Annotated in this window: 41 protein-coding genes, 1 tRNA gene and 1 pseudogene; 13 read left to right on the top strand and 30 right to left on the bottom strand. The window is 53.4% G+C overall.

The window, feature by feature from the left end; all coding sequences use genetic code 11:
• The first annotated feature begins 27 nt into the window (after nucleotides 1-27).
• From ABK821_RS22400 to luxS, 6 genes are all read left to right on the top strand, one after another.
• A tRNA-Arg gene (locus ABK821_RS22400) sits at nucleotides 28-104 on the top strand.
• A gap of 430 nt (nucleotides 105-534) precedes the next feature.
• A complete protein-coding gene (locus ABK821_RS22405) occupies nucleotides 535-849 on the top strand; it encodes a BON domain-containing protein (protein ID WP_138359753.1) in 315 nt (104 codons plus the stop codon).
• A 127-nt stretch (nucleotides 850-976) separates the two neighbouring features.
• Complete coding sequence (yqaB, locus tag ABK821_RS22410) at nucleotides 977-1,543, top strand: fructose-1-phosphate/6-phosphogluconate phosphatase (protein WP_138359752.1); 567 nt, start codon at nucleotides 977-979, stop codon at nucleotides 1,541-1,543.
• Entirely contained in the window at nucleotides 1,540-1,968 is a 429-nt protein-coding gene (locus ABK821_RS22415) for a YqaA family protein (protein ID WP_138359751.1), read from the top strand. The genes yqaB and ABK821_RS22415 overlap by 4 nt, the downstream gene beginning before the upstream one ends.
• Before the next feature lie 66 nt (nucleotides 1,969-2,034).
• Nucleotides 2,035-3,591, top strand: coding sequence for a glutamate--cysteine ligase (gene gshA, locus ABK821_RS22420; protein ID WP_138359750.1), 1,557 nt, complete (start codon nucleotides 2,035-2,037; stop codon nucleotides 3,589-3,591).
• Nucleotides 3,592-3,753: 162 nt separating this feature from the next.
• Nucleotides 3,754-4,269: an S-ribosylhomocysteine lyase gene (gene luxS, locus ABK821_RS22425; protein ID WP_138359749.1), complete on the top strand. Its 516-nt coding sequence runs from the start codon at nucleotides 3,754-3,756 to the stop codon at nucleotides 4,267-4,269.
• A gap of 361 nt (nucleotides 4,270-4,630) precedes the next feature.
• On the opposite strand, the gene emrB is transcribed toward luxS, so the two are convergent.
• The 13 genes from emrB to ABK821_RS22490 all read right to left on the bottom strand — a co-directional run bounded on the left by emrB (nucleotide 4,631) and on the right by ABK821_RS22490 (nucleotide 17,729).
• Nucleotides 4,631-6,169, bottom strand: coding sequence for a multidrug efflux MFS transporter permease subunit EmrB (emrB, locus tag ABK821_RS22430; protein WP_138359748.1), 1,539 nt, complete (start codon nucleotides 6,167-6,169; stop codon nucleotides 4,631-4,633).
• A 15-nt stretch (nucleotides 6,170-6,184) separates the two neighbouring features.
• Nucleotides 6,185-7,357: a multidrug efflux MFS transporter periplasmic adaptor subunit EmrA gene (gene emrA / locus ABK821_RS22435; protein ID WP_138359747.1), complete on the bottom strand. Its 1,173-nt coding sequence runs from the start codon at nucleotides 7,355-7,357 to the stop codon at nucleotides 6,185-6,187.
• 132 nt (nucleotides 7,358-7,489) lie between these two features.
• Nucleotides 7,490-8,020: a transcriptional repressor MprA gene (gene mprA / locus ABK821_RS22440; RefSeq protein WP_138359746.1), complete on the bottom strand. Its 531-nt coding sequence runs from the start codon at nucleotides 8,018-8,020 to the stop codon at nucleotides 7,490-7,492.
• 84 nt (nucleotides 8,021-8,104) lie between these two features.
• Nucleotides 8,105-8,440, bottom strand: a complete 336-nt coding sequence (gene ygaH, locus ABK821_RS22445; protein ID WP_138359745.1) for an L-valine transporter subunit YgaH — start codon at nucleotides 8,438-8,440, stop codon at nucleotides 8,105-8,107.
• Nucleotides 8,430-9,176, bottom strand: coding sequence for an AzlC family ABC transporter permease (locus ABK821_RS22450; RefSeq protein WP_138359744.1), 747 nt, complete (start codon nucleotides 9,174-9,176; stop codon nucleotides 8,430-8,432). Before ABK821_RS22450 ends, ygaH begins: the two co-directional genes overlap by 11 nt.
• A gap of 217 nt (nucleotides 9,177-9,393) precedes the next feature.
• Entirely contained in the window at nucleotides 9,394-10,389 is a 996-nt protein-coding gene (gene proX / locus ABK821_RS22455) for a glycine betaine/L-proline ABC transporter substrate-binding protein ProX (protein WP_138359743.1), read from the bottom strand.
• 69 nt (nucleotides 10,390-10,458) lie between these two features.
• Complete coding sequence (proW, locus tag ABK821_RS22460) at nucleotides 10,459-11,523, bottom strand: glycine betaine/L-proline ABC transporter permease ProW (protein WP_138359742.1); 1,065 nt, start codon at nucleotides 11,521-11,523, stop codon at nucleotides 10,459-10,461.
• Nucleotides 11,516-12,721 (bottom strand): glycine betaine/L-proline ABC transporter ATP-binding protein ProV, encoded by a 1,206-nt coding sequence (gene proV / locus ABK821_RS22465; RefSeq protein ID WP_138359741.1) that lies wholly within the window; start codon nucleotides 12,719-12,721, stop codon nucleotides 11,516-11,518. The genes proW and proV overlap by 8 nt, the downstream gene beginning before the upstream one ends.
• A gap of 344 nt (nucleotides 12,722-13,065) precedes the next feature.
• A complete protein-coding gene (nrdF, locus tag ABK821_RS22470; RefSeq protein ID WP_343178720.1) occupies nucleotides 13,066-14,028 on the bottom strand; it encodes a class 1b ribonucleoside-diphosphate reductase subunit beta in 963 nt (320 codons plus the stop codon).
• A gap of 10 nt (nucleotides 14,029-14,038) precedes the next feature.
• Nucleotides 14,039-16,183, bottom strand: a complete 2,145-nt coding sequence (nrdE, locus tag ABK821_RS22475) for a class 1b ribonucleoside-diphosphate reductase subunit alpha (protein ID WP_343178719.1) — start codon at nucleotides 16,181-16,183, stop codon at nucleotides 14,039-14,041.
• Nucleotides 16,156-16,566 carry a class Ib ribonucleoside-diphosphate reductase assembly flavoprotein NrdI gene (nrdI, locus tag ABK821_RS22480; protein WP_308564129.1) on the bottom strand — a complete coding sequence of 137 codons (411 nt, stop codon included), beginning with the start codon at nucleotides 16,564-16,566 and terminating at the stop codon, nucleotides 16,156-16,158. The genes nrdE and nrdI overlap by 28 nt, the downstream gene beginning before the upstream one ends.
• Nucleotides 16,563-16,808: a glutaredoxin-like protein NrdH gene (nrdH, locus tag ABK821_RS22485; protein ID WP_138359737.1), complete on the bottom strand. Its 246-nt coding sequence runs from the start codon at nucleotides 16,806-16,808 to the stop codon at nucleotides 16,563-16,565. The genes nrdI and nrdH overlap by 4 nt, the downstream gene beginning before the upstream one ends.
• A 573-nt stretch (nucleotides 16,809-17,381) precedes the next feature.
• Nucleotides 17,382-17,729 (bottom strand): DUF883 family protein, encoded by a 348-nt coding sequence (locus tag ABK821_RS22490; protein ID WP_343178718.1) that lies wholly within the window; start codon nucleotides 17,727-17,729, stop codon nucleotides 17,382-17,384.
• 220 nt (nucleotides 17,730-17,949) lie between these two features.
• Here ABK821_RS22490 and ABK821_RS22495 point away from each other — a divergent pair, with 220 nt between their 5' ends.
• Entirely contained in the window at nucleotides 17,950-18,300 is a 351-nt protein-coding gene (locus ABK821_RS22495) for a DUF2002 family protein (RefSeq protein ID WP_138359735.1), read from the top strand.
• 168 nt (nucleotides 18,301-18,468) lie between these two features.
• On the opposite strand, the gene ABK821_RS22500 is transcribed toward ABK821_RS22495, so the two are convergent.
• Nucleotides 18,469-18,918: an L-alanine exporter AlaE gene (locus ABK821_RS22500; protein WP_138359734.1), complete on the bottom strand. Its 450-nt coding sequence runs from the start codon at nucleotides 18,916-18,918 to the stop codon at nucleotides 18,469-18,471.
• A gap of 699 nt (nucleotides 18,919-19,617) precedes the next feature.
• On the opposite strand from ABK821_RS22500, the gene stpA reads away from it, so the two are divergent.
• A complete protein-coding gene (gene stpA, locus ABK821_RS22505; protein ID WP_138359733.1) occupies nucleotides 19,618-20,019 on the top strand; it encodes a DNA-binding protein StpA in 402 nt (133 codons plus the stop codon).
• 201 nt (nucleotides 20,020-20,220) lie between these two features.
• Here the strand turns inward: stpA and ABK821_RS22510 are convergent, their stop codons facing one another.
• The 3 genes from ABK821_RS22510 to ABK821_RS22520 all read right to left on the bottom strand — a co-directional run bounded on the left by ABK821_RS22510 (nucleotide 20,221) and on the right by ABK821_RS22520 (nucleotide 23,196).
• Complete coding sequence (locus ABK821_RS22510) at nucleotides 20,221-20,742, bottom strand: rhodanese family protein (protein ID WP_308564140.1); 522 nt, start codon at nucleotides 20,740-20,742, stop codon at nucleotides 20,221-20,223.
• Between the two features lie 9 nt (nucleotides 20,743-20,751).
• A complete protein-coding gene (locus tag ABK821_RS22515) occupies nucleotides 20,752-21,051 on the bottom strand; it encodes a helix-turn-helix transcriptional regulator (protein ID WP_138359731.1) in 300 nt (99 codons plus the stop codon).
• Between the two features lie 357 nt (nucleotides 21,052-21,408).
• The gene (locus tag ABK821_RS22520) at nucleotides 21,409-23,196 is read right to left on the bottom strand and encodes a sigma-54-dependent Fis family transcriptional regulator (RefSeq protein WP_142502482.1); all 1,788 of its coding nucleotides are present in this window, start codon (nucleotides 23,194-23,196) and stop codon (nucleotides 21,409-21,411) included.
• Nucleotides 23,197-23,447: 251 nt separating this feature from the next.
• Here ABK821_RS22520 and ABK821_RS22525 point away from each other — a divergent pair, with 251 nt between their 5' ends.
• From ABK821_RS22525 to ABK821_RS22535, 3 genes are all read left to right on the top strand, one after another.
• Nucleotides 23,448-24,968, top strand: coding sequence for an aldehyde dehydrogenase family protein (locus tag ABK821_RS22525; protein WP_343178717.1), 1,521 nt, complete (start codon nucleotides 23,448-23,450; stop codon nucleotides 24,966-24,968).
• 214 nt (nucleotides 24,969-25,182) lie between these two features.
• On the top strand, nucleotides 25,183-25,956 hold the full coding sequence (locus ABK821_RS22530) for a transporter substrate-binding domain-containing protein (RefSeq protein WP_142502480.1): 774 nt from the start codon (nucleotides 25,183-25,185) through the stop codon (nucleotides 25,954-25,956).
• A gap of 16 nt (nucleotides 25,957-25,972) precedes the next feature.
• Entirely contained in the window at nucleotides 25,973-27,166 is a 1,194-nt protein-coding gene (locus ABK821_RS22535; RefSeq protein ID WP_138359723.1) for an MFS transporter, read from the top strand.
• A 166-nt stretch (nucleotides 27,167-27,332) separates the two neighbouring features.
• Here the strand turns inward: ABK821_RS22535 and ABK821_RS22540 are convergent, their stop codons facing one another.
• The 8 genes from ABK821_RS22540 to speB form a co-directional block, all read right to left on the bottom strand.
• A complete protein-coding gene (locus ABK821_RS22540) occupies nucleotides 27,333-28,127 on the bottom strand; it encodes an SDR family NAD(P)-dependent oxidoreductase (protein WP_138359721.1) in 795 nt (264 codons plus the stop codon).
• Between the two features lie 74 nt (nucleotides 28,128-28,201).
• Nucleotides 28,202-29,134, bottom strand: a complete 933-nt coding sequence (locus ABK821_RS22545; protein ID WP_343178716.1) for a glyoxylate/hydroxypyruvate reductase A — start codon at nucleotides 29,132-29,134, stop codon at nucleotides 28,202-28,204.
• A gap of 5 nt (nucleotides 29,135-29,139) precedes the next feature.
• A complete protein-coding gene (locus ABK821_RS22550) occupies nucleotides 29,140-29,868 on the bottom strand; it encodes a class II aldolase/adducin family protein (protein ID WP_138359717.1) in 729 nt (242 codons plus the stop codon).
• A complete protein-coding gene (locus ABK821_RS22555) occupies nucleotides 29,869-31,389 on the bottom strand; it encodes an amino acid ABC transporter permease/ATP-binding protein (RefSeq protein ID WP_343178715.1) in 1,521 nt (506 codons plus the stop codon).
• A gap of 24 nt (nucleotides 31,390-31,413) precedes the next feature.
• A complete protein-coding gene (locus ABK821_RS22560) occupies nucleotides 31,414-32,217 on the bottom strand; it encodes an ABC transporter substrate-binding protein (RefSeq protein WP_343178714.1) in 804 nt (267 codons plus the stop codon).
• 19 nt (nucleotides 32,218-32,236) lie between these two features.
• Nucleotides 32,237-33,313: an isopenicillin N synthase family oxygenase gene (locus tag ABK821_RS22565; protein WP_138359713.1), complete on the bottom strand. Its 1,077-nt coding sequence runs from the start codon at nucleotides 33,311-33,313 to the stop codon at nucleotides 32,237-32,239.
• A 12-nt stretch (nucleotides 33,314-33,325) separates the two neighbouring features.
• A complete protein-coding gene (locus ABK821_RS22570) occupies nucleotides 33,326-34,174 on the bottom strand; it encodes a sugar phosphate isomerase/epimerase (protein ID WP_138359711.1) in 849 nt (282 codons plus the stop codon).
• A 10-nt stretch (nucleotides 34,175-34,184) separates the two neighbouring features.
• Nucleotides 34,185-35,135 (bottom strand): agmatinase, encoded by a 951-nt coding sequence (gene speB / locus ABK821_RS22575; RefSeq protein ID WP_343178713.1) that lies wholly within the window; start codon nucleotides 35,133-35,135, stop codon nucleotides 34,185-34,187.
• 115 nt (nucleotides 35,136-35,250) lie between these two features.
• Here speB and ABK821_RS22580 point away from each other — a divergent pair, with 115 nt between their 5' ends.
• On the top strand, nucleotides 35,251-36,162 hold the full coding sequence (locus tag ABK821_RS22580; protein ID WP_343178712.1) for a LysR family transcriptional regulator: 912 nt from the start codon (nucleotides 35,251-35,253) through the stop codon (nucleotides 36,160-36,162).
• 117 nt (nucleotides 36,163-36,279) lie between these two features.
• Here ABK821_RS22580 and ABK821_RS22585 read toward each other — a convergent pair whose 3' ends face one another.
• The 4 genes from ABK821_RS22585 to ABK821_RS22600 all read right to left on the bottom strand — a co-directional run bounded on the left by ABK821_RS22585 (nucleotide 36,280) and on the right by ABK821_RS22600 (nucleotide 40,415).
• Nucleotides 36,280-37,179: an AraC family transcriptional regulator gene (locus ABK821_RS22585; protein ID WP_171034824.1), complete on the bottom strand. Its 900-nt coding sequence runs from the start codon at nucleotides 37,177-37,179 to the stop codon at nucleotides 36,280-36,282.
• Between the two features lie 249 nt (nucleotides 37,180-37,428).
• Nucleotides 37,429-38,721, bottom strand: coding sequence for an FAD-binding oxidoreductase (locus tag ABK821_RS22590; protein WP_138359703.1), 1,293 nt, complete (start codon nucleotides 38,719-38,721; stop codon nucleotides 37,429-37,431).
• Nucleotides 38,722-38,780: 59 nt separating this feature from the next.
• On the bottom strand, nucleotides 38,781-39,203 hold the full coding sequence (locus tag ABK821_RS22595) for a RidA family protein (RefSeq protein ID WP_138359701.1): 423 nt from the start codon (nucleotides 39,201-39,203) through the stop codon (nucleotides 38,781-38,783).
• A 72-nt stretch (nucleotides 39,204-39,275) separates the two neighbouring features.
• On the bottom strand, nucleotides 39,276-40,415 hold the full coding sequence (locus tag ABK821_RS22600; RefSeq protein WP_343178711.1) for a tyramine oxidase subunit B: 1,140 nt from the start codon (nucleotides 40,413-40,415) through the stop codon (nucleotides 39,276-39,278).
• A gap of 490 nt (nucleotides 40,416-40,905) precedes the next feature.
• On the opposite strand from ABK821_RS22600, the pseudogene ABK821_RS22605 reads away from it, so the two are divergent.
• A pseudogene (locus ABK821_RS22605) lies at nucleotides 40,906-41,844 on the top strand (APC family permease); the annotation flags it as partial.
• Nucleotides 41,845-41,868: 24 nt separating this feature from the next.
• Here ABK821_RS22605 and ABK821_RS22610 read toward each other — a convergent pair.
• Nucleotides 41,869-41,972: hypothetical protein (locus ABK821_RS22610; RefSeq protein WP_244500604.1), on the bottom strand; the 104-nt coding region annotated here is incomplete at its 5' end.

Genomic DNA, 41,972 nt, shown 5'->3' on the forward strand with positions numbered 1-41,972 from the left:
AGTAAATGTAGTAAACAAGTTTCTTATGCATCCGTAGCTCAGCTGGATAGAGTACTCGGCTACGAACCGAGCGGTCGGAGGTTCGAATCCTCCCGGATGCACCATTATTCTCCAGAATAACAGCAGCGCTGTTACTTCATGGTCTGCGAGATAACCGCCAGCACCAGGGAGGATAACGTTGCTTCAGCAACGGCCCGAAGGGCGAACCGCGTGAGTCATCCTCCCGGATGCACCATTATTCTCCAGAATAACAGCAGCGTTGTTATTTCATGGTCTGCGAGATAGCCGCCAGCGCCAGGGAGGATAACGTTGCTTCAGCAACGGCCCGAAGGGCGAGTGGCAAAACGAGTCATCCTGTAGAATTCCTCTGTTTTCCTGCTAAAATAACCTCCAGTTGTCTTTTTAATCCCTCTCCAGAGTAATAATTCACAATCTTTTTCAGCACTTTTTTCATTGGCAACTCCCTCTTTCCACTATAGTTTATCCTTGTATACAACCTGATTTTGGGTGATATAAATGCAAGGAGAGAAATCCATGAAATGGTTCAAAGCCATATCTGCGTTTTGCGCGACGCTTCTGGTAGCCGTATCGTTGGCAGGCTGTGCGGGTTCGCCTACCAAGGAGAGTACCGGCGGGTACATTGACGATACGGTGGTCACGACTAAAGTAAAAGCCGCGTTGTTCAATGACAAGGAGATTAAGTCTTCTGAAATTAGTGTCGAAACCTTTAAAGGGCGTGTACAGCTCAGCGGCTTTGTCTCATCAGCCGAGATCGCCAGACGGGCGGTGGACGTGGCGCGAAAAGTACAGGGTGTTCGCGTGGTTGAGAACGATTTAAGAATCAAATAAACGCACAAAACGATATTATTACCAACAAAGGCGCGATAAAGCGCCTTTGTTGCGTTTGTCGCTGGCAGCGACAAAACTGGCCTTTTGCGTTACAGTAACCTCTCCTTAACCGGCGGGTGAGAACACGATGTACGAACGTTATGCAGGACTGATTTTTGATATGGATGGCACGATCCTCGATACTGAGCCGACGCATCGTAAGGCATGGAACGAGGTTCTGGGACGTTACGGCATGCGTTTCGATATGCAGGCTATGGTCGCGCTTAATGGTTCTCCAACCTGGCGGATTGCTCAGGCCATTATCGAATTAAATCAGGCTGATTTAGATCCTCACCAACTGGCGCAGGAAAAAACGAACGCTGTGAAGGCGATGCTTCTTGATAGTGTTCGCCCTTTGCCGCTGATTGAGGTGGTTAAGGCGTGGCACGGTCGTCGTCCCATGTCGGTTGGTACTGGCAGCGAGAGCGCCGTGGCGGAAGCGCTGTTGGCTCATCTGGGGCTGCGCCACTACTTCTCTGCGGTGGTTGCCGCCGATCATGTCGTAAACCATAAACCCGCGCCCGATACCTTCTTACTTTGCGCTGAACGCATGGGCGTGCCGGCGGAAAAATGCGTTGTCTTTGAAGATGCGGACTTTGGTCTGCAGGCGGCGAAGCGCGCCGGAATGGATGCCGTGGACGTGCGACGATTGTGAGCGACGCGCTGTCGCTGATTTCGCTGTTTGCCAGTAGTTTTTTGAGCGCAACGCTGCTTCCCGGTAATTCGGAAGTGGTGTTGATTGCTATGCTACTGGCAGGGGCCAGCCAGCCGTGGTTACTGATTTTAACAGCAATAATCGGTAATAGCCTTGGAGGGGTAACTAACGTTATTCTGGGGCGCTTATTTCCGCTGCGCAAAACATCGCGCTGGCAGGAGAAGGCGTCCGGCTGGTTAAGACGCTATGGCGCGGCCGCGCTATTATTAAGTTGGGCGCCTGTTATAGGCGATTTGCTGTGTTTACTGGCGGGATGGATGCGCATTTCCTGGGGACCAGTGCTCTTTTTCTTGTGCCTTGGCAAAGCATTACGCTATATCGCCATCGCGGCGATAACGCTTCAGGGCATGACGTGGTGGCACTAATTGGACTGATTGTTCGACCATTACAATTATGCTAATTCAAATGATTTCGACAGGCGGGAGGTCAAATTGATCCCGGACGTATCACAGGCGCTGGCCTGGCTGGAAAAAAATCCGCAGGCTCTGAAAGGTATTCAACGTGGTCTTGAACGCGAAACGTTGCGCGTCAATGCTGATGGCACGCTGGCCACTACCGGTCATCCGGCAGCATTGGGGGCAGCGCTGACGCATAAATGGATTACCACCGATTTTGCCGAGGCTTTGCTGGAATTTATTACACCTGTTGATGGTGATATCCGGCATATGCTCACTTTTATGCGCGATGTGCATCGTTATACCGCGCGCCATATTGGTGACGAGCGGATGTGGCCGCTAAGTATGCCTTGCTATATCGCGCCTGGCCAGGATATTGAGCTGGCCCAGTACGGCACCTCAAATATCGGTCGCCTGAAAACGCTCTATCGCGAAGGGCTGAAAAACCGCTATGGCGCGCTGATGCAAACCATCTCCGGCGTACACTATAACTTCTCTCTGCCCATGGCTTTCTGGCAGGCTAAGTGCGGAGTTGAGGATGTGGAAAGCGGAAAAGAGGCCATTTCAGCAGGCTATTTCCGTGCAATTCGCAATTATTACCGCTTTGGTTGGGTGATCCCGTACCTGTTTGGCGCATCTCCGGCGATTTGCTCTTCGTTCCTGCAAGGGAAAACGACGACACTGCCGTTTGAGGAAGCCAGTAACGGGATGTATTACCTGCCTTACGCGACCTCTCTGCGCCTGAGTGATCTGGGTTATACCAATAAGTCGCAAAGTAATCTTGGTATTACGTTTAACGATTTGAATGAGTATGTGGCAGGACTGAAGCGGGCGATTAAAACGCCTTCTGAAGAGTATGCCAAAATTGGTCTGGAGAAAGACGGCAAGCGTCTGCAGATCAACAGCAATGTATTGCAGATCGAAAACGAACTGTACGCGCCGATTCGTCCGAAACGTGTGGCTCGCAGCGGCGAAACGCCTTCTGATGCGCTGCTGCGCGGCGGTATCGAATATATCGAAGTGCGCTCCCTGGATATTAACCCTTTTTCACCGATTGGTGTTGATGAGCAACAGGTGCGCTTCCTGGATCTGTTTATGGTCTGGTGCGTGCTGGCCGATGCGCCAGAAATGAGCAGCGATGAACTGCTGTGTACGCGTAAAAACTGGAATCGTGTGATTCTTGAAGGTCGTAAGCCTGGGCTAACGCTGGGCATTGGTTGCGAAACTGCCCAGTTCCCGTTGGCTCAGGTAGGGAAAGATCTGTTCCGTGATTTACGCCGTGTAGCGCAAACGCTGGATAGCATTCACGGATGCCAGGCGTATCAGCAGGTTTGCGATGAGCTGATCGCTTGTTTTGACGACCCGGAATTAACCTTCTCTGCGCGCATTCTGCGGTCTATGCTTGAAGAAGGTATTGGCGGCATCGGCAGGATGCTGGCCGATCGATATCGGACGATACTGCGTGAAGAACCGCTGGAGATTTTACGCGAAGAGGATTTTGTGGCCGAGCGTGAAGCATCAGTGGAGCGCCAGCGTAGAGTCGAAGTGGCGGATAGCGAGCCGTTTGCCGCGTTACTGGCAAGACATGCGTAGTTTTGCGTGCCGTAAAAAAGAAAACGGCCACATTTCTGTGGCCAAATTTTCATCTCTGACTCAGGGATGATGATAATAAATGCGCGTCTTTCACATGGTCAGACCCGCTGCCCTAAAAAGAGTTCATTTTATTTTTAAAAAAATCACTATCGGAGGTCAATAATGCCGTTGTTAGATAGTTTCACCGTCGACCATACCCGAATGGAAGCGCCCGCGGTGCGCGTCGCGAAGAAAATGAACACGCCTCATGGCGATGAAATCACCGTTTTCGATCTGCGATTTTGCGTGCCAAACCAGGAAGTGATGCCGGAAAGAGGCATCCACACGCTTGAGCACCTGTTTGCCGGCTTTATGCGCGATCATCTGAACGGCAAGGGGGTGGAAATTATCGATATTTCTCCGATGGGCTGCCGCACCGGGTTCTATATGAGCCTGATTGGTACGCCGGATGAACAGCGCGTTGCCGATGCCTGGAAAGCGGCGATGGCCGACGTGCTGAAAGTAAAAGATCAAAACCAGATCCCTGAGCTGAACGTTTATCAGTGTGGTACCTACACGATGCATTCGCTGGAAGAGGCGCAGGAAATCGCTCGACATATTATTGAGCGTGATGTTCGCATCAATAGCAATGACGAGCTGGCGCTGCCGAAAGAAAAACTGCAAGAGTTGCACATCTAGTCGCAATCCCGCCACGGCCCGGCGAGTCGTCGGGCCACGATTTCCCTACGCCGTAATGCCGATAATGTTGCCCTTCAGCTTTCAACGCTGCTGACTGATGCCAAAGTGAAGCGCATGGCATCGCGGCAGATTTCAGCGCCATGCCGAGGGGGGGGAGGCGAGCGAGCCGTTCACACGCCATGAACAGGAAGTATTTTCTCGTATTACGATGAACGGAGAAGCGACAGATCAAAATCTGGCGGAAATAAAACACAGACGATTTCCGCCAGAACGACCGTAGCAAAGAATCTCATGCCGACTAATAAAACAGCATAATCTTCCCGAACGGGCTGATATTCACCCGCAGACGCTGATCGCACTCTTAGTGCGCGCCGCCACCGCCTCCTCCGGCGCTAAACGGCGGTCTGGCGAACCACACCAGCCCGAGAAGAAGGATAAAAATGCCTGCCGAGAGCCAGAAAATCTCGTTGGCGGAGATGATCAACCCCTGGTTTGTTATCTGCTGTGCTATCCAGCTGGACGCTTGCTGCTGCGTCATTCCTAAGTCCTGCAACTGGCCGTAAATTTGCTGGGCGTTGGGGTTATACGGCGTAACCGATTCGGTAAGCTGCGCATGATGTAGCGCCTCGCGGTTCGTCCACATGGTGGTGGTAATCGAAGTACCGATTGACCCCGCCAGCGTGCGCAGGAAGTTTGACAGACTGGATGCCGCCGCCAGCCGTTCCGGCGGCAGACCGGAAAGGGTGATGGTGGTTAGCGGCATAAAGAAGCAAGCTACCGCGAAGCCCTGAATAAACTGCGGCCACGCCGAGGCGCCGAAATCCATCCCAGGCTCGAAAGTCCAGGCACGCCAGTAGAAACAGACCGCGTACATAATAAAGCTGAAAGTGACCAGTCTGCGCATATCGAGTTTATGTGCAAAGCGGCCGATAATCGGCGACAGAATCACCGGTATCACGCCGACCGGCGCCGAGGCCAGACCAGCCCATGTGGCGGTATAGCCGTACACTTCCTGCAATAGCTGCGGTAACAGCACAATAGCGCCAAAGTAGAGCATATAGGCGAGACTGATACACAGACAGCCGATGGTAAAGTTTCGCGACTTAAATAATGACAGGTCGACTATTGGGTTATCGTCGGTCAACTCCCAGACGATAAGGAAACAGATTGCCACCACGGCGACAACCGTCAGGATGATTATCTCGTTCGAGGAGAACCAGTCCAGCTCTTTACCCCGGTCAAGCATTACCTGCAGGCTGCCGATACCGATAACCAGCAGCGCCAGACCCACGCCGTCAATTCGCCGTTGCTCGGTGCGTGTTTCCCGGTGACGCAGGGTTTGCAGCGTCATAATCACCACGGCAATACCAATCGGGACGTTGATAAAGAAGATCCAGCCCCAGTGGTAGTTGTCGCTGATATAGCCGCCGAGAATCGGGCCGCAAATCGGTGCCACGATCACCGTCATTGACCACAGCGCCAGCGCAATAGAACGTTTAGCGGGCGGATAGTTACTGAGCAGCAGACTTTGCGACAGCGGAATCAACGGGCCGGCGACGATCCCCTGAATCACGCGGAAAAAAATCAGCATCGTCAGGCTGTTTGACATACCGCAGGCCCAGGAGGCGATAGCAAATGCCACTGTCGACCAGAGAAACAGTTTCACTTCGCCGACGCGCTTTGCCAGCCAGCCGGTAATCGGGATGGAGATAGCGTTCGCGACGCCAAATGAGGTGATAACCCAGGTTCCCTGGCTTAATGATGAACCCAGATTGCCGGCAATGGTGGGGATAGCCACGTTGGCGATAGTTGAGTCCAGCACCTGCATGAAGGTCGCGAACGACAGCGCAATGGTCATAATGACCAGCTGCGCGCCTTCCAGCGGTTTTTGCTGTTGCATTACGCTCACCCCGAATTACCCGGCGTTCGCCTGGATGATACTGTCGATCAATTTATTCACCGGCTCGAGGCCGATTTCGCGGGCATTACTTTCATAAACCGGGGTATTACGTACCTGGTTTGCCAGCATCTGACCGCTGCGATCGGTGGTATTCACCTCAACCAGCGTCGACAGACCGATACGCAGCGGGTGTTCCGCCAGCTGTTTTTCATCCAGCTCGATACGTACCGGCAGACGCTGAACCACTTTTATCCAGTTGCCGGTGGCGTTCTGCGCGGGCAACAGCGAGAAAGCGCTACCGGTGCCCATATCGAGACCAACGACTTTACCGGTGTATTTTACATCGTCGCCGTAAATATCGCTGATAACGGTTGCCGGTTGGCCGATGCGCATATGCGCCAGTTGCGTCTCTTTAAAGTTGGCGTCAATCCACAGATTCGTGGCCGGAACCACGGTCATCAACGGGGTGGCGGTGGTGATTTGCGCGCCAGGTTGTACGGAACGGCGGGAAACATAGCCGCTAATTGGGCTGACAATTTTTGTTCGCTGCAGCGCCAGCCACGCATTACGAACTTCGGTAGCCGCTTGCAGCACCGCAGGCTGTTGTTCCAGCGACGTTCCCAGCACGATCGCCTGATTGGCATTGTATTGCTGAATCGCCATGTCCAGTTCCGCCTGCGCGCTGGCAACCGTATCGCGAGCATGCTGCAGTTCTTCACGGCCAATCAGGTTGGCGGCCCCCAGCGGAATGCGCCGCTTGAGATCGGTTTGCGCCTGAGAAAGGGCGGTTTTTTTGACCTCGATATTGGCTTGTAACTGCTTGCTGTTGATCATCTGCTCACGCGTCTGGCGCACGCTGACGGCCAGCTCGGTTTTTGCCTTTTCAAACGCCTGCCGGGCGTCGGTCGGATCGAGGGTGACTAACGGATCGCCTTTTTGTACATAATCGGTGTTGTCAGCCCAGACTTTGGTTACGCTGCCGGACACCTGCGCCATAATTTGTACTTGATTTCCTGCCACGTAGGCGTCATCCGTTTCTTCGAAGTGACGCAGGACCAAAAACCAATAAACCCCGTATGCCACGGCAGCAATAATAAAGAGTAAGGTCAGTAAGAGAAGAGCGTTTTTACGCTTTCCTTTTTTGCTGCCCGGTTGCGGCGGGGTTTGACTCTCCGCATTTACGCTCATGTTATTCTCCACGATCTTATTATTTCACATCGGCTGATCCGAACGGTTTATCAGACAGGCCAGCAGAAGATCTGCTGGCCTGTCCGCTTTCCTTGTCAATCCAGAAAAAGGGTTGAGCGAGTGATTCCACGCTTAGCGCAGAGACTCCGCAAGCACGCCATCTTCTTCCATTTGGTCAAGGCGGCTCAATAGTTTGCGGGTGATGTGCTCAAGTTGATCTTTTTCGCTGGCGCTTAAAGAAGACCAAAGTTGATGCAGACAGTTATGCTGCGGCGGCAATACTTCGCGCAGAAACTGATGACCTTTATCGGTAAGTTGTAAATGCAGGCAACGGCGGTCATTATCGCTTTCGCGGCGTTCGATCCAGCCGCGTTTTTCCAGCTCATCGGCAATTCGCGTGGCATTAGTACGCGAGGAGCCTAGCGCACAGCTTAATTCAGAAGGCTGAATGCTGTGGTTCTCCTGAGACTCAAGGGTGATCAGCGCCATAAACAATGTTTCGTTAATCCCTTGCGCCTTCAGCATCTTGTTACGATTTTCCAGCAGCTTACCCTGCATATGCATGCAAAGACGAGTGAGCAGAATTTCCTGAAAAGGGAAGTCTTCGTGACGGCTGGCGCGGAACTTGAGCATTTGCTCAATGGGAGTAAACGAACTGTCCATTTTGATTATGACCTCATTAATTACAGTCGATATAATAACTATTGTGACAAATAAAGCAAATGAATTATTGATGAAAACCGATACTTATAACCCTGTGCCGATTTTCCAGATAACGCCGTAGGTTAACGCGCCCAAAAGCGTCGGAATAATAATGCTGCGCGTTTTCCAGAAGGCCAGACCCAGCACCGCGAAACCCGCTAAGGTAGGCAGCAAACGACGGGCGTCGTGGAGCATCTCCGGTACGCTGGAGACAACCAGTAGCGCGCAAATGCAGGCGATACCAATGGTATCGAGCAGGACGCCGAGCGGACCGCGGTGTGAGAGGCGGGCGCTCCCGGCACGCAGACGCAATGGCAGATAGCGGAACAGATAATTTACGCAGCCGACCACGGCTCCGATAATAAGGACATCACTGTTCATCGGGCATCCCCTGAATACTGGCCTGCACCAGAGCGGTCAGGCAGCCGCAGACAATCCCGGCAAGGATTGCGGCGGGAATGGAAAACAGGAGCATCCCTCCCAGCGCTCCCGTCAGCGCGGCGCTAACGCTAAGCGACTGCTTACGCTGGAACGACGCCAGTAAAAAACTCATAAATAGCGCGGGCAGCATAAAGCTCAGCGCAGCCTCTATGGCCGGGAAGCCATTTAGCAGGCCGCTGCCTGAATAAGCGCCAGCTAGTGTGCCAAAGACCCATGAACCCCAGGACAGAAAGGCGATGCCGATCATCCAGTTTTCGCTCCAGCGGCGGTTGTCGCGCGTCAGTTTCGCTGTGGCGGCGGCGAATACTTCATCAGTGAGGCCGAAGGCCCAGAGGGCGGTTTTTTTCTTATTCAGCGCACACGGAATGCGGCTGCGCAGGGAAGGGCCATAAAGCACGTGGCGAACGTCCATCGCCATCACGGTGAGCGCCGCGACCCACAGTGAGCTCCCGGCAGACAGCATCGCGGTGATCACGAACTGGCTGGCGCCTGCGTAAATAATGCAGGAAAAAAGCAGGCTTTCCAGCGGGGTGAAACCGAGCTTGGTGGCGTTCAGACCAAAGGCGAAGGCCACCGGAATATAGCTGATAACAATCGGCAGGCTGTCTTTGATACCTTCCGCCAGCGTGGCTTCGTTCACAGGAGACGTATGCGTCAATGCGTCGGAGTTTTCCATAGGGATGACTTATTAATAACTGACGTGAAAATAACATGATTGAACGGGTGGCATTTACCTTAACAGAGAGCGGCGAGGCTTTACAGCATTTGAGACGTTGTGGGTTGATACCCATCGGAGGGGAAAGAAAGCAGATGAAAGCGGAATTTGATTTTCACCGTATTGCTCACCCGGAAAAGGCGGGAGCCTTCTCCGGGATATGCGATAAAAGCAGGGATTACTTCTGCGCAGCCAGGGCTTCTTTTATCCAGCCGTCAAACTGCTGCTGATGGGCTTTGATCCAACCGTCAACGTGGCCCTGAATATCGGCTTCTGAACCATGACCTTCGTGCATCATTGCATTCTCTGCGTTGATATCGGCAATAGGCAGTTTCATGATGCTAAACAGTTTTGCCGCCGCAGGGTTTTTCTCGGCCCAGGCTTTGTTAGCGACGATATGCATGGTGCTGACCGGGAAGCCGTAATTGGCGCCATTAGACAGCTTCGTGTCGATATTTTTCTGCACGCCAGGCAGAGAAGAGAACGGCACCTGCAGCCAGACGACATCTTTACCCGGTTTCAGCACATCGCTGACCCAGTAAGGTGTCCAGGTATAGTAGAGAATCGGCTTACCCTCTTTGTAACGCGCGATGGTGTCAGCCATCATGGCCGCGTAGTTGCCTTGATTATGGGTAACGGTTTTGCTCAGACCGTAAGCCTCAATCTGATGGTTAATCACCGCTTCGCATCCCCAGCCCGGCGTACAGCCGGTCAGATCGGCTTTGCCGTCGCCGTTGGTATCAAACAGTTTGGCGATTTTCGGATCTTTTAGCTGGTCGATAGATTTAATGTGGTATTTATCGGCCGTCTTCTTATCGATCAGATATCCCTGCGCGGCGCCGCTGACGAAAACGCCTTCGCGGTAGAATTTTTTGTCGCCACCGGCGGCGGCGTACATATCATCGTGCAGCGGCTGCCAGTTGACGGCGGTAAAGGTGGCGTCGCCGGAGGCGATCGAGGTATAGCCGACGTTGTAATCCACTTCGCTTGGCTTATCGACGGTGTAACCCAGTTTTTCCAGCGCGCGGCTGACGATCAGAGTCTGGAAAGTCTCTTCCGAAATGGTGCTCTGAATCGGTTTAACGGTAATGCCTTTGCCAGGCAGATCCGCCGCGAAGGCGGAGGTGGAAATAAGGGCGGTAAACGCTGTGGCAAGAATCGCTGTATGTCGCATCGTTGTTCCTTTTATTCAGCAGAGGAGAAGTTCATGTCCCCGGTCGGGTGGCGGCCGGGGCATGTGCTTTTATTTACAGAAAGGGCGAGTGATAAGCCCCAGAGGGCCGGTGGTGTACCAGCGACGGTTACCGCGGCTACGCGAGTCGCGTCCTACGGCCTGAGTCAAACGGTCAAGAATAATGGCGAGGATAACAATCCCGACGCCGCCGACGGTAGCCAGCCCCATATCGAGACGGCCAATACCGCGCAGTACCATCTGGCCGAGACCGCCAACGGCAATCATCGAGGCGATAACCACCATCGACAGGGCCAGCATCAGCGTCTGGTTGACTCCGGCCATAATCGTCGGCATCGCCAGCGGCAGCTGGACTTTGAACAACAGTTGTCTCGGGCTGGCGCCAAAGGAGCGCGAGGCTTCGATCAGATCCGCCGGCACCTGGTTAATCCCCAGAATGGTCAGACGAACAATCGGCGGCAGGGCGAAGATAATCGTCACCACCACGCCCGGAACGTTGCCGATGCCGAACAGCATCACGATCGGCACCAGATAGACAAACGCCGGGGTGGTTTGCATCGCATCAAGCAGCGGGCGAATAATTTTCGCCGCCCGCGGACTGCGTGCCAGCCATATCCCTAGCGGCAGGCCGATCAGCATGCAAAACAGCAGCGCGGTCAGCACCAGCGCCAGCGTGACCATCGCCTGCGACCAGGCGCCTATGGCGCCGATAGCAACAAGCGAAATCAGCGTCGCAGCCCCCATGCCGACGCTGGAAATCTGCCAGGCAATCAGCGAGAAAATAACAATCGCCACCGGCGCCGGCATGCCCAATAAGAGCTGCTGGAAAGCGCTCAGGATGTAATCCACCGGCACGCGGATCCCCTGAAACAGCGGGCGGAAGTGCATGACAACCCAGTCGATGCCCTGCGTGACCCAGCTATCCAGCGGGATAAGCGTTTTATGGAACGGATCCATAATATTGAAGTGTTCAGGCTGCGGCGCAGGCGCGCTGTTCAGCCAGTCGGCACCGCCGCCGGACGGCGCTGGCGTGGACGTCGCACCCCAGGCATCCGCGGATTGCGACGCGCTATCCGCGGCTGCCGCGGTGTCCCACGGGTTAGATTGATCAGTCATTGTTGTTTACCCCCTCGCGATCTAAAGCCTGCAGCAGCATACGTTTTGAAATGATGCCGATGTACTGATGCCCTTCATCGACAACCGGCACCGCGCACGGTGCATGGCCGACGTGAGAGAGCAGTTCGCTGAGCGGCGTTTGCGCATCCACCGCGAGCGGGGAGTCAATTAACGCCGCATCGATTCCCTGACCTTCGCCCAGCGCGGATTTCAGTGAATCAATGGAGACAATGCCAACAAACTTATTACCGCGTTCAATGACATAGCCATATTCGCGGTCTTCATCCTGCAATAATTTCAACGCCGAACGCGGGCCAAAGCCTGGTGTTTTACGAATCAAACCAACCGGGCTACGACGCGCGATATCTTTGGCGCTAAACACATGGCTAATATCGACGCCGCGGAAGAATGTCCGCACATAATCATTAGCCGGGTTATTCAATATTTCATCCGGGGTACCGACCTGAACCACTTCGCCATTTTGCATAATGGCAATGCGATCGCCAATTCGCATCGCTTCATCAAGATCGTGGGAAATAAATACCACGGTGCGCTGATGTCTGGCCTGTAATTTTATTAACTCATCCTGCATTTCGGTACGAATTAATGGATCGAGCGCGGAGAAAGCCTCATCCATTAACAGGATATCGGGATTAATCGCCAACGCACGGGCCAGGCCAACGCGCTGGCGCATCCCGCCGGAGAGTTCGTCCGGCCAGGCGTGAGCATAATTTTCCAGTCCGACCTGACGCAGCGCTTCCAGCGCTTTCTCTTTGCGTTCCTGAGCGGCTACGCCGGCCAGCTCCATGCCAAAGGCGGCATTGTCGAGGACCGTCATATGCGGCATAAGGGCAAATGATTGAAAAACCATTGCGATTTTCTTTCTGCGCACCTCGCGAAGCTCGGCATCTGAGATCCTGGCGATGTCAACGCCATCAATAAGCACCTGGCCGCGGGTAGGTTCAATCAGGCGATTGAGAAGGCGAACCATGGTGGATTTCCCCGAGCCGGAGAGCCCCATGATGACGAATATCTCGCCTTCTTCAATGGTCAGACTGGCATCTTTGACGCCAAGCGAAAGCCCCGTTTTTTCCAGTATTTGTTCTTTCGATAGTCCTTTTTCGATATATTTGAAGGCCCGCTGTGGGTGCTCGCCAAATATCTTATAGAGATTCTTGATTTCTAATTTAATTGCCATGCAATAGAGATTTTCCTGTTATTATTTATATCGATATTGTACCTGATGAAGAAAGTTGATTTTTTACACCCTAACATACTGAGAATCTGTGACAACCCTTTATGCTGATTTACGCGGGATGCGCCGGAAGGTGAAATCCGCTACATCGCCCGTGATATAAGGGCTGAGCGCAAATTGCAAATGGCTGATATTTTTTAGTTATATTTTGTTAATTTGACCGGAAATCAACAGGATTTTGCTGAATATGACAAGGTGATGGCGGAAAGATATTGAAGGGAGCGGAAATGTATAATATGAAATAATTCACCAGGAGATATGTCGATATATTCCTGGTGATTGCGAGGTTAAAAATCCCAGTCGTCGTCGACGGTTTCTTCCGCTTTTCCCATTACGTATGAAGAGCCGGAACCGGAGAAGAAGTCATGATTTTCATCGGCGTTCGGCGACAATGCCGCCAGGATCGACGGATTGACGGCGGCCATTTCCGCCGGGAACAGCGCTTCGTAGCCAAGGTTCATCAGCGCTTTGTTGGCGTTGTAGCACAGGAAGGCGTTTACCTCTTCAATCCAGCCGCTGTCGGCATAGAGCTCGCGGGTGTAGGCCAGCTCGTTGTCATACAGATCCATCAGCAGGTCGAGGGCGAAGTTTTTCAGCTCATCACGCTTTTCAGCGCTGACAATCTCCAGTCCTTTCTGATACTTGTAGCCAATATAATAACCGTGTACCGCTTCGTCGCGGATGATCAGGCGAATCAGATCGGCGGTATTGGTCATTTTTCCCCGGCTGGAGAAGTACATCGGCAGCCAGAAACCAGAATAGAAGAGAAAGGATTCGAGAAACACGCTGGCGATTTTTTTCTTCAGCGGCTCATCGGCCTGATAGAACGCCAGCATCAGCTGCGCTTTGCGCTGCAACGGCGCGTTTTGCTCGCTCCAGGCATAGGCGGCGTCGATGTCTTTGCTCTGGCATAGGGTGGAGAAAATAGAGCTGTAGGAGCGGGCGTGTACCGCTTCCATAAAACTGACGTTCGACAGCACCGCCTCTTCATGCGGAGTGAGGGCATCGGCCATCAGCGCCGGGGCGCCGACGCTATTTTGAATGGTATCCAGCAGCGTCAGCCCGGTAAAGACGCGGATCGTCAACTGCTGCTCTGTCGGCGTAAGCGACTGCCAGGCGGGGATGTCGTTGGACAGCGGCACCTTCTCCGGTAACCAGAAGTTGCTGGTCAGCCGGTTCCAGACTTCCAGGTCCTTGTCATCCTCAATCTTGTTCCAGTTGATGGCGCTGATGCGCGATAGATGGGTCATCCGGTTCTCCTTACAGCGCGCAGGACACGCAGCCTTCGATTTCGGTACCTTCCAGCGCCAGCTGGCGCAGACGGATGTAATACAGCGTTTTAATGCCCTTCTTCCACGCGTAGATTTGCGCTTTGTTGATATCGCGTGTGGTGGCGGTATCGGGGAAGAACAGGGTCAACGACAGCCCCTGGTCGACGTGGCGCGTTGCCTCGGCGTAGGTGTCGATAATCTTCTGCGGGCCGATTTCCCAGGCATCCTGATACAGCGCCAGGTTGTCGTTGGTCATAAACGGCGCGGGATAGTACACGCGGCCGGTTTTCCCCTCTTTGCGGATCTCTATTTTCGACACGATCGGGTGGATGCTGGAGGTTGCGTGATTAATGTACGAAATAGATCCCGTCGGCGGCACGGCCTGCAGATTGCGGTTATAGATGCCATAGTGCATCACGTCATCGCGAAGCTGTCGCCACATCTCGCGATCGGGCAGGGTAATACCAGATCGGGCGAACAGTTCGCGGACTTTTGCCGTTTTTGGCTGCCAGTCGCCCTCCAGGTATTGCTGGAAATAGTCGCCGCTGGCGTACCGCGACTGCTCAAAACCGGCAAAACGGCTCCCTCGTTCACGCGCCATCAGCATCGAGGTGCGCAGCGCGTGCCAGGTAACGGTATAGAAATAGAAGTTGGTAAAATCCAGCCCCTCTTCGCTGCCGTAGGCGATGCCTTCTCGCGCCAGATAGCCGTGCAGATTCATCTGCCCAAGGCCAATCGCATGTGAGGCGGCATTGCCCGCCGCCACCGAGGGCACTGAACGAATATGGCTCATATCGGAAACCGCCGTCAGTCCACGCACCGCCGTTTCAACCGTGCGGGCGAAGTTCGGGGAGTCCATGGTGTGGGCGATATTCAGCGATCCGAGGTTGCAGGAGATATCCTGGCCGATGCCGGCGTAATCAAGGTTTTCGTCAAACGTAGACGGAGTATTAACCTGCAAAATCTCCGAGCAGAGATTGCTCATATTGATGCGTCCGGCAATCGGGTTTGCGCGATTCACCGTGTCTTCAAACATAATGTACGGATAGCCGGATTCAAACTGAATTTCCGCCAGCCGCTGGAACAGGTCACGGGCGCGGATCCAGCGCTTGCTTACCCGCTCGTCGGCTACCAGTTCCGCATACATTTCGCTCACCGCGATATCGCCAAACGGTTTACCGTACAGACGCGCCACGTCGTAGGGCGAGAACAGCGCCATCTGCGCATCTTCTTTCGCTAGCTCGAAGGTAATGTCAGGAATGACGACCCCGAGCGAGAGTGTTTTAATGCGGATTTTCTCATCGGCATTCTCACGTTTGGTATCAAGGAAGCGCAGGATATCCGGATGATGGGCATGCAGATAGACCGCCCCGGCCCCCTGGCGTGCGCCAAGCTGGTTGGCGTAGGAGAAGGCGTCTTCCAGCATTTTCATGACCGGCACCACGCCGGAGGATTGATTCTCAATGCGTTTGATCGGCGCCCCGGCTTCACGCAGGTTGGAGAGCAGAAACGCTACGCCGCCGCCGCGTTTTGACAGCTGCAGCGCCGAGTTTACCGCCCGGCCAATGGACTCCATGTTGTCTTCAATCCGCAACAGGAAGCAGGAGACCAGCTCGCCGCGCTGCTGCTTACCGGCGTTAAGGAAGGTCGGCGTGGCCGGTTGGAAGCGTCCGGAGAGGATCTCATCGGTCAACTGATGGGCCAGCGTCTCGTTGCCCTGAGCCAGACACAGGGCAACCATGCAGGTGCGCTCGGCAAAATCTTCCAGGTAGCGTTTGCCGTCGAACGTTTTCAGCGCATAGCTGGTATAGAACTTCCAGGCGCCGAGAAACGTCCGGAACTGAAAATCGTAGCGCCGGGCATGAGCGAACAGCTCAAGCACAAACTGGCGATCGTAGCGGGCCAGCACTTTCGCATCGTAATAACCCTCGGCGACCAGCCATGTCAGCTTATCGTCCTGGCTGGCGAAAGGCGCGCTATTCGGCGCAACATGGTTGGTCATAAACGCCGCCACCGCCTGATGGTCTTTCTCAAACGGAATACGCCCGTCGCTGTCGTACAAATTCAGCATCGCGTTGAGGGCGTGGAAGTCAGGCGCCCCGGTGGTTACACGTTCTGCGGTTGTCGTTGCCAAAATTCGTTTACTCCTTTACGCACGTTGTCGACATCTTGTGGGGTGCCCATTAGCTCAAAGCGATAGAGATACGGTACGCCGCATTTCTGCGCGATGACGTCCCCAGCGCGGCCATAGGCTTCGCCGAAGTTACGGTTGCCCGCAGCAATGACGCCGCGAATGAGCTGGCGGTTGTGCGGATCGTTGAGGAAACGGATCGCCTGTCGCGGAACCGCGCCTGCCGTGCCGCCGCCGCCATAGCTGGGGACGATAAGAATGTAGGGAGCGTCTACCTGAATGCGTTCCCGCTCGTTAAGCGGAATACGCACTGCGGGCAGCCCCAGACGCTGGACGAACCGGTGCGTATTTTCGGAACTGCTGGAAAAGTAGACGATCAGGCTCATGCGCTGACCGCAGTGGCTGTCGGGCGAAGGCGGTTAATCATATCCGGGCGGAAGCCAGACCAGCGGGTCTCTCCGGCAATCACTACCGGTAGCTGGCGGAAACCTTGCTCGCGCAGCATGTCGACGGCTTCAGGATGCTGGTCGATATTGATCATCTCGAATGCAAACCCGCGGGTTTCCATAGCCCGTTTCGTGGCATGACATTGGACGCAGTCATTTTTAGTGTAAATAGTAATGCGCATGATTCGTATTTCCATTTAAAATAGCAACTCGACGCAGAAAATCATGTCGCGTGCTATGGGTTGTCGTTAAAGGAAATACTAGATGTAGTTATTTAAAAGTTCAACAACTCAATATATATGGTTTTTGTAAAAATTGACCGCCACGAAAAACGACGCTGGAGGGCGGGTTCTTTGTCTTAAAATGACTGGCGCATGCTGATGGTCAGGTGGTTAACGGGGTGGATCGGCGTAACGGCAAAAGTCAGAATGCTAATCCGGCGGGTGCTGACATGATCCGGCTGCGATAACTAATCTGCTGAACAGGCCGTGCTGGCGTTGAGCGAAGGGCAAGTGAATAACAGCATGAAAGGGAAGGGGATAAGTTTTACCCCTTTAACCGCGGCAGAAATGGCAGGAGAAGCGGCGACTGGCCGACGTTAAGCGCATAGCATCTTTATACGGGAAGGCGTTAGCCGCCTGCAGGCGGCAATGCCGGCATACTCTTTCATACAGGCTTGTTATCAGTCCTCCCCGGCATATCAGCTATGCAGAGGAGGAAGCGTATTGGTTATTTGCACCGGACCGATTGTTTTATCATCGACGCAAATTCAGCAGTACGCCAATAAATACCCCAACGGCGGCAGCGACGCCGACGCTTTGCCACGGTTTGTCGTGTACGTAGCTGTCTGCGCACCCTACCGCATCGCGAGCGCAGCCCATGGCATCACGTGCCGCCTGCTGGACGCGGTTATTGCCGTGAAGCCGGGCGCGGGTCTCTTTTAGCAACGCCTGCGCTTTTTTGCGTGCGGCTTCCCCTTCCTCTTTGGCATCGCTGCCCCATGATTTGAGTACCTCTTCCAGCGTATCCGCAAGCTGGCTGACATCATGGTGGATCTCTTTTGCGCTGTCTTCTGCGGTGTTGCGGTTTGCCCGGTTAGCCATTGGTTTCTCCCTTAATTCCGTTGATACCCGTCATGCTTCAGGGGGGATGAAAATTGCGTTATCTTTCCTCCGCACGCTGAATTATTCAGGATAGAAATGTTCAGTGTAGTCCAGAATGTTGATTTCTGCTGTCAGACGCCGTTTATGGAATATTCCGAAAGCGTTGTCTTTAATAAATAAGGTAAGGTTAAGATGCGGTAAAAGATAATGAGGAATGAGTATGTATTTAAGACCAGATGAGGTGGCGCGCGTTCTTGAAAAAGCCGGTTTCACCATGGATGTTGTGACGCAAAAGACCTATGGCTATCGTCGTGGTGATAATTATGTCTATGTGAACCGTGAAGCACGTATGGGGCGTACCGCGTTAATTATTCATCCGGCTTTAAAAGAGCGCAGCACGACGCTGGCGGAGCCCGCGTCAGATATAAAAACCTGCGAGCATTACCAGCAGTTTCCGCTTTATTTAGCGGGTGATGCGCAGCAGCATTATGGTATTCCACACGGGTTCAGCTCACGGATGGCGCTTGAGCGTTTTTTAAGTGGTTTATTTGGCGAAGCGCAATTTAGCTGATGAAAAGAGCTGGCGCGATTTAGGGTTAGTTTTGGTGAATGCCAGATGAAGCGGGCGTGAAGCGAAGCGCACTGCGGCAGGTTTTCAGTGCAATAGCCGTGGGCACGGGGGCGGGCGAAAGGCCCCCTTTCGCCGGAACCACCGATTTACCGCCTTTACTGAAGCGGTTCAGGCTTTGGCATGCTGGTAGGAACTAACGCGAAACAGGCGACGACAATAGTCGAGGAAATAGCCGTATGCGGCGCCCATCATCATGGATATCACGATATTTGAACTGACCGCGGCGGCTATCTGATGCCAGTCAGCGCCGACAACCAGCAGAATTCCAACATATACCGGTGACTGAAAGGTTACATAGGCAACCACATCCGCAATATTCTTCATCCACCCTGACGAGCTGATGCGGCGCGCCTGGCGCATGGCGAAATCGCGGTAAAAACCGTAAGGAACGGCAATAATAATGTTCACCGGGATCGCCACCAGTCTTGAGGATAACGACTGCTGAAAAGACATTTCGCAGAGAAAGATTTCGATTATCATGTTCACGACGGTGCAGTAAACCACCATCGCAAAGGTGTCTGCTACCGCATGCCGCAAGCGGGACTGAGCAGAGAACATCGGTATGCTCCTCGGAAATAAAGCCAGTTATGGCAGAAGATTTGCTTATTTACAGTTGTTTTGCATTGCATTTATTGGTGTGTGTAGATTATATTGCTACTTTAAAACTTACAACTAGCTATAAATTTTTATTTAATGGCTTTTTGTCGATAAAATACTCTGCGTGAGGCTGTTTTTTTTTGCGTTACGCTATTTTTGTTCTCGTGGTTTATTTTTGTATTATTTATCAATAAGTTAATGAAAATCATCTTAATGTGGATAAGCGTAGTGCGGTTTAGCGATGGTCTGCTTTAGGTGCAGAATCGCGTTCAGATAGGGATTGTATCCATTTAAGCGTTTTTACCGTGTTTTAGGGTGGTCACTCAGCATAATGGTTTGTTTTGCATTTTGAATATAAAGTCACATTTTATGTATTAATATTCTTTATCCGCGAGTTTCTCGCGTTAGTGGTCTCCCAACGATATACGGTTAACGTTCTGAGCAGATAAGAGACAGGATGATGAATATTTCACAACGAATATTTATCGGCATAATCTATATTATTCACTTTGAATATTATGCTTGTATCGATTTGTTTCCGGTATTTTCTGGGGGCAATGATATATTATGAATTATCTAAAGGGTGGAAAATAATAATCTTATCAATTAAACTACCACCGTACCTGTGTTTTATTTACTGTCTGGAATTTTTTTGATTATATGTCATTACGATTAGATAAACTGAATAATATTCGTTCACTCCGTGCAATGTCCCGTGAATTCTCCATTGACGAGCTTGAAAATATGCTGGAAAAGCTCAGGACTGTCACTGAAGAAAAACGAGCTGAAGAGCAGGCCGCTCAGAAACAGCAGGCGGAATATCAGGAAAAAATACATACCTGGCTGGAATTGATGAGGGCTGACGGTATTACGCCGGAGCAATTAGTTGGTCTGTCCGGCGCCAGCGCTAAGCGCGCGAAAAAGCGTCAGCCGCGTCCGGCGAAATATCGCTTTACCGATCATACCGGCGCAGAAAAAACCTGGACCGGACAGGGACGAATGCCAAAGTGTCTCGCTAACGCTGTTGCGGAGGGGAAACCCCTTGAGAGCTTCCTGATCTAAGCCCGAATCATTCGTCGTGCTGCCGGAAGCAATGTGAAGGCCTTTCACCGCGTCGGTCAGAGTGACGTTCAGGGATCAGCCGGATTATTGCCACCGTATATGTAACCTGGACTATGGCGGATATATTATTCATCCAGTCATTATCTGCCCGCACGGCAGTCATCCGATTGTCACCCGCTTCAACGCTCTCAAAGGGAGACGTTAACGACGGTTCCACGGCATTACCGCCAGCAGGCGAGCCATACCGCAAAAGCCGGTAATACCGGCGAAGGTTAATCCGGCGCCGACGAAGCCGCTAAGCAGGAAAAAGCCGCTGTTAAGCGCATAACCTGATACAACCCCAAGCAAAATCAGGACGCCAGCGGCGATCTGCACCTGGCGCATTAGCGGCAGCGGCTGTGATTTATCCTCTTTCACCGGTAGACCCGCCGCTTTCCACGCCTGAATGCCTCCCGCCAGCAGTTTCATCTGCGCGGGGGCGGCGGCTATCGCCAGACGGGCGGCGTTATTCTGCGTCCGGGAACCGGCCTGACAGTGAAAAATGATCGTCTCTTCGGCACGGGGGTGTAGCGTCGCGCCTTTGTTCAGCGTGTCCAGTGGCACCAGTTCCGCGCCGGGGATATGTTCGCGAGCGTACTCATCGGTATCGCGGATATCAACCAGCCGGGCGCCCTGGGCGATGAGCGCCTGGGCTTCTGCAGGAGAAAGAGTAGCGATAGTCATAAACCTTCCTTAAGGACAATAGATTGACTTCAGGGTGGCCACGATTTGCTGAACCGCTGGCCGGGTAATGAAGTAATGAATCCGCTGCGCCTGGCGTTCGCTGCCGATAAGCCCTTCATCACGCATCCGCGTCAGATGTTGTGATGTTGCCGAGGGGCTCAGGCCGGTGATCCGCGCCAGCTCACCGGCGCTGACCCCTGGGGTTTCGCACAGCATGCACAGAATCAACAGCCTGCTGGGGTGGCTCATGGCTTTCAGCAGGGCGGCGGCGTCTCCGGCGCTGGCCTGTAGCTGTTCTGGTGTATTCATTTATTTTAGTCTTTTCTAAATTTAGAAAAATATAAAATAAAAAACGCGATTGCGCCAGCGCGCGATTGCGCCAGCGATAGAAAATTTCTGCAATGGCATCATTCGTCAGGAATTATGACAATGCCTTACCAGGGGGCGCGATTAAGCCGATAGCTGGATGGTCTGAACGATAGGCATGAGCGCACCGGAAGGCGCTTTTTGCCACAAGTAGGTCGCCCGGCATTGCGGAGGTTATTCTGGCTGTGGCGCGCTTCTGCGTGACTCGCCGTTTATTTGAGCGCCCAAACGGCACGGTTCGCGCCTTGACACGCAGCCTGATGACGCCAGCGGCAGTCACGCACCGGGGCGGGACACCGCCTAGCCCCCATGGCTTCCGCGGCGGGCCGCGCGGCGATACAGGGTACTGCGCGCGACGCCTAGCGCCTGCGCGGCTTTGCTGACGTTGCCGTTATAGCTCGCCAGCGTATCGGCAATCAACTGGGCGTCGTGCTGCTGAAGACCTCGCGGCGCAGGGCTGACGGGGCGGGGGCGATATTCTGCGGGGAGCGCATCTATTCTCAGCGTTTCCCCCTCTTCAGCGAGCGCCAGTAGCACCTTCAGCAGGCTCTGTAACTGACGGACGTTACCTGGCCAGGATTGCGTCGCCAGGTGATCAAGCACCTCTGTCGTCAATGTAATTTGCCGCTTTTCCCCGCCCAGGTCGCGCCATAGGCGGCGTATAAACGTCGGCAGTTCCGGCCAGTCGCGCAGCGGCGGTAGCGTCAGGGAAAACTCACGTAAGCGATAGAACAGGTCCTCACGGAAAGTCCCTTCGGCGACGCGTTGCGCCAGATTACGGTGCGTGGCGCAAATCACTGCGAAGTTGACCTGTACGCTCTGGCTGGCACCGAGCGGCGTGACTTCCTTTTCCTGCAGGATCCTCAGCAGCCGGGTCTGTAAGGTTAACGGCATATCGCCCACTTCATCAAGAAACAGTACGCCGCCGTCAGCTTCGCGGATCTTGCCGATATAGCCGTTTTTGTTTGCGCCAGTAAACGCGCCGGGCTGATAGCCAAACAGTTCTGATTCAATCAGCGATTCCGGAATGGCGGCGCAGTTGATGGCGACGAATTTACCGTCGCGCCAGCGGCTATGCTGATGCAGGGTACGGCTGAGATACTCTTTGCCGCAGCCGGTCTCCCCTTCAATACACAAGCCGATCCCGGCGTTAAGCAGGCGAAGCAGTTTTTCTCCTTCTCGCTGTCTGGAGAAGGGGAGGTCGATGGCCGGTCGCGCTGTTATCGCCACGCCGCCAGCGGCCGGGGCGCGTAAGCGGTAATAATAGTTCTGGCCGCAGACGGCGAGCGGCAGTGGCACAGTTACCGCGGTTTGCGCCACCAGGGGAAAAATCTGTCGGAAGGTGAGGTGGCCAAATTGCTCCGCATGGAGATTGAACTCGCGCATTGCCAGCCGGTTAGCCGCCGTCAGAACACTATCCGTAAACACCAACAACAACTCCTCCACGCTGTCGAGTTTTTCCGGCTGGGTATGCAGGCTCATCAGCCACTGCTGCGGATGCAGACTCCGTTTAACCCACAGATACTCAATCTGCTTTGCCGCCCCTTTTACCCATGCCAGTGTCTGAGCATGCGGATACCGGGCCGGGCCGGAGATATCCAGCACCCCGGCTATCTTTCCATCGGGGCGTTGTAGCGGTACGGCGGCGCAATAAAGCTCCTGATTACTGGTCAGAAAATGCTGGCGGCCATCAATTTCACAGCTATCGTCGATCGCCAGCGCGGTGCCAATGGCGTTGGTTCCGCGCCTGTTCTCGCTCCACAGGTTTCCCGGCGCTAAAGCGAAACGCTGCGCTTTCTGCATGGCATGCGTATTACCGAAAGTTTGCAAAACCAGGCCACTGGCGTCGGAGAGGACCACCACCGATTGCAGGTCGCTCACTTTTTGGGTTAGCCCGTTAATGACCGGCTGGATCAACGTTTGCAGACGGCTATGGCTGGCAAGCCTGTCAGCCAACTCGCTGGCGTGCAGGCTGGGGAAGTCATCCGAGGCGGGATCGAGACCGTAACGCTGACTGCGATACCAGGATTCACTCAGTAGCGGGCTCGCTTTGACTTCTGGCGTCAGGGCTAACGGATTGGCAGGCACAGGGCACCTCACAGGTGATTTTATTGTTGCAATATTGTAGCTGCGTGGTTTTCTTGGTGTTGCGATTTGCAACACATAAGAAGCATTCTGCGGATCAGAAAAAATAATCTGATATCTAATTTATTGAATATTTTCATATTTTATGAAAAAGGAAAAAGTGGCATAACCCCTGCTATGGATTGCAGGCGCCGCGAGCAATCGTACAAAACTAATACGCCGCTGCGCCTCAACCCTACAGAAGGAGATTCACGATGCGTTATGCACATCCCGGCACACCGGGCGCTTTGGTTTCATTAAAGTCCGCTTACGGTAACTTTATTGACGGTAAATTTGTTGAACCGATTGGTGGTGAATTCTTCATGAATACCTCCCCGGTCGACGGCAGCGACATCGGGCAGTTTCCACGTTCAGATGCCAAAGATATCGACTTCGCCCTTGATGCGGCGCATCGGGCCGCCGAAGCCTGGGGTAAAACCCCGGCCCAGCATCGTGCTAACCTGCTGTTGCAGGTGGCCGATCGTATCGAGGCGAATCTGGAGTATCTGGCGGTAGCGGAGAGCTGGGATAACGGTAAACCGATCCGCGAGACCCTTAACGCCGACCTGCCGCTGGCGGTCGATCATTTCCGCTATTTTGCCGGTTGCCTGCGCGCGCAGGAGGGGAGCACGGCGGAGATCGATGAAACGACGGTGGCCTACCACTTCCATGAGCCCCTGGGCGTCGTCGGGCAAATTATTCCGTGGAACTTCCCGCTGCTGATGGCGGCCTGGAAGCTGGCTCCGGCCCTTGCGGCAGGCAACTGCGTGGTGCTGAAACCCGCCGAGCAGACGCCGCTAAGCATCACCTTGCTGCTGGAGATTATTGGCGATCTGTTCCCGCCGGGCGTACTCAACGTGGTGCAGGGCTTTGGTAAAGAGGCTGGCGAGGCGCTGGCAACCAGTAAACGCATTGCCAAAATCGCCTTTACCGGTTCGACGCCGGTGGGACGCCATATTATGGCCTGCGCGGCGGAGAATATTATTCCCTGTACCGTGGAGCTGGGCGGTAAATCGCCGAATATCTACTTCGCTGACGTGATGGAAGGCGAAGAGGAGTTTATCGAGAAAGCGGTCGAAGGCCTGGTTCTGGGCTTTTTTAACCAGGGAGAGGTCTGCACCTGTCCGTCCCGCGCGCTGATCCAGGCGTCTATCTACGAACCCTTTATGGCGCGCGTCATGGCGAAAGTCGCGCAAATTCGCCGCGGCGATCCCTTCGATACCGACACCATGATCGGCGCGCAGGCGTCGCGCCAGCAGTTTGATAAGATCCTCTCTTATATCAAGATTGCGCGCGATGAAGGCGGCAAGATCCTCACTGGCGGCGAACGCGCCACGATCTCCGCTGAGCTGGATAACGGCTTCTATATTCAGCCAACGTTGATTCAGGGGCGTAACGATATGCGTAGTTTCCAGGAGGAGATTTTTGGCCCGGTTATCGGCGTCACGACATTTAAAGATGAAGCAGAGGCGCTGTCTATTGCCAACCAGACCCAATTTGGTCTTGGGGCCGGGGTGTGGACGCGGGATACCAACCTGGCGTATCGCATGGGGCGCGGTATTAAGGCCGGTCGGGTGTGGACCAACTGCTACCATATCTATCCGGCCCATGCGGCCTTTGGCGGTTACAAGCAGTCTGGCGTAGGGCGGGAAACGCATAAGATGGCGCTTGATGCTTATCAGCAGACGAAAAACCTGCTGGTCAGCTACGGTAGCGCGCCGCTGGGATTGTTCTGAGCGAACCGCCGTTACGTCCCTGATGAATAAATACTGCCCGCAATCCTCAATACAGGTTGCGGGCTTTTTATGTCCTGTGAAGATTGCCATTTGGCGATTTTTCCGTCATGAGTATTGACGGCTTCCATGATTAAAGATGTGATGACTAACAAACAGAAGCCGTTGGCGACGCGGTTTCATCAGAAAACGTTCTCATTTGAACAAGGATAAAAACATGAAGTTGAAGTCAGGTATCGCTTTCACCATCGCCGTCATCGTCTTTGGCGCTCAGGCCCGTGACATGAACAGCATCGAACAAAGCGGCGTACTCAAGGTCGGCGTGCCGGGAGACTACGCGCCGCTGGCGTTTCACAATAAAGCCGGGGAGTTACTGGGTTACGACGTTGATATGGCGAAAGATCTCGGCAAGCGTCTTGGGCTGAAGGTGAGCTTCGTGCAGACCAGTTGGCCGACGCTGTCCGCTGACCTGAAAGCCGACAAATTTGATATCGCCATGGGCGGCGTAACGGCAACCCCGGCGCGGGCAAAAGATTTCGCCTTAAGCAAGCCGGTAGTGCCGAATGGCAAGATTGCGCTGGCCAACTGTGCGGCGGCCCCCGCACTTGGCAGCCTGGAGAAAATTGACCAGCCAAATGTGAAAGTGGTTGTCAATCCAGGCGGCACCAACCAAAGCTTTGTCGATGAACATATCAAGCATGCGCAGATTATTCGGGTGAAAAATAACGTCGATAACCTGGAAGCGCTGCGGCGGAAAACGGCGGATATGATGGTCACCGATCTAATTGAAGGTGTTTATTATCAAAGTAATGAACCGGGGGTCTTTTGCGTGGCTAACGAGACGCCGTTTCCCGGAACCCGCAGCTTTAAAGTCTATATGATGAATAAAGATAATCCGCAGTTGCTGGAGAAAGTCAATCAGTGGCTGGAGAGCCAGGACAAGAATGTGCTGAAGCAGAAATGGCGGATTCACGACCAGATAACACACTGATATAGAAAGGGAATTTATGAGCGCTGAGCTAGCCCTGCCCATCAGGCAGCAAAACCAAAATATCGTTCGCCTGGCCACGGCACAGGCGCTGGCGGGGGCGAACTCGGTGGTGTTTTACGCTACCGGGGCGATTGTCGGTAACGCAATCGCGCCCGATCCGACGCTGTCGACGCTACCCATCACCATTTTTGTGCTGGGAATGGCGGCCTGTATTTTGCCGTTTGGCGCGCTGGCCAGAAGGCGCGGGCGCAAAACGGTTTTTATGACCGGTACGGGAGCCGGTATTCTGACGGGACTGACGGCGGCGCTGGCGGTTGTTGTCAGCTCATTCTGGCTGTTCTGCCTGGCGGCTTTTTTAGGCGGAGCCTATGCGGCAGTGGCGGTGTCATTCCGTTTTGCCGCCGCCGACGGCGTCAGCAACGAACGCCGCGCGCGGGCGCTCTCGCTGGTGATGGGGGGCGGCGTGGCGGCCGGGGTGATTGGCCCGATGCTGGTGACCGGTACGATGAATCTGTGGCCGCCGCATACTTTTGCGATGACGTTTATCGCCCAGGGCGGGGTGGCGGCAATATCGGCGCTGGTATTGCTGGGGGTAAAAACCGCGGTGCCGGTTGCGCAGACGAAATCCGGCGGGCGTCCGCTGAGGGAGATTGTGCGCCAGCCGGGCTTTGCCCGGACGGTGTTTAGCGGCGCGGTTTCTTACATGGTGATGAACTTTCTGATGACCGCCGCCCCGCTCTCCATGCATATGCACGGTCTTTCGCAGCAGGCGTCGAATCTCGGTATTCAGTGGCATGTGATCGCCATGTACGGCCCCGGATTTTTCACCGGTAGGTTAATCAGCCGCTTCGGAGCCCGGCGTATTAACGCGGCCGGGTTAATACTGCTGGTTCTGTCGGTGATGGTTGGCCTGGCCGGTATCGATGTCATGCACTACTGGTTGTCGCTGATCCTGCTGGGTATCGGCTGGAACTTTGGTTTTACCGGCGCGTCGGCGCAGATTATGGATTTTCATCGTCCGGAAGAGAAAACCCAGGTGCAATCGCTGAATGATTTTATTGTATTCGGCGTAATGATGATTGGCTCATTTTCTTCGGGGGCGTTGATGAACCTTTTCGGCTGGAATGCCGTGCTGTGGGGCTCGCTGGTGCCGGTTGTGGTGGCGCTGGTCGTGTTGCTGGTCGGCAGGCAGAGAGTATTAAAAGGTTAAAATCTTCTCTCTGCTGCCGCAAATGGTCGCCGTCAGTCTGGACACGGTATGCGTGGAATAACCGGAGCGTGCAGGTCGCAGGCGAGAATGATTCTCCTGGCTTCCCGGGAGCAGAAAAGAGATATGGAAAGCGCCCGACCGCTAATCTGCGGTTGGGCGCAGCTTGTCACACAATATCATCCACCACGCCGCCATCCACGCGCAGCGCCGCGCCTGAGGTCGCGGAGGCCTGAGTCGAGCAGACGTAAACCACCATATTGGCGACTTCATCTACCGAGGCCGCACGCTGAATCACCGAACTCGGGCGGTTCGCCATCACGAACTCTTTTGCCAGTTGTTCCAGCGATTTTCCGGTTTTCGCGACTTCGTCTTTCATCATTTCGGCAAAGCCATCGGAGATGGTTGGTCCCGGCAGCACGCTGTTAACGGTGACGCCGCTACCGGCGACAAACTTCGCCAGCCCGCGGGCCAGCGATAGCTGAGCGGTTTTCGTGACTCCGTAATGAATCATATCCGCTGGAATATTGCGTGCCGATTCCGAAGAGATAAACACTACCCGGCCCCAGCCTTTTTGCACCATCGCCGGGAGCAGCGCGCGGGAAAGGCGAACCCCGGACATCACGTTGGTTTGCCAGTAGTTTTCCCAGGTCGCATCGTCGGTGGCATAGAAATCCAGCGGGCCGTAAATACCGGCGTTATTAACCAGGATGTCGACACCGTTTACCGCCTGCACCAGTTGGCTGACGCCTTCGGCGCTGCTCAGGTCGGCAATGGCCGGGCGCAGCTTCGCGCCGGGAACGTCATTTTGCAAACGGGCGATGGCCGCGCTCACGCTACGCTCGCTACGACCATTAATAATGACTTCCGCCCCGCTGGCTGCCAGTCCTTTGGCGATGGCGAAACCAATACCGCCGCTGGAGGCGGTGATCAGTGCGGTTTTCCCCGATAAATTAATATTCATGCTGATAGCCTTATTTTTTGTCGAACAGACCATTAAGCGTAGCAGTGAATAAGATGCTATTGACGTTTTCCGGGTTAATAACCGCTCTGTTTGTTAACACGATTTTTCAGCGGCAGCGCCTGTTGCAGACGCTGAATGTTGTCCAGTAGCTGGCGGACAATCACCTCAGTCTGCGCCATGGAGGCCATATGTGGGGTGATCACCACCTGCGGATGTTGCCATAGCGGATCATCCTGCGGCAGCGGTTCGACGGGGAACACATCCAGCACTGCGCCGGATAATTTTCCACTATCCAGCGCCTGGAGAACGTCCTGATTGACCATATGCTCGCCGCGGCCGCAGTTAATTAGCGCAGCGCCATCGGGCAGTTGCGCCAGTAAAGGCCGGGCGAGAATGCCTCGCGTCTGTTCCGTTAACGGCAGAACGTTGATCAGCGCATCCAGTTGACCAAGAAATTCACCGGCCTGCGCCTCTCCGTGATAGCAGCGCACGCCCGCAAGGGATTTTTCGCTGCGCGCCCAGCCGGAAACCTGATATCCCAGCCCGGCAAGCTGCGTGGCGATATAGCCGCCAATTTCACCGAGCCCCATCACGCCAACGTGATAATCGGTCGCCGCACGCTGCGGATATATCTTCCAGACGCGCTCGCGCTGGTGGGCCAGCGCCCGATCGAAGCGGCGCTGAAACCAAAGCACGCCCCACAGGGCATATTCAAACATGCCGTGGCGAAAATCTTCGTCAACCACCCGGCAGAGCGGCACGTCGCTGGCAAAGACGCTGGCGGGCAAATGATCGACCCCGGCAGACGCGGCCTGGATCAATTGCAACTGAGGCGAGTGAACCAATAGCTGCGGATCGGGAAACCAGCAGCAGGCGTATTGCGCCTCGCGGGCGGTGGGATCGGCGGGCAGAACCGCCTTCACCTGGGGGAATGCGTTCAATGCCGCGCAAATTTCTCCGGCATACTGAGGATCGTTACAATCCACGACGATAGTTAATTGAGTCATAGGCATCAGTTTTTATAAGCAGTATCAAGACGATCGAGGCGGCGCAGCCACGCCTGCCACACTAACTGGCGTTCATGTTCAACCCCCATAAGCTGCTCGCAGGCGTGCTGGCTCAAATGCTCCGGGATCGTGTGAATGGGACTGAGCGGCGCCAGCTGCGCGGCGGCCATCTGGATCTCGCAGGCGCGATTCAGATAGTACATGATGTAAAACGCATCGGCGACGGTGCGCCCGACCGACAGCAGGCCGTGGCTTTGCAGGATCATGGCGATATTGTCGCCGAGCGACTGCTGGATCCGTACGCGTTCATCGAGATCGAACGCCACGCCCTCATAGGGATGGTAGCCGACGCGTTGATAAAACTCGGTGCTGATCTGGTTAAGCTGCAGCAGGCCATCTTTACAGGCGGCGACCGCCATCCCCGGCAGCGTGTGGGTATGAATAACGCAATGGGCGTCTTCGCGGGCCATATGGACCGCGCTGTGAATAGTAAAACCCGCCGAGTTTGCCGGGGCGCTGCCCTCGACAACCTTGCCCTGCATATCGACGACGATGAGATTGCTGGCCGTGACTTCATCAAACATCATGCCAAAGGGGTTAATCAAAAAACGCGGCTCGCCGCCGCCGGGCAGGCGCACGGAGAAGTGGGTATAGAGCGTGTCTTCCCAGCCGAACAGCGCCGCCAGACGATAGGCGGCGGCCAGTTGCTGGCGTAATTCCAGTTCAGTTGCCATTTATTGCACTCCCATAAATTCACGAATGCGGGTCAAGGACGGATCGGCGGCGCCGTTACGGATACGCTGCGGCGGCATATCGCTCTGCACCACGCCATTTTCCATCATCACGATCCGGTCAGAAATCGATAACGCAAAATCCATCTCATGGGTCACGATCAACATCGTCATGCCGTCACGGGCGAGGGACTGAATTACTTTCAGCACTTCGCCAACCAGCTCCGGATCCAGCGCCGAAGTCGGTTCATCGAACAGCATGATATCGGGCTTGAGCGCCAGGGCGCGGGCGATGGCCACGCGCTGCTGCTGGCCGCCGGAGAGCTGATACGGATATTTTTCGGCATGGGCCAGCAGACCGACGCGATCCAGCAGCCACAGCGCCTGCTCTCTGGCCACCGGGCGATCAAGCAGTTTGTGATACAGCGGGGCGAGCATAACGTTATCCAGCACCGTGCGATGGGGGAACAGGTTGAAGCCCTGAAACACCATGCCGATGCGGCGTACGCCAGCGCGCATTTGCTGCTTATCAACAATGGAGGCTCCCTTCAGGTAATCTTCGCCATACAGAATAATTTCGCCGGCATCAATGGTTTCAAGGGCGTTAATGGTGCGGATCAGGGTGGTTTTGCCGGAACCTGACGGCCCGATGATGCTGATCACTTCGCCATTTTCAACTTTCAGATCAATACCTTTCAGCACCTCATGCTGGCCCCAGGACTTTTTGATGGCGTGCAAATCCAGCGCCGGTGGATTGCCGCTGGCGGGCTGCGCCTTTTGCCCCTGTACCGGCGGTTTCAGCTTCTGGCGCAGGGTTTCGCATTCGCTGTCATTAAGCGTTTGCGGACGTTTGCGCTGAATATCCAGCAGGTTTTCCAGCGCCCGGAAAAGCCAGCTAAAGACGGTGACCACCATAACGTAATAGATGGCGACCGCCAGCAGCGTCTCCATCACGAGGAAATTCTGCGCGTACAGACGCTGGCCGGTAAGCAGCAGTTCCGGCAGTGAAATCACCGACAGGATCGAGCTAAGTTTAATGATGGTGATATATTCGTTAATCAGCGTAGGCAGCGAAATGCGAAACGCCTGCGGGATAATAATTAAGCGCTGAATACCGATAAAGCTAAAACTTAATGCATGCCCGGCTTCGCTTTGCCCTTTGGCGACGGAAAGCAGGCCGCCGCGATGGATTTCCGCCATATAGGCCGCTTCGGTCACCGTCATTGAAATCAGTCCGGCAATAAATGGAATACCGAGCAGCGGCTGGGTGACCGGAAATAGCTGCGGCAGGTTATAGACAAAGACCAGTAATACCATCAATGGTACGCTGCGGAAAAACCAAATATAGAGTTCGACGGGAACTTTTAGCCAGCGCGGGCCGGAGAGCTTGGCGCAGGCTAAAAGAAAACCTAATATCAGGCCAATAAACCAGGACAGCGAACTGACCGCGATAACGGTTACACATGCTTGCCAGAATGCGCCAAAGCTAAATAATGAGAAAAAGTATCCCCAATCGAACTCCATACCGACTCCTGTTTCTTTATTGTATTAATTGATGCTTTCTAAGTTGTATTTCTTGATGATGGCGTCATATTTGCCGTTGGCTTTAAGGGCGGCTAACGTTGATTTAATGGCCTCGGCCAGTTCGGTGTTGCCTTTGGCGACGTAAATTCCCAGCGGTAATGGATAAACCAGGCGGCTCGAACTGATTACCAGGCGACCACGGCTTTTCCCGACAATAATTTGCGCCGCCGGGGCGATTTCTAACTGGGCGTTAATATTTTTTGATAACAGCGCCTGGGAGACTTCAGGCGCGGTCGGGTATTCCTGAATGCTGATGGCCGGTTTACCGTTTTTCAGGCAGTAGTCGTCGGAGTGTTTTTTCAGGCTGGAAACCCAGGCTGTTCCCTGTTGCAGACCCACCTTCACGCCGCATAGCTCATCTTCCGTTTTCGGCTGAATGGGGCTGTTTTTCAGGGCGATAATCGATGCGCCGGACAACGCGTAAGGGATGGCATCCGCCTGCTTCTGGCGTTCCGGGGTGACGTACATTCCGGAGATCACCGCGTCATATTTTTTACCGATGCCTAAAATCAGGCTGGTGAATTTCGTGTCAATAAGCTGCGGTTTGGCGTTCAGATGTTCGGCGATCAGCGTCGCGAACTCCGGGTCGATACCGACGATATTGTTATTGCTGTCGTAGGACTCAAACGGCGGATAGGTCACTTCCATACCGACTTTAAATACGCCGTTGGTCAGCAACTCAGCCGCCTGAGTGAGCGGTGAAAAACAAGCAGTGACGGCGATGGATAACGCCACACGGCGCGAGAGTTTTTTTAGCGTTTGTTTCATCATTTATCCTCACGGGTTCTCACGGGTTGTTAACGGTTTTTTGTTGCGCTTGTTTTTTCAGATGACCAAATGTATTGGTGCCGCGGGCGCGTTCGGGGAGCTGGAGCTCACCTCTGGTGACTTTCTCGCGCAGGTAGCGATAAGTCTGCAGCGCCTGGCTCCACATATGTTCGCCGATGCTCAGTTCCTGATACTCGCTGGCTTCGCCTGCTTCGAGGAAGCCCGGAAGGGGGCGAATCAGCGTGTGATAGTCGCAGGCGAAAAACAGCGGGAAGGAGTAGCGTTCCTGCGGCACCTTGCGTACCCGGTGGGCTGTTGCAACAAATGTGCCAGCGCTCAACACTTCCAGCATGTCGCCGATATTAATCACGAAAGCCTCTTCTCCGCTGGCGCTTTTCAGCGGTGGGGCGTCGATCCAGTTGCTATCTTCATTCAGCACTTCGAGGCCAGGCTGGTCGGCGAGCAGTAGAGTGAAACACTCGTAGTCGGTATGTGCGCCAATACCGGGAACATCTTCGGCGCTGGCGTCAAAGGGGTAGTGGATCAGGCGCAGTTTCGAAGGCGGGCAGGTGACCATGGAACGGAAATAGCCTTCCGGCAGACCGAGGGCGAGAGCAAAGGCATCAAACAAGCGATGCCCGAGTGCGAATACCGCATCATAGTAGGCCAGCACCCGGGATTTAAACTCCGGGACATCCGGCCACTCGTTGGCGCCAATCAGCGGTGTTCTGGCAATGACCAGAGGGTGATCGTCGGCGGCCTGGAAGCCGATATCGAACGCCTCTTTATGGTCCGGTTTGCCGGAGCCGTAAATCTCTTCGCCCTCGGGGACATAACCTTTGTGGCTTTTTGACTGGCCGATGTAGTACGCCATCTTGCGCTGCATCGGCAGGGCGAAAATCTGTTTTGCCGCCGCGCGGATCCCGGCGATCAATTCGGGCGCAATGCCGTGACCGGTAATGTAGAAAAAGCCGACGTCACGGGCGGCCCGGCCGATGGTGTCGGCCACCGCCTGGCGTTTGGCGGGATCGTCGCAGGCCAGATCGCTGATATCTATTATCGGTAATTCAGTAAAAGCACTTTTTGCGGCGGTCATTTCGGCAGTTCCTTATTCAGTTAGCGAGGTAAATTCAACAAAATGCTGCTGTTCATGCTGGGCTATCCAGGCGTTCAGCGACCAGAGATCGGCCACCGGAACGTTGGTAAACGGCAGGTGATGCAAATAACCATCGGGGCCAAATTCCGGCGTCAGCGTGGTGTGCTGGTAGCCACGCTGGCGTTGCGATTGCCAGATCTGCTGCCAGAAACGCTGTTGAAACCGCAGGGCAGCCTGGTATTCCGGCGCGGCGGGATGCGGCACCTGCGGCCCCTGGTCATATCCGACGCGGGCCTGAATATGGTGTACCCGTTCAATAAAGGTGCTGAAATCATCGCAGGGGTCATCGAGCAGGCGCTCGCTCACGACAATCCAGTGGCTGATATCCGCGGTAAAGCGCAACTGCGGCAGTTGCTGAATGATCTCCAGCGTCAGCCATGGGCTATACAGCGACGTGGCGCGATGGGTTTCAAAGCTGCAGGTCAGCTCATACTCGGCGGCCAGCTCATGAGCCTTACCGAGAAAATCGACCTGCTGCGCCAGCGGCCAGCGATCATTACCGGCCAGCAGGTTGACGAAACGAGGATTCAACGCTTTCGCCGCCGCAAATCGTTCTTTTAAACGTTCCAGATGCTGCGCCGGCGTTTCCGACTGAGCCGGAATGACGCCGCCGCCGCTAAACACGATGGCGATATACTGGAGCGCCGACGCTTCAATCCGCCGACCCAGCGTCTGCTGCTCTTCTGCGCTAAGCGGGACTCGCGCTTCAATGCCGCAGCAGCCGGCGCTTTTGAGTTCGCTAACCGTTTGCTGCCACGGGGTGGTGACGCCCCACAGCGTGCGAAAGACGTTGAGCTGCATGGTTTATCCTCTATTCATATTTCACGCCGGGGAGAACGCAGAGCATTTCATACAGCAGGTTGGCGGCCAGCTGCGCGGTGTTGCCGCTGATGTCATAGGGCGGGGAGACTTCAACGAGGTCGCAGCCAATCAGGTTCAGGCCGCGGCAGCCGCGCACAATCTCCAGCGCCTGAATCGACGTCAGGCCGCCCACTTCCGGGGTGCCGGTGCCGGGCGCCCAGATGGGATCGAGGCTGTCGATATCAAAGCTGAGATAGACCGGACCCTCGCCCATTTGCTGGCGAACTTCCGCCATCAGCGGTGCCAGGGATTTGTGCCAGCATTGCTCCGCCTGCACCAGACGAAAGCCCTGATCGACGCCCCACTGGAAGTCACCGGCAGCGTAGCCTTGCGCACGCTGCCCGATCTGGACGACGCGTTTAAGGTCCAGCAGCCCCTCTTCGACGGCGCGGCGGAAGGTGGTGCCGTGGGCGATTTTTTCGCCGAACATCTCATCGTTGGTATCGGTATGGGCATCAACATGAATCAGGCCGACCGGACCATGTTTTTTGGTCAGCGCGCGCAGGATCGGCAGGGTGATGGTGTGGTCGCCCCCCAGCGTCAGGGGAATCAGCGGGAAACTATTTAAACCAGTGTAGTAATCTTCGATGATCTGCACGGATTTCAGCAGACTGTAGGTGTTAATCGCTACGTCACCGATATCCGCTACCGACAGTGAATCAAAGGGGGCCGCGCCGGTAGCCATGTTGTATGGACGAATCATGACTGATTCGTTACGAATATAGCGTGGTCCGTAGCGCGTCCCTGAGCGCTGGGACGTTCCGATATCCAGCGGAATGCCGACGAATGCTGCATCAAGTCCCTGTAAATTTTCAATAAATGGCAGACGCATCATTGTTGCGCGGCCAGCAAAGCGCGGCATCTCGTTGCCACCTTGCGGTTGATGAAAGACGTTATCCATTTCTGCTCCTGAATCTGACATACAAAACTCAACAGCAGGGATTGTGCGAAAGATGTGCTGGACTTTACATCGTCTGCCGTAAATACTCAGTTCATTTATTTGTGAACTAAACGCCATGCTTAATGACGCCACGCTAAATATTCGACAGCTACAGGTTTTCGAGACGGTGGCCCGTCTTGAGAGCTATAACCGGGCCCAGCAGGAGCTGGGGATCTCTGTATCCGCGATCAGCAATGCGATGTCGCAACTGGAAAGCCAGCTTGGTTTTAGCCTGTGTCAGCGCGGACGCGGCGGTTTTGCCCTGACCGAGAAGGGCCAGCATTTTTTGCAGCAGGCGATCCGCGTACTGAGTGAACTGAACGAGCTGGAGCGCCAGTCGGCGCTGCTAAAAGGCGAGCACAGTGGAACGATTTGTATCTCAGTGCTCGACTCCATCGAAACCGAAACCGCGCTGTCGCTGCCGGTGGTGCTACGCAGCTTTAGCGATAAGTTCCCCAATGTGCATATCAAGCTGATTATCCGTACCCCGGCGGAACAGCTTAACGGCGTATTGAATAACCAGATCGATCTTGCCATTGGCAGCTATAACTCGCAGGTGCATAACATTATCAGCGAACCGCTGTATCGCGAGCAGCACTGGCTCTACTGTAGCGATCTGCATCCGATGTTCTTCAGCCGACAACTGGACAAAGATCAGATCAGCCAGTGCCCGCTGGTAACACGCAGTTACTGGAACACCAGCGACCTGCGGCGGCGTGGATTCAGCAAGGGCAGCGCCACCGTTGAAACGGTGGATGCGCAGCTGCTGTTGATTCTGTCGGGGAAATATATCGGTTATCTTCCAGAGCATTACGCCTGGCCGTGGATTAAAGAGAATCGGCTGCGGGTATTATTGCCTAATGAGTTTGGTTTTCAGTCGCCATTCTCGGCGATATGCAAACGCGGGCGCAGCAATGAACCTTTTTTGAAAGCGTTTCGTGATCTCCTGAAGAAGAATACGGTGGCCAGACCGAAGTGGAGTGAATGAAGGCGGGTTCAGGTCTAAGAAAACCTGGGCCATGAAGATAACGAAGAACGCTGATGTCATTCGCCAGGAGAGATATCCTGCGGCATTTATGTAGGGAAAATCCCCCTGATGGCGAGTTCATAATAAGGTGTTGGTGTGGTTTCCATAGCGGCGAGTTGAGAGGTTTTTGGACTCTGCTGGCGGTGCAAAGAGATAATCATCCATAGGTAGTTTGATGTTCGAGGCATAACTTTTATATTCTCCGGGCGTCATATTGCTCAGCGACTTAAATTCACGCAGAAAATGTGATTGATCGCTGTATCCGAGATCCAGTGAAAGCGATGAAAGAGACAGTTTCTTGTTTGTACTGATCAAGCCGATAGCGATTTGGAATCTGATTAACCGGCAGAATGTTTTCGGCGACAGACCGGTATCCTGCCTGAACATGCGTTGGATGGTTCGGCAACTGTAGCCAGTCAGGCGTTGCAGTTCTTCAATGCGAATATCGCCTTTGCATTGCTGAATAGTTTGAATCATATATTTGGTGATATCTGAAATGTCACGGATCAGATGTGGGGCATACTTAGACTGGAAGAGCGACGTTCTTTGCATGAAACTGGTGCATGATGTTATCTCTTCGATCAAATTTTGCGCATTGCTCAGCGAGTCAAGGATGTTGATCTCTTTATCGGCGAGATCTTCGGCGGAAAGATCGCTAAAACCGGGGACGATGCCAGGCAGAAAGCGCACCCCAAAATACTCATGTCCGGCCTTAAATTCCGTAGAGTGTGTGGTTAATGTGGTGCCGCAGATACGTGCGCCACGAGAATGCTCATCACAATCAAAAACGATATCTGTACACCCATCAGGCACGGCAAGTGTCTGATTTTCTTTGCCTGTAACTTTGAAAGTATAAAAATGAGAAATTCTATCGTCGTTTAAGACGTGCTCTTTATAGCTGTCATTTCCACAGGCAACAAAGTGAGGCTGTAGCGGATGAATACCTTTAGGCTTAAGAGCACTTGTTAACTGTGACATGTTAACTCCAGTTTTTTGATTCAGGTCAAAAAACAAGATGCATGTTCCATACCAAAAATTGATTTGCTTCGTATTACACGATGATATTAACAAATAGAAACACTTTCCTATCCAGGTGTTTGTATTAACGAAGATTATTGAGAAAGCGATGGCATTATCCGTGATCACAAATGGCCGGAGAAGAGAAGGGCGTTGCCCCGAAACAGGGCATATATCCTGAAACGGGGCGCATGAGGCCATTGTTGGTGTTTAAAACCGGGAAAACCGATATGGCGCAGGGTTTATCAGTGGCGTGCTCCCGGTGATGAGATCTGCCGCCAGTTGGCCCGCTGCTGGCGATGTCCCAAAGCCATGACCGGAAAAACCGGTGGCTAATGTCAGCCCTGGAATTTTATCAACATGTCCAATGACCGGGTTTGAATCCGGGGTGACGTCAATGATTCCTGCCCAGGCTTCTTCAATCACGGCATTTTCGAAAGCAGGCCAGGCCGCTCTGAGATTATTCATCGCTTCGTTGTTTAGCGCCATATTGGCTGGTGGATCCATGGTGCGGACACGTTCGAAAGGCGAAATACGGTGATTTCCCCAGCGGCGGGACAGCGCTAAATCTTTAAAGAAATATTTCCCTAATGAGACCCGCAGCATGCCGCGTTGGCTACGCAATTGGGGGACGTAGCGTAGCCCCGTCAGGATATGGTCAAGCGACAGAGGGGCATCAAGGGCGCCACGTTGAGTAATAATGTATCCGCCATCCCGGTGTTTACGGAAGGAAAAATCAGGTGCGCCGACAGCAATTTCGCTCGGGCCTTCCATCGGGCGTGTTCGTAATACCGAGCAAATGAGCGGCAGGGTCGGCAGCGATACACCGAGGTTGCCTAAAAAACGTCTCGACCATAACCCACCCGCCAGTAGCACGTGCTGACACTGAATTTCGCCTTTCTCAGTGATGACACCACTCACCTTTCCACCGGAGGTTGATAAGCTACGCACTGCACAGTTTTCAATAATGGTTGCGCCTTTGGCGATTGCCGCATTGGCCATCGCGCTGCCAGCCAGTGTGGGTTCCGCCCGCCCGTCTGATGCGGTATAGATACCCCCTCGCCATTGCCCTTTACCGCCTGGAACCAGATTGGCTATCTGTTGCGCGCTGAGCAGGCGAGAATCTAACGCGAGATCGCGCACTGAATTCAGCCAGTTTTCATGCATCGCCATTTGCGCTTCGTTGCGCGCAATGAACATGATCCCGGCCTGGCGATAGCCAACATCGCATCCTACGCGTTCAGCCATCGTAGACCAGAGACGATCGGCCGCTTGAGCCAGCGGAATATCATCGGCGCTTCGGCTGGTTTTTCGAACCCAGCCTAAGTTTCGCGATGATTGTTCCCCGACGAGATGTCCTTTCTCCAGTACAACCACGCTAATATTGCGCTCGGCCAGTGTTAATGCTGCCGTCAGCCCAACAATGCCACCGCCAATAACGACAACCGTAGTTGACGAGGGAAGTTGGTCGGAGGTACGAACAGGGGCGATTTTCGGAGCCATAAGGGGGAATCCTTAGATAATAAACTTTTCGGTATTGATCGTTACATCGCGATCACTATTTATGAGCCGACAGTGATCGTTTTCACATCTGCGGTTGACGCATTGCGATATGCGGTCACTTCGATCTCAACTTTATAAATTGAGCTGCCAAGTGGTGGGCAGGTTATTGTTGTTGCCGGATTGATGCCGCGAAATTTATGTCCAAGAATCGGGATAACAGCGGGAATATCGTTTGGATCCTGAATATACACTCGGGAAAAAATGACATCCGCCAGTTTTATATCCACAGCCGCCAGTGCCGTTTCAATATTAGCGAAAACCTGATGCGTTTGTTCAGTGATGTCATCGGAAATGATTTTAGTTTGTGGATTGCGTCCCGCAGTATTGGAGACATAAATCCAGTTATCGACAGCAACAATACGTGAATAACTGGCTTCAGCTTCAAAGGGTGAACCGCTGTTGACTTTAATGATTTGTGGCATGATTTTTATCCGTTAGAGAGTAAAAATGTTATGACAAGAGAGACAATTTAAATCGCCTCCCTTGTCTGTGATTTAACTAAGAACTGGCGTTTCCCAAAGATTCAGTTTCACGCCAATATTTTTGGCGAGAGCGTTGCGGTATATTACTGTGCCCCAGGCGACGTCCTCAACGGGCATACCGCCGACGGACATAATGATTATCTCTTCATCATTATTACGGGCCGACGCATCTCCCGCGATAATTTTGCCGATATCTTCAATTTGCTCGGCAGTCATTTTCCCTTCATCGAGCATATCCATAAACCGAACGCCAATGACCGGGATATATTTATGTGCCGGTTTGGGGACTTCTTCATACCAGGCTTTATACAGGCCGGTATTATCGACGACTTTACGCACGTCGGCCTGCTCCATTCCTTCATCAATATTACAATAGGCAGGCATCGCCAGAAATGCGCCAGGCTTAACCCATTCGCGTTTTACCATGGGATAGGTTGAAGGATCACCCGTTTCGCCTGAATTACAATAAGTCACGATATCTGAGTCGCGAACGACTTCTTCGAGAGTTTCCACGACTTCAATGGTGGTAATTTGTGGGTAGTTTTCTTTTGCCCATGAAATAAAACTGTTAAGGCTTTTCTGGCCTCGTCCTTTGATTTTTAGGGTGTCGATTTGCGGGCAAACGGCAATAAATGCGGCGACAGTGGTTTTCCCCATGACTCCTGGCCCCAGCAGGCCAATGGTTTTCGAATCCTTACGTGCCAGATAGCGAGCGCCCACACCTGGAATGGCACCTGTACGGTATGCAGACAGTAAGTTAGCAGACATATGGGCTAAAGGCGCCCCGGTGTCAGCGTCATTGAGGGTAAACATCAGAATAGAACGCGGCAGGCTTTTTTCGCGGTTTGCGATGTTGGAACCATACCATTTTACGCCAGCGGTACAAAAATCCCCGCCAAGATATGCCGGCATTGCCATAAAACGCCGATCAGCAGTGGGTTTTGGCATGTTAGGAAACGGGGAGTCTTCCGGGAAAGTCACCATGGCACCGTGCGAATCATTGTTTGCGCCAGCCATACGATAATCACCGCGATATAACAGAACAAACATCTGTTCCATTGTATCGACACAGGCGCTCATATTGGTGACGCCGGCTTTTATCATATCCTGTTCGGAAAGGTAGATGAAATCGATCCGGGTGCTGTCAGACATAATGAACCTCGTAGTAGTAGTATCTCATTGAGTTGTGTTGATATTTGTAAAATAATTCGCGTTGCATCAAGGCGAAAACTCAGCGCATCCCCGGGAACGAACAAATAGTTCGTGGCAAGGGTGAGCGCCAGTAGCCAATAACGATGTTGCTTGAAGTATTAATGGTATATATCAACAATCAGCGTTCTGTCGGTATAGTGATAATGGATTAGCACGGAGCGGTATTGTATTTTTGCGACAAAGTACGGTTCTAATGACAACAACATGATATTAGAGCCATTATTCTTTTTATGGTATGGGTTAATTGAGCTGGCGCAGTCGCTTAGCTCATATAAAATTGTTTTCATCAGGAAATGACGTTTTGTGGCTGTTGATTTGACTGTATGTCTGATTTTTTCTATCTAATGAACGGAGGCCAGGCTAATGATGGAGTGTGGGGATTGAAAGAAAAATATTTATTCATCTGCAGTCAGGCGATAGGGGTAGAGTCATGGACAATCATTCTGGTCTCAGAAAAAATAGTCTTGGTTTAGGCGCGTTGATTTTTTTCGTCGTGGCGGCTGCGTCACCGCTGACCGGTGTCGTCGGCGGGTTGCCAGTGGCTATCTTTGCCGGAAACGGTGGCGGGATCCCGGTAATTTACATTCTGGCTGGCATCATTCTGATGATATTTTCGGTTGGATTTATCGCAATGAGCCGTTATGTGACTAATTCTGGTGCTTTTTACACATATATAAGCATGGGGTTAGGCAAAAATGCCGGTGCGTCCGCTTCATTGGTGGCGCTTATCGCCTATTTTGCAATTCAAATTGCGGTGATTGCGATGTTGGGGTTATTTGCCAGCTTGTTTGTCAGTGAACACTTTTCCGCGGAGATCCCATGGTGGATACTGAGTATTATATTCATTGTTGTCGGATGGGTATTGGGTATCCGACGTGTGGAATTTGGTAGTAAGATCCTTGGCGTTCTTATGCTCGCCGAAGTTGGCGTGATCCTGTGTCTTGATGTGGCAATTCTGATAAAACATAGTGGTTCACTTAGCTTTCAGTCATTTAATCCGGATGTTTTCCTGAATGGTAATATTGGGATTGCATTTATTTTTTCTATCGCTTCTTTTATCGGCTTCGAATCAACGGCTATTTATGGCGAAGAATGTCGTGATGCTGAAAAAACAGTCCCTCGGGCGACAATCTGTGCACTGTTGATTATCACAGTATTTTTTACTTTAACCAGTTGGTCGATTGTTCAATCCTATAATTTACAGGATATTGAAAAGGTTGCTGCGCAGGATCCAGGTAATTTTATCTTTAATATTTCCCGTGAGTATCTTGGGGCGTGGTCGGTTGATGTGATGTCGCTTTTACTGATTACCAGTTTATTCGCCGCCAGCCTGGCTTTTCATAATAATATTTCACGGTATATTTATAGCTCTAAATAACTGATCCTAATACCGCTACACTTTAGCCAGCCCATGCTTTCCACCGGGGAATGGGCTGACGGTATCCATAAAGTGACGAACCTTTTTCAACAGTTGCCACATTGAACGGCACTGGTGAT

Origin of the sequence: Klebsiella sp. KE9456, assembly GCF_043832615.1 — a bacterium.
Taxonomy (GTDB): domain Bacteria; phylum Pseudomonadota; class Gammaproteobacteria; order Enterobacterales; family Enterobacteriaceae; genus Klebsiella; species Klebsiella indica.

Bases quoted from the DNA above. Each gene is read 5' to 3' on its own strand.
- ABK821_RS22405 (WP_138359753.1), top strand. From the start codon at position 535: ATGAAATGGTTCAAAGCCATATCTGCGTTTTGCGCGACGCTTCTGGTA.
- yqaB (WP_138359752.1), top strand. From the start codon at position 977: ATGTACGAACGTTATGCAGGACTGATTTTTGATATGGATGGCACGATC.
- luxS (WP_138359749.1), top strand. From the start codon at position 3,754: ATGCCGTTGTTAGATAGTTTCACCGTCGACCATACCCGAATGGAAGCG.
- emrB (WP_138359748.1), bottom strand. From the start codon at position 6,169: ATGCAACAGCAAAAACCGCTGGAAGGCGCGCAGCTGGTCATTATGACC.
- emrA (WP_138359747.1), bottom strand. From the start codon at position 7,357: ATGAGCGTAAATGCGGAGAGTCAAACCCCGCCGCAACCGGGCAGCAAA.
- mprA (WP_138359746.1), bottom strand. From the start codon at position 8,020: ATGGACAGTTCGTTTACTCCCATTGAGCAAATGCTCAAGTTCCGCGCC.
- ygaH (WP_138359745.1), bottom strand. From the start codon at position 8,440: ATGAACAGTGATGTCCTTATTATCGGAGCCGTGGTCGGCTGCGTAAAT.
- ABK821_RS22450 (WP_138359744.1), bottom strand. From the start codon at position 9,176: ATGGAAAACTCCGACGCATTGACGCATACGTCTCCTGTGAACGAAGCC.
- proX (WP_138359743.1), bottom strand. From the start codon at position 10,389: ATGCGACATACAGCGATTCTTGCCACAGCGTTTACCGCCCTTATTTCC.
- proW (WP_138359742.1), bottom strand. From the start codon at position 11,523: ATGACTGATCAATCTAACCCGTGGGACACCGCGGCAGCCGCGGATAGC.
- proV (WP_138359741.1), bottom strand. From the start codon at position 12,721: ATGGCAATTAAATTAGAAATCAAGAATCTCTATAAGATATTTGGCGAG.
- nrdF (WP_343178720.1), bottom strand. From the start codon at position 14,028: ATGACCCATCTATCGCGCATCAGCGCCATCAACTGGAACAAGATTGAG.
- nrdI (WP_308564129.1), bottom strand. From the start codon at position 16,566: ATGAGCCTGATCGTCTACTTTTCCAGCAGTTCCGAAAATACGCACCGG.
- nrdH (WP_138359737.1), bottom strand. From the start codon at position 16,808: ATGCGCATTACTATTTACACTAAAAATGACTGCGTCCAATGTCATGCC.
- ABK821_RS22490 (WP_343178718.1), bottom strand. From the start codon at position 17,729: ATGGCTAACCGGGCAAACCGCAACACCGCAGAAGACAGCGCAAAAGAG.
- ABK821_RS22495 (WP_138359735.1), top strand. From the start codon at position 17,950: ATGTATTTAAGACCAGATGAGGTGGCGCGCGTTCTTGAAAAAGCCGGT.
- ABK821_RS22500 (WP_138359734.1), bottom strand. From the start codon at position 18,918: ATGTTCTCTGCTCAGTCCCGCTTGCGGCATGCGGTAGCAGACACCTTT.
- stpA (WP_138359733.1), top strand. From the start codon at position 19,618: ATGTCATTACGATTAGATAAACTGAATAATATTCGTTCACTCCGTGCA.
- ABK821_RS22510 (WP_308564140.1), bottom strand. From the start codon at position 20,742: ATGACTATCGCTACTCTTTCTCCTGCAGAAGCCCAGGCGCTCATCGCC.
- ABK821_RS22515 (WP_138359731.1), bottom strand. From the start codon at position 21,051: ATGAATACACCAGAACAGCTACAGGCCAGCGCCGGAGACGCCGCCGCC.
- ABK821_RS22525 (WP_343178717.1), top strand. From the start codon at position 23,448: ATGCGTTATGCACATCCCGGCACACCGGGCGCTTTGGTTTCATTAAAG.
- ABK821_RS22530 (WP_142502480.1), top strand. From the start codon at position 25,183: ATGAAGTTGAAGTCAGGTATCGCTTTCACCATCGCCGTCATCGTCTTT.
- ABK821_RS22535 (WP_138359723.1), top strand. From the start codon at position 25,973: ATGAGCGCTGAGCTAGCCCTGCCCATCAGGCAGCAAAACCAAAATATC.
- ABK821_RS22540 (WP_138359721.1), bottom strand. From the start codon at position 28,127: ATGAATATTAATTTATCGGGGAAAACCGCACTGATCACCGCCTCCAGC.
- ABK821_RS22545 (WP_343178716.1), bottom strand. From the start codon at position 29,134: ATGACTCAATTAACTATCGTCGTGGATTGTAACGATCCTCAGTATGCC.
- ABK821_RS22550 (WP_138359717.1), bottom strand. From the start codon at position 29,868: ATGGCAACTGAACTGGAATTACGCCAGCAACTGGCCGCCGCCTATCGT.
- ABK821_RS22555 (WP_343178715.1), bottom strand. From the start codon at position 31,389: ATGGAGTTCGATTGGGGATACTTTTTCTCATTATTTAGCTTTGGCGCA.
- ABK821_RS22560 (WP_343178714.1), bottom strand. From the start codon at position 32,217: ATGAAACAAACGCTAAAAAAACTCTCGCGCCGTGTGGCGTTATCCATC.
- ABK821_RS22565 (WP_138359713.1), bottom strand. From the start codon at position 33,313: ATGACCGCCGCAAAAAGTGCTTTTACTGAATTACCGATAATAGATATC.
- ABK821_RS22570 (WP_138359711.1), bottom strand. From the start codon at position 34,174: ATGCAGCTCAACGTCTTTCGCACGCTGTGGGGCGTCACCACCCCGTGG.
- speB (WP_343178713.1), bottom strand. From the start codon at position 35,135: ATGGATAACGTCTTTCATCAACCGCAAGGTGGCAACGAGATGCCGCGC.
- ABK821_RS22580 (WP_343178712.1), top strand. From the start codon at position 35,251: ATGCTTAATGACGCCACGCTAAATATTCGACAGCTACAGGTTTTCGAG.
- ABK821_RS22585 (WP_171034824.1), bottom strand. From the start codon at position 37,179: ATGTCACAGTTAACAAGTGCTCTTAAGCCTAAAGGTATTCATCCGCTA.
- ABK821_RS22590 (WP_138359703.1), bottom strand. From the start codon at position 38,721: ATGGCTCCGAAAATCGCCCCTGTTCGTACCTCCGACCAACTTCCCTCG.
- ABK821_RS22595 (WP_138359701.1), bottom strand. From the start codon at position 39,203: ATGCCACAAATCATTAAAGTCAACAGCGGTTCACCCTTTGAAGCTGAA.
- ABK821_RS22600 (WP_343178711.1), bottom strand. From the start codon at position 40,415: ATGTCTGACAGCACCCGGATCGATTTCATCTACCTTTCCGAACAGGAT.